Genomic DNA, 56,112 nt, shown 5'->3' with positions numbered 1-56,112 from the left:
TAGCGGAATCCCTCGATCCAGTTGACAATCGCCATGATGAGCGGGCTTGCGTGAATAGCCGAAAGCATCATGATGCTTGCCGGTATCGTGAACAGGACGCTCCATCGCATCAGCCGCCGCGCTGGGGCTAGATCCGCCAGATAATCAGCGCACAGTCGTTCCCATGCGCGCGGGGTGAGGCCAACCGCCTCCTGATCGCCGGGAAGCAAGACCAGCATCTGGCCATTTTTGTCGCGATAGCGGCGGTCATACAGCCGCTTCATCGCCAGTTTGTTTAACAGCGTTGTTTCGCCCATACTGACTGCGCTCCCGGTAGAGCGAGCCAGCCTAGCGGCGGGCCGTTAACAATGAATGTGGCGACATGCGGGTCGGTATTAATCAAACAAACTCGACACCGAACTCTCGTCCGCAATCCGCTTGATCGCCTCGCCCAGCAAAGGCGCGATCGGCAGATGGCGGATATGCGCGGCATTGTTGACCGCATCGGTGCCCTGGATCGAATCGGTGATGACCAGTTCCAGCAGGTCCGACGCCTCGACCCGTGCGACCGCGCCGCCCGACAATACGCCATGGCTGACATAGGCGACGACTTCCTCGGCACCGGCGGCCTTCAGCGCACTGGCCGCGTTGCACAACGTGCCCGCCGAATCGACGATATCGTCGATGAGGACGCAGAAGCGTCCCTTCACGTCGCCGATGATGTTCATCACTTCGGATTCGCCCGCGCGCTCGCGGCGCTTGTCGACGATGGCGAGCGGCGCATTGTCCAGCCGCTTGGCCAGCGCCCGCGCGCGCACCACGCCGCCGACGTCGGGCGACACGACCATGATATTGCGGTCGCCAAAGCGCGCCTGAATATCCGCCGACATCACCGGCGCACCGAACAGGTTATCGGTCGGAATGTCGAAGAAACCCTGGATCTGCCCCGCGTGCAGATCCACCGACAATACGCGGTCGGCACCCGCCTTGGTGATCAGATTGGCGACCAGCTTGGCGCTGATGGGCGTGCGCGGGCCGGGCTTGCGGTCCTGCCGGGCATAGCCGAAATAGGGGACAACCGCCGTAATTCGCTTGGCCGACGCGCGCTTGAGCGCGTCGATCATGATCAGCAATTCCATCAGATTGTCGTTGGTGGGATAGCTGGTGGACTGGATCACGAACACGTCCTCGCCCCGGACATTTTCGTGGATTTCCACGAACACTTCCTCATCGGCAAAGCGGCGGACGCTGGCGTCGGTCAGGGGGATTTCGATATAGTCGGCGATGGCGGCCGCGAGCGGCTTGTTGGAATTGCCGGTCATGAGCTTCATGGCCAAGTCCCCCTGCTATTTGGCGGCGTGACGAATTGATGACGCTGCGTGAAAACGCCGCCCCTTTAGCCGCGTCCGTTCCTGCTGGAAAGGCGCTTTTGCGCGTGGCGGCAAAATGCTCTAACGGCCCGGTCCATGACCGACAAACTTGTGATCGCCCTCGCCCAGATGACCCAATCGGTGGGCGACCTTGCCGCCAATGCCGACGCGATGCTGGCATGGCGGGACAGGGCCGTTGGCGCGGACCTGATCGTCTATCCCGAATTGCAGCTGATCGGCTATCCACCCGAAGATCTGGTGCTGAAACCCGCTTTGGTCGAGCGCGCGAATCAGGAGCTGGACCGGATGGCGCAGGCGACCGCCGATGGCGGACCGGCGATGCTGGTCGGCACCGTGGTTGCTGCGCATGGCGTGTTGTTCAACGTCGTCGCCCTGCTGGAGGGCGGCGCGGTGACGCAGATCCGCCAGAAGCGCGAATTGCCCAATTATGGCACGTTCGACGAAAAGCGCCTGTTCGCCCCCGGCCCGCTGCCAGCACCAATCGACTTTCGCGGCGTCAAGATCGGCGTGCCGATCTGCGAGGATATCTGGTTCCCCTTCGTCACCGCGCATCTGAAAGCCGAGGGCGCGGAGATATTGATCAGCCCCAATGGCAGCCCCTATGAGGTCGACAAGGATGACCGCCGCCAAACCATGGTGGCCGGTACGCGGGTGCGCGAAACCGGTCTGCCTTTGGTCTACCTCAACCGCGTCGGCGGGCAGGACGAACTGGTGTTCGACGGTGCATCCTTCGTCATGAACGCCGATTTTGGCATCGCCCAGCAGTTGCCGGACTGGGAAGAGGCGCTGGTGCTGACCCAGTGGGAGAAATGGGATGGCCAGTGGGGCTGCCTGCCCGGCGATTGCCATGTCCCCGACGAGCGCCCCGCCGACATTTACAACGCGATGGTATTGGGCCTGCGCGACTATGTGAACCGCAACCGCTTTCCCGGCGTGGTGCTGGGCCTGTCCGGCGGGATCGATTCGGCCCTGTCCGCCGCCGTCGCGGTCGATGCGCTGGGCGCTGACCGGGTGTGGTGCGTCATGATGCCCTCGCGCTTCACCAGTCAGGATAGCCTGGACGATGCGGTCGAATGTGCGCGCCTGCTGGGCGTGCGTTACGACACGATTCCGATCGAACCGGCGGTCGGCGCGTTCGAAGCGATGCTCGGCGAGGTATTTGCCGAGCGCCAGCGCGACCTGACCGAGGAGAATATCCAGTCGCGTATCCGTGGGCTGACGCTGATGGCGCTGTCCAACAAATTTGGTCACATGCTGCTGACCACCGGCAACAAGAGCGAGATGTCGGTCGGCTATGCCACCATCTATGGCGACATGGCGGGCGGCTATTCGGTGCTGAAGGACGCCTATAAGACCACCGTGTTCGACCTGTCGCGCTGGCGTAATGAGAATGTCCCGTCGTTGGGCGAAGCCTTTGGCCCCGCCGGCCCGGTCATGCCGCAGCGGGTCATCACCAAGGCGCCAAGCGCCGAACTGCGCCCCGATCAGCGCGACGATGACAGCCTGCCACCCTATGAGGTGCTGGACCCGATCCTCTACGGCCTGGTCGAGGAGGAATTGTCGGTCGAGCAGCTGGTCGCGCGCGGGTTTGAGCGCGATACCGTCGCGCGGATCGAGCGGCTGCTCTATGTCGCGGAATATAAGCGCCGCCAGTCGCCCCCCGGCGTGAAACTGGGCAGCCGCAATTTCGGCCGCGACCGCCGCTATCCCATCACCAATGCGTTTAGAACATTATGATTCCCCCGTTCGCCCTGAGCGAAGTCGAAGGGTCAGGCAGAGCGTAGCGAAGCCACTTCGCTCCGCTCAGTGGATGGCTTCGACTTCGCTCAGCCCGAACGGATTTAGGATTAACCCATGACCGTCATCACCCGTTTCGCCCCCTCGCCCACCGGCCACCTCCATGTCGGCAATATCCGCGCCGCGCTGCATAACTGGCTGTGGGCGCAAAAGAGCGGCGGGCAGTTTCTGCTGCGGCTCGACGATACCGACCTGGAACGTTCACGCCTCGAATATGCCGATGCGATCAAAGCCGACCTGCAATGGCTGGGGCTGAACTGGGACGCAGAGGCGAAGCAGTCGGACCGCTTTGCCCTTTACGAAGCACGGTTTGAAGCGCTGCGGGAATCGGGCCATGTCTATCCCGCTTACGAGACGAGCCAGGAACTGGACCTCCGCCGCAAGGTCTTGCTGGGGCGCGGCCTGCCGCCGGTCTATGATCGCGCCGCGCTGGCGCTGACCCCGGATCAGGTCGCCGCTTACGAGGCCGAAGGCCGCGCCCCGCACTGGCGCTTCAAGCTGGATCATGACCAGCCGATCATCTGGACCGACCTCATTCGCGGCGACCAGCGCTTCGACCCCAAATTGCTGTCCGATCCGGTCATCCGCCGCGCCGATGGCAGCTGGCTCTACATGCTCCCCTCGGTCATCGATGACGTCGACATGGGCGTCACCCACGTCCTGCGCGGCGAGGATCATGTGTCCAACACAGCGACCCAGATCCAGATGTTCACAGCGCTCGGCGCGCCGCTCCCGGCCTTTGCCCATGAAGCGCTGCTAACTGGCAGCGAGGGCAAGCTGTCCAAGCGGCTGGGATCGCTGGGCGTCGCCCATTTCCGCGAGATCGGACTGGAACCAGCCGCCATCGCCTCTCTGCTCGCGCGGCTGGGAAGCAGTCAGCCGATCGAGCCGTTCGCCACCGTGCAGCCCCTGATCGACAGTTTCGACTTCGCCCATTTCGGTCGCGCCCCCGCGCGATTCGATGAAGGCGAACTCGCAACCCTCAACCAGAAGATCGTCCACCTATTGCCATATGGGGCGGTCGCCAAGCGCCTGCCTGAAGGTATGGACGCCCCGGCATGGAATGCCATCCGCCCCAATCTGGAGACGGTCGCCGGTGCCGCCGACTGGTGGCGGATCGTCACCGGCCCGGTGTACGCGCCCGCGCCGGAAGCAGAAGATCGCGACTTCCTGGCCCTCGCGCGCGGCATCCTGACCGAAACCCCCTTCGACGCAGACATCTGGCGCACCCTCACCCATGCGCTGAAAGAAGAAACCGGCCGCAAGGGGAAGGCATTGTTCCTTCCCCTGCGCCGCGCACTGACGGGGCTGGATCATGGCCCGGACATGGGACAATTGCTGCCGTTAATCGGGCGGGACGAAGCCTTGGCTCGCCTCCAGGCCTGACGACGACGCCCCCGTCTCAGGCGCGCATCGACTCCAGCGCTTTACCCACAGCGGCAATGCCTTCGGGCGCAGCGGCAAAGCCCATATGGGTGCAGTCGACCTCGATCGCGCTATCCCGCTCCCCGCTGCGGCCCTTGGCACATTCGGGCAGGATCACCCCGTCGCGCCGCGACCAGAGCGCAACGGTCGGCACTGGCGGCTTGGCTTCACGGATGCACGGGAAAGGCGGGCGGTCGACCGGCGTACCCGACACCAGCTGATAGAGCCGCCAGGCATGGTTGGCGCGTGGGTCACCGGAAAAGGGCGTGCCCATCGTCACCACGCCGCCGACCTTGGCCGCTGCCAGCTTGGCATATTCGCGCGCATACAGCCCGCCCAGGCTCCAACCGACCAGCGTTACCGGACCACCGGACATGCGCCGTATATCGTCCACCCGACGGTCGATCGCCTCCAGACTATCCGCCTTCGGACCGAAATTGCGCCCTTGGCCCCAATGATGCGCGTCAAACCCGGCCCTGTTCAGGATCGCGCGCATCGGCTCCATCCGCGCGTCCGACGCCAGCAGGCCGGGGATCAGCAGCAGCGCGCGACCATCACCCCGAATAGTCTGCGCCAGCGCATCGGCCTGCGCCCGCGTGCGTGCCAGATCGAAGGGGAGTGCCATATTGCCGACCAGATGCTGGACCGATGGCCGGGCGACGGCGCGCGGGCCGGACGCGAGGCGATCCTTCCAGAAAGTAGTGACGGCAGCATGAGGTGGCACGACGACAAAATCCCTTTGGCCCGAAGGCAAAGATGACAGTGTCGTGACAAACGCCGTCCGCGTCCATCGGTTTCATCGCAGCAAAGAAACTGTTTATCGCAATATTGGATCAGGGTGCCAGCGGCGACGTCTGCGCGACAGGCGCGCCCTCAACGCTGCGCAGCGCGCGTGGCTCCAATATGGCCGCCGTTTCGATCAGGTCAAGCGCACGACGCGCCTCCAGATAGCGGCGGGCCAATTGCACCCAGCGATCCACAACAGCCCGACCTGGCAATCGTTCCACCTCTGCCAGCGCGGCATTCACCCGTCCGCCGTCGAGATAATGGATTGCCCGGTCAAACCCGGCCTGCGGACGAGGTGAAGGGGTCGATGCCCGGCGGATGGTCACCAGTTCGCGCGCTTCATGCTCAATGGCGCTCCACCAGCTCGCATCGGCAGGCGGGGTCGTTGCCCGATCGCCAATGTCGATCAGCCCGCCGCGCAGGTCAGCGAGCGTAACCGGCTCGCGCGCGGCATTGATGATGGTCGCGACCGCGCGCGGCTGGGCCTGGCCGAAGCGCAGCCGCAACTGTCCCTCGACATAGCCGAGCGGCGCGCCGCTATCGAGCGCCCGGCGCGCGGCGAAGGCGACCAGCAGCCCTTCGGCGCGTGCGGCGTTGCCGGACGCGGCCTGCGCCTCCACGGTGATGCGGGTCAGCCGTTCTTCCAGCTGCACCACCCGCGCGTCGAGCATCTGCGCGGCATCAGCGGTGAGCGGACGCTGCGCCAGAGAGGGTGCGGGATTGCTGCCCAGCAGCGGGGCCACGCTGGCCGCTTGCGGCTGCGGATCGCTCCAGCGGCGCTGAATCTGCGGCCAGGCCCAGACGGTTACGGCAACCCCTACGACAAAGGCCAGAAGGATCAGGATCAGCAGCGGCACCATGCTGCGCCGCCGGGCAGGGGGCGGGGTCATGCTGCCAAGGCCGTCCTCATCGCTCATGCTGCCCCCTTTGTCTGCCATTACACCCGTCATTCGCACAAACCACGCGCAAGGGCCAGCATGTCGTCGTCGCGTGGCTGGTCCGGCGCTTGTCCGCTGGCCCAGCCCGTTCCGCACGCCGCCAGTGCAGCCGGACTGATCGCGACGATATGCAATCCGGCCCGCGCCGCCATCGGGACTTGCGCCGCCAGTCGCTCCCCGGCACGGGGCGAATGGACCAGCAGCACCGATCCCGGCACCGCGTCACGCAACAGCGCCGGATCAGGCGGCAGGCTGGCCATGCTGTACACCGCGATCCGCGTGACATGCAGCGGTCCTGCCTCCATCGGCGCAACCGTCGTGCCTGCCAGATGCAGCACTGCGCGGTGACCATCAGTTGCGATCCGCGCCGCGATGGCACTGGCGTCGCCATCGCCCGCGACCACGCGGTCAAATCCCTGCGCCTGCAAAGCCGCCGCCGTCGCGCTGCCCACTGCATAAGCGGGCAACCCGCGATAGGTCGCCAGCGCTGGCCCCGCCAGCCGCGCTGCATTGGCGCTGGTCATCAGCAGCGCGTCGAAATCCCCGGCCTCAGGCGCTGTCCAGTCCAGCGGCTGCGGCGCGAACAGCGGATGCACCACCGCCTCCAGCCCCAGCCGCGCCACGGCCTGCGCCGTCCTGCCCGCCCCCGGTTCGGGCCGCAGGATAAGAACCCGCCTCACGCTTCGAACAGCGACCGCAGCGCCGGACTGGCCCGGTCCAACAGCGCACGACCCATTGCCTGCGCCGCGTCACAATCCTGCCGATCGATATGGGCTTCCTCGCTCACCGTTTCCTGCCCGTTGGGGCTGATAATCTCCGCGCGCAGGTGCAGCCGGTCGCCGTCCACCAGCGCCAGCGCCGCGATCGGCGAATGGCAGGTGCCGCCCAGCCCCATCAGCACGTTGCGCTCGGCCATGACGCAATCGAACGTGTCCGTGTCGTTGATCGCGGCCAGCGCCGCCAGCACTGCGTCGTTACCAACCAACGCCTCAATCCCCACCGCACCCTGCGAAGGGGCTGGCAGCATCATGTCGGTCGGGATGGTCACGCCGACATCACCCTGTCCCAGCCGGTCCAGCCCGGCCGCCGCCAGCAGGGTCGCATGGACATCCCCCGCCGCCAGCTTGGCCAGTCGCGTCGCGACATTGCCCCGGAACAGGGTGATGGTGGCATCGGGCCGCAGCCGCGTCACCTGCGCAGCGCGGCGCGGCGAGCTGGTCCCGACGACCGGATTGGCGGGCAGCGCGTCGAAACTGTCCGCCCCCACCAGCCTGTCGCGCACATCGGCGCGCGGCAGCATCGCGGCGATACGGAACACGGCAGGGCGCAGCGTCTCCACATCCTTCATGCTGTGGACCGCAAAATCTATCTCGCCTTCGACCAGCGCCCGGTCCAGTTCCTTGGTCCACAGCGCCTTGCCGCCAATCTCGGCCAGCGCCCGGTCCTGTATCCGGTCGCCACTGGTCTGGACGGTGACGATCGCCACGGCGGTATCGGGCCAGCCATGGGCATCGCACAAGGCGCGGGCGGTCATGCGGGCCTGGGCCAGCGCAAGGGGTGAACCCCTGGTGCCAAGGCGCAACGGTCGGTCGGACAAAATCATATGCAGCTTGCTCTAATGACCACGGGCATTAGATGGAAGCGACAATGACAATCATCCTCGGCCTGGAATCGAGCTGCGATGAAACCGCAGCGGCGCTGGTGACGGCCGACGGGCGGATTCTGGCGCATCGGCTGGCCACGCAGGAGGAAGCACACCGCCCCTATGGCGGCGTCGTCCCCGAAATTGCCGCCCGCGCCCATGTCGAGGCGCTCGCCCCGTTGATAGAGGCGGCGCTGGCAGACGCGGAGATGACACTGGATCAGGTCGATGTGATCGCCGCGACCGCGGGGCCGGGCCTGATCGGCGGGGTCATGGTCGGGCTGGTGACAGCCAAGGCGCTGGCCCATGCGGCGGGCAAGCCGCTGATCGCGGTCAACCATCTGGAGGGCCACGCCCTCTCGCCGCGCCTGTCCGACCGGACGCTGCAATTTCCCTATCTGCTGCTGCTGGTGTCGGGCGGCCATTGCCAGATTTTGCTGGTGCGCGGTCCCGGCGACTATTCTCGCCTCGCGACCACGATCGACGACGCAGCGGGCGAGGCGTTCGACAAGACCGCCAAGCTGCTGGGCCTTGGCTATCCCGGCGGTCCGCTGGTGGAAAAGGCGGCGGCGCAGGGCAATCCCAAGGCGGTTCCCCTCCCCCGCCCGCTGCTCGGCACGGCGGAGCCGCATTTCTCCTTCGCGGGCCTCAAAAGCGCGGTGATGCGCGCGGTCCAGTCCGGCCACTATTCGACGCCAGATATTGCCGCCAGCTTTCAGCAGGCCGTGATCGACTGCCTGATCGACCGCACCCGCCGCGCACTGGGGCAGGCGGACGGCATCACCGCGCTGGTCGTGGCCGGTGGCGTCGCGGCCAATCAGGCGATCCGTGGGGCGCTCGAAAAGCTAGCGGCGGATCACGACCTGCCCTTCGTCGCGCCGCCCTTGTGGCTGTGCACCGATAATGCCGCTATGATCGCCTGGGCCGGGGCTGAACGTTATGCCGCGGGGCTGGTCGATGACCTGACCTTCCCCGCCCGACCGCGCTGGCCGCTCGACCCGGCGGCGGAAAAAGCACGCGGTGCGGGAGTGAAGGCATGAAAGCGGGAGTTATCGGGGCAGGCGCATGGGGTACGGCGCTGGCGCAATTGCTGGCCGCCGACGGGCAGGCCGTGACGCTGTGGGCGCTGGAGACCGATGTGGTCGACACGATCAACGGGGGGCAGGAAAATCCGCTCTATCTGCCGGGTATCAAGCTGGCCCCGTCCATCCGTGCGACCAGCGCGATGGCCGACCTTGGCGACTGCGACATGCTGCTGGTGGTCAGCCCGGCCCAGCATTTGCGGAGCGTCGTGGCCCAAGCCCCCGCCGGTGTGCCGCTGATCCTGTGTTCCAAGGGGATAGAGGCGGACACCGGCCTGCTGATGGGGGAAGTCGCGCGCGCGGCGCAGCCGACATCGCCCATCGCCGTCCTGTCCGGCCCGACCTTCGCCCATGAAGTGGCCAGGGGACTGCCGACCGCGATCACGCTGGCGTGCGACGATGCCATATTGGGCGCGCAACTGGCGGCGCGGATCGCCCGCCCGGCTTTCCGCCCCTATCTGTCCGACGATGTCACGGGGGCGGAAATCGGCGGCGCGGTCAAGAATGTGCTGGCGATTGCGTGCGGCGTGGCGGACGGCGCGGGGTTGGGCCTCAATGCCCGCGCGGCGCTGATCAGCCGGGGCTTTGCCGAAATGACGCGCTTTGGCCTGGCGCGCGGCGCACGGGCGGAAACGCTGGCCGGGCTGTCGGGGCTGGGCGATCTGGTGCTGACCTGTTCTTCCACCAATTCGCGCAACTTCTCGCTGGGCAAGGGTCTGGGTGAAGGGCGCAGCGCTGCTGACCTGCTGTCCAACCGCCGCACCGTGGCCGAAGGCGCGTTTACCGCCCCGGTGCTGCGCGATGCCGCGCGCGCGGCGGGGGTGGAAATGCCGGTGGTCGAAGCGGTCTGCGCCTTGCTGGCCGACGCCGCGCCGCTCGGCACCGTGATCGACGCGCTGCTCGCGCGTCCGTTGCGGCCCGAATAAGCCGTCGCGCGTCCGCACCATCATGGCTACACTCCAGTCATCAGACGGGACGACAGAGGGGAGTCGATTGACCGCACAGCTTCCTGCGTCGAAGGACGAGGATGACATCGCCGCCCTGGCCAAGGGCGGGCGGACCAATGTGTTCGGTTTCCTCCTTCGCCTGGCCGCCCGGCTGCCCTTCCTGTTCATCGCGGGCCGGGTCTATGGCGCCGAAACGCTCGGCCGCTTCGCGTATGCCGTGCTGGTGGTCGAATTTGTCGCGCAATTGGCGACGCTCGGCCTGAAACGCGGGCTGGCGGGTGCGTTGAGCCAGACCGAACGCCCCCACGCTCATGTCGTGACCGACGCGATGCTGGTGACGATGATCGCCGCGCTGCTCGGCGCAGGCCTGCTGGTCGCCTTTCCCCAGGCAATGTTCCCCAATAGCGGCATTAACGGCCTCGACCGGCTGCTGGCGCTGATCGTCATTGCGGTTGCCGGGTCGGACGTAGCGCTGGCCGCCTGCGCCTATAAATTCGATGTCGGCGCGACGGTACGGGCGCGCTCGATCATCGAACCCTGGGCGATCAGCATCGGCGCGTTCGCCTTTGCCTTCTATTCGACCCGCGACGGGCTGATCCTGTCCTATGCCGTGTCGATGATCGCCGCCTTCATCGCCTCGATCATCCCGATGGCGCGCCATTATGGCCTGCCGGTCGGCTGGCGGCCCGATGCAGGGCGGCTGTGGCGGCTGGCGCGGCGCAACCTGCCGCTGGCGGCCGCCGACGGGGTGGAGTGGGGATCGCGGCGGCTGGACATGGCGATATTGGGCTTGTTTGTCAGCCCGGCGGTGATCGGCATCTATTATATCGCGCAGCAGGTCGCCTCGCTGCCGCAAAAGCTCAAGACCAGCTTCGACCCGATATTGGGTCCGGTCATCACCCGCAATCTGGCGGAGGGGAATATGGCCGCGATCGCCCGGCAGGTCAGCCAGGTCGGTTTCTGGATCATCGCCGCGCAGGCGGGGATTGCGCTGGCGCTGGGCATCCCCGGCGAAGCGGTGATGGGGCTGGTCGGCCCGCATTTCGTCAGTGGCACCGGGGCGCTTGCCTTCCTGCTGATGGCCGAAGTGATCGCCGCCACCGCGGTCGTCAGCGAATCAGCGCTCGTCTATATCGCGCGCCACCGCAACCTGATGATCTCGCTGGGCATGATCGGCTGCCAGGCCGCTTTCAGCTTCGCGCTGATCCTGCTCGCGCGCCAGCTCGCCCTGCCGGTCATGGCGGTGGCCGCAGCGCCCGCCCTCGCCCTGTGCCTGGCGCTGGCAATCGGCGCCTTCGTCAAGGCGCGGTTGCTGTCCCGGCTGCTCAATGCGCCGATCAACGCCTGGCGCTGGCCGTTGCTGAGCGCGGCGGGCGTCGCCTGTATCGTCGGTTCCGCCTTCGTCGCCCTGCCGCCGCGGCTCGAATGGGTCGAGCTGGTCGTCGGCGTCTGGGCGATATTGGGCGCTTATGGCGTGGTCATCTGGCGCTGGGGCTTTGGTCCCGATGACCGCACCCTGTTCCGCAAGCAGAAGGCTGACTGATCAGGCGAACAGCTTGTCGCGGATCGTGCCCAGATCATCCTCCGGTCGTGCGCCCCAGTGGGAAATCACCTCGGCTGCCGCCGCTGCGCCCAATGCCAGGCAATCGGCCACGCTGCGCCCGTCAATATGGGCGGCCAGGAAACCGGCGGCGAACAGGTCGCCAGCGCCGGTCGTGTCGATGATTTGCGCGACCGGTGCAGCAGGCGCTTCGTAACGCACGCCATCGACGATCGCGACCGCGCCCCTTTCGCTGCGGGTCGAGACCAGCACCGGCACCTTGGCCGCAATCGCCGCCACGGCCTTGTCGAAATCGTCAATCTGCGCCAGCGACTGAATTTCACCCTCATTGGAAAAGAGGATGTCGATCTGGCCATTGTCGATCAGGTCGATGAAATCGGCGCGGTGACGGTCGATCACGAAATTGTCGGATAGGGTGAAGGCGACCTTGCGCCCGGCCCCCCGCGCCGCGTCAATCGCCGCCCGCATCGCCGCACGCGGCTGCTCCGGGTCCCACAAATAGCCTTCGAGATAGAGGATGCCGGCCGAGCGGATCATATCCAGGTCCAGCGCGGCCTCCGGCAGAAATTGCGAGGCACCCAGAAACGTGTTCATCGTCCGCTGCGCATCGGGCGTGACGAGGATCAGGCAGCGGGCAGTCGGCACATCGCCGGTCATGACGGGCGTGTCGAAACGTATGCCGATCGCACGCACGTCATGGCTGAACACTGCGCCCAGCTGATCGTCATTCACCTGGCCGATAAAGCCGCATGTCTTGCCCAGCGCGGCGAGGCCCGCCAGCGTGTTGGCGGCCGACCCGCCGCTGATTTCCTTGGCCTGGGGCATGTCCGCATAAAGGGTTTCGGCCATTTCAGCGTCGATCAGCTGCATCCCGCCCTTGGTCAGCGCATGTTCGGCAAGGAAGGCGTCATCGCTGCGCGCGAGGACATCGACAATGGCGTTGCCGATGGCGACGACGTCAAGCGTCGGGGCCGAAACTGGAGCGGAAGCGGTCACGCAAAATCCTTATGATGCGGGGAATGTCAGGCTGCCGTCTCTATCGGCGCGCGTGCGCCCATGCAACAGCGCGCGATTGACGGGCGTCGCGGCAGGCCAGATAGTGGCCCGATGGTCCTGACCGCCGCGCTGCGCGCCTTCCCGCTGATCTTCCACGCCGCCGCCCGGCGGTTGCTGGTCAAGACATTGCTGCTGACACTTTTGGTCTTTGCCCTGCTGGCGGTGGGGCTGTGGGCGGGCTTCCATGCGCTGCGCCTCCATTATGGCTGGGGCGGCGGCGGCATGGCGGAGGCGGCGGCGACCGCGCTGATCGTCGTCGCGGCAGGATGGCTGCTGTTCCGCGCAACCGCGATGGCGATGATGGGCCTGTTCGCCGACGATATTATCGCAGCTGTAGAGGCGGATCGCTACCCGGATGCAGCGGCGGACGCGCGACCAGTCGGGCTGGCGCGCAGCATCCGCTATGCGATGGCGTCGGTTGCGCGGACGATCGGCTGGAACCTGCTGGCACTGCCTGCCTATATCGCGCTGCTGGTGACGGGGGTGGGGACGATCGGGCTGTTCCTGGCGCTCAACGCCTATCTGCTGGGCCGCGATCTGGCCGACATGGTCGAGCCGCGTCATCCGGGTCAGCCGCCGATCCCGCGTGGCAGCCGGTGGCTTCTGGGTCTCGCTTCGGCGCTTCTGTTCCTCATCCCGCTGGTCAACCTGCTTGCGCCGATCTGGAGCGCGGCTATGGCGGTCCACATGCTGCACGGCGTCAGAAGGAAGCCTGTATGAACGTCCCCCGCCTTGCCCTGATCGCGCTGCTGGCGCTGCCGCTTGCTGCCTGTGGCGCGGGCAGCGTGGTGCCGCAGACCGGCTATGCCCCCGCACCTGCCGGTCCCCCGGCCAGCGCCTTTGGCAAGCCCGGCCCGCTGATGGGCGCGGACGCACGCGCGCTGACCCAGATGTTCGGCACGCCACGGCTCGACATTCGCGAGACCACGGTGCGCAAGCTGCAATTTGCCAATGGCCGCTGCGTCCTCGACACCTATCTCTACGCCCCGGCACGCGGCAAGGAGCCGGTGGTGACCCATGTGGACGCGCGCTCGCCCGCCGGCAGCGACGTCGATCCGGCGGCCTGCGCGACCGCGCTGCGGGCGCGTTAGGCCGACAACCGCCCGATCGCCCATGCCGCCGCTTCGGCCACCGCCGGATCGTCGTCGCCCACCAGTGTCTGCAACCGGCTCAGTAGCCGCGCGTCGCCGCTATTGCCCGCTGCAATGGCTGCGTTCCGCACCATCCGGTTGCGACCGATGCGTTTGATCGGGGAGCCGGAGAAAATCTCGCGAAACGCGGCGTCGTCCAGCGCCAGCAGGTCGGCGATAGCGGGGGCGGCAAGTTCGGCGCGGCCGATGAAGGCCTTGTTGGCTGCCGCCGCGTCCGCAAATTTGTTCCAGGGGCAGACCGCCAGGCAATCGTCACAGCCATAGATGCGGTTGCCGATGCCCTCCCGCAATTCATGCGGGATCGGCCCCTTATGCTCGATCGTCAGATAGGAAATGCAGCGGCGGGCATCGACGACATAGGGGGATGGGAAGGCGTCGGTCGGGCAGGCAGTCTGGCAGGCGGTGCAGCTACCGCAATGGTCGATCTCCGGCGGGTCGGGTTGCAGCGCGATTTCGGTGTAGATCGCACCCAGGAACAGCCAGCTGCCATGCTGGCGGCTGACCAAATTGCTATGCTTGCCCTGCCAGCCCAGCCCCGCCCCCTGCGCCAGCGGCTTTTCCATGACCGGGGCTGTATCGACGAAAACCTTGAGCGCACCCGGCTGTTGCTCGATCAGCCAGCGGGCCAGCGCCTTCAATCCCTTTTTGACGACATCATGATAGTCTTTGCCCTGCGCATAGACCGAGATGCGCGCACGGTCCGGTACGTCCGCCAGCGCCAGCGGATCGCGCCCCGGCGCATAGCTCATCCCCAGCATCACCACGCTGCGCACATCGGGCCACAGGCCGCTGGGCGATCCGCGTTGTCCCGCGCGCTCTGCCATCCACAGCATGTCGCCATGATGCCCTGCGTCCAGCCATTCGCCCAGACGCTGCCCGGCCTGAGGCGCGACATCGGCGGGCGCAATGGCGCAGGCGGCGAAGCCCAACGACGCGGCCTGCACCTTCAGGCGGGTTTCCAAGCTTTCCATTTGCGTTGGCATGGGGTGACACTATCAGGAGCGGATGAACGGCGACACTCCGGCACCGCCCCTCCGCTATGCGCTCGAAGGCCATGGCCTTGTCAAGACATTCGGCAGCTTCCGCGCGGTCGACGGCGTCGACATCGCCGTGCCTGCCGGGTCGATCTATGGAGTGCTGGGTCCCAATGGCGCGGGCAAGACGACTTTGCTGCGCACCCTGCTCGGCATCATCGACCCGGATGAAGGCACCCGGTCCCTGCTTGGCGACGCCGCGCCGCTGCGGATGGCGCGGCAGGTGGGCTATTTGCCGGAGGAGCGCGGGCTGTATCCGTCGATGAAGGCGTTTGAGGCGATTGCCTTCATGGGCGCGCTGCGCGGTCTGCCACTGAAAATAGGGCGCGAACGGGCGCGGGCGATGTTGGAGGGGCATGGCATGGGCGGCGCGATCGACAAGCCAATCCGCCAGCTGTCCAAGGGCATGGCCCAGACAGTGCAACTATTCGGGACGATCATCCACGAACCCCGGCTGATCGTGCTGGACGAGCCCTTTTCCGGGCTGGACGCGATCAATCAGGAGAAGCTGGAAGCGTTGATCCGCGAGCAGGCGCGACGGGGCGTCACCATCCTCTTTTCTACCCATGTCATCGCCCATGCCGAACGCCTGTGTGAGCGGATCGCCATCGTCGCTGGCGGGCGCATCCGGTTCGAGGGGACGGTGGCCGACGCGCGCGACCGGTTGCGCCCGCAGGTTCGACTGCGCACCAAGGCGAACGACGGGGCATGGCGGCGCGCTTTGCCCGCCGATACCGTGGTGGAGGATGGCGCATGGCATTTCGCCCTGCCCGATGACGGGATCGAGCCGCTGCTGCACGCATTGCTGGCCGGGCAGGCGGGGATCGAGAGCCTGTCGATCGAACGGCCAGGGCTCCACGACGCCTTCGTCGCCATCGCCGGAGAAGCGACCGCGCGCCAGATGGAAGAAGCGCAGACGCGGGAGCAGGACGCATGAGAGAGATGATACGCGCCGCTCTGGTCATCGCCCGTCGGGATTTCACCGCGGTGGTGCTGTCGCGCACCTTCATCCTGTTTCTGCTGGGACCATTGCTACCGATCCTGATCGGCATGGCCTTTGGCGGCCTGGGCGAGAAAATTTCCAGCACCGACCTGCGCCCGATGGTCGGCATCGCGATGCCCGCGAGCGAAACCGCGCGGCTGGAACGGGCGCACCAGCGCCTGACCGAACGGATGGGGGATCAGGCGCTGGTCCGGTTGCGGCGCGTACCGCTGACCCCTGCCCCACGCGAGCAGCTGGCGCGGGCCGATTCGGCGGTGGTGGCGATCTTGTCCGGTTCGGTGGCGCACCCGATGCTGACCGGCAAGCCCGACGATCTCGACAAGATGCAGGGCGACCTCAGCCTGATCGCCAGCGCGGCGCAGGCGGAGCAAACGCTGCGGCTGGTGCAAATCGAGCGGCAGGAGGTCGCCACCAGCCTTGGCGCACAGGCGCAGGCGCGGCTGCTGATCGGGCGGGTGGCGCAGGTCGTCATGTTCTTCCTGACGATCCTGCTGGCGGGCATGATCCTGTCCAATCTGGTCGAGGAAAAGACCAACAAGATCATCGAGATATTAGCCGCCGCCGTGCCGATCGACGCGATTTTCCTAGGGAAACTGATGGCGATGCTGGCGATGAGCTTTGTCGGCATCGCTTTCTGGGGCGGAACGGCCTTTGCGATCTTCCTGGCGCTGCACGGGTCCGCTTCGGGCCTGCCTGCTCCAGCCGTCGGCTGGCCGATCTTCCTGATCCTCGCCGTGCTGTATTTCGCCATGGCCTATACGCTGCTGGGATCGCTGTTCCTGGGGATCGGCGCGCAGGCGGCGACGGTGCGGGAGGTGCAGACGCTGAACATGCCGGTCACCATGGGGCAGATGCTGATCTTCTTTTTTGCCAGCTACGCCGTCGATCATATGGGATCGCCCGCTGAGGTGGCCGCAGCGATATTCCCGTTCAGTTCGCCCTTCGCCATGATAGCGCGCGCAGCGCAGGATGATGCGCTGTGGCCGCATCTGCTCGCGCTGCTGTGGCAGGCAGCGTTCGTGGCGCTGATCATCCGGGTCGGGGTGCTACTGTTCCGCCGCCATGTCATGCAGTCGGGCGGGCGTTGGTGGAAGCGCCTGTTCAGGAACACGACAGGCTGAAGGGTGTTCAAGGATGTCATGAACCGGCGAATTTTCCTGAGTGGCGTGACGACCGGCGCGGTGGCGCTGGGTTGGTGGCGGCTGGGCCTTGATCGGGCGGAGGCCGCCTATCCCTTTACGCTGAGCGATGCGGAGTGGCGCAAGCGCCTCTCGCCCCTCGCCTATAATGTGCTGCGCAAACAGGCGACCGAGCATCCCTTCACCAGTCCGCTCAATAAGGAGCATCGGACCGGGATTTTTGCCTGCGCCGGATGCGGGCAAAAGCTGTTCAGTTCCAAGACTAAATTTGACAGCGGCACCGGCTGGCCGAGCTTCTATGCGCCGCTACCCAAGGCGGTCGGCACCAGCCGCGACTTCGACCTGGGCTATCCCCGCACCGAAGTCCATTGCGCGCGCTGCGGCGGGCATCTGGGCCATGTGTTCGATGACGGACCAAAGCCCACCGGGCTGCGCTATTGCATGAATGGTGTGGCGCTCAGCTTCGTGGCGACCTGATCCGGTAGATTTTCAGCGGGCCGCGGGTGGGGAGCGGTTCAAGCCAGTCTGGCGTAGTGCCGCGTGCCAGTTGAGCGGCGAGGCCGTTGGGTGCATCCTGGGCATAAAGCAGCATTTCATTCATACGCGGACACATCACCAAATACTCCGCCCCGCGGCCAGCCTTGACAGCCATCACATCCAGACGTGCCTGCTCCGGCGTCGAAAGAAAGGCGTGGGTGACGGCATTGATGCCAATGACGTTGCGATGATGGCCGGTGCCGACGACCGAATGATTTGTATGCACCAGGATGTCCGGCCCAATATCCAGTGGGGCAAATAGAAGCGACGGCGGCAAAGACCGTAACGGCGCAAGCATGGCGGCCGTCCGACAATTGTCCTTATTGATCTGGACAGTCGGATGGGCGACTTCGGCAAGACTGGCCCAGGCCGACGCAATACCGACAGGTGTTAGGAGTATCAAGGTGACCGACAAAGCCACACGCTGCACGGCAAAGCGCAAATCCTGGATGCGATTGAACAGGGTCGCGATCAGCCAGGCCGTACCTGGCAGCGCGAAAACATGTGCAACGGTCATGGCGCGCAGTACCAGAACCGACACAGCCAGCGCGCCAAGCAACAACATCGCCAGAACCAGCCACCTTACTCGCTCGGCACTATCGCGTGCGGCTACGGCCGCTGCCAACGTCGCGCCCAGCCCCAGCAATGACGGCAGCAGGCTGACGCCGGCAAGCGCAGAAATCTGCTCCCACAACGGACGCCCCTCCAGCACGCGCATATACCATTGTTTATGGGCAAGTGGCGTCAACTCGTGGAATGGACCAGCGATCAAGCAATCGGCACCGATCCACAACAGCGAAATGATCGCCACAACTGCGCCAATCGCCGGAACAGCAAGCCGTCCCCAGACGTGCTGCGTCGGTGCGATGCGTCCGCCCGCAACCATAATCACCGCGAAAAACGCCAATGGCCAGACAAAGACAGCCGACATGGCATCGCATTGGGACTGGACGATCGACCCTGTCCCCCGCGTGAACAAAAGCAGCAGAACAGCCCCGATGCCTAGCGCCGCGGAAAAAGCCGTCAAACGCACCGTTTCACGGGCATCATATGCTTGGCGCAGAGTGAATACTGCTCCGAACAATGCAGCATATGGCAAACCTTCGGTCGAAATTTGCAACCAGGTTGCAATCGCGAAACCTGCCAAAAGTCCGCCGCGAGCGCGACGGGGGTCTAGCGCACCGCCCAATGCGATTGTCGCCATGAGAACTTGCCACCCGTGATGATCCACGCGCATGGGCGCAAATTGAATGACTATGGTGGGTGTGAGGAGCAGCAACGCCACTGTCAGATAGGCCAATCGCGGCCTTACCAAAGCTAGCACCACCCGAAACAGCGCAAGGTAAACAGCCAGCAAGGTGAGCAGCGGGACAATCGCACACGCCAGAATTTCGGCAGCGGGCTGGCCGACCAAAGGCCGCGCCAACAGGATAATGGCTGCTATAGGCAGATCGACAATGCGAGACCAGTGCATCGGCCCGCCCGTGGGAGGGTTAATCCGATGCTGGCTGACATCGAACCAGGCCTGCCCGGCTATCCAGTCCCGCACCTGTTGCAGGCGCATGGCGTCGTCGGTGTCCATGAAGGTTCGTTGCGCTATTTCCTCTCGAAAGAGGATCAGCAGCACGATGGCAAAGACGCACCAAATGGCCGCAAGCAGCAGTCGTTGAATGACCGCCGGATTGCCAGATTTGCTGATAGCCGGCGCGGATTCAGTCGCGATTGAATAAGACATTTTTTCGCACCAGATACACGGTGGAGAAACTGACGAATACCGCCAGACATTTGGCCAGGACCGGCGAAATGCCCATGCCGCCCAACGACGATACAATGCCCAAAGTTATGCCCATGCCCAGCAGTGCGCTCGCCACGAACCCGGCGCGCTGCGCATGGGTTGGACCTTCGCCAGTGTCGAACACAAAGCGGATGCTGATCGTCCAGTGGACGATCAGTCCGATGGCGTAGCCGCCGAACGCGGCCAGCAAGGGCGGCGCGCCGACATGGTTGAGCGTCAGGAAAACTGCCATATCGCTCGACAGCGCGCAGATGCTGGCCAGCAGATAGCGGGCGAACATCAGCCGCGCGACCAGCGCCATCAATACGCGCACCGGATCAGGCAGCCTTCAGGCGCGACGGCACGGCGCGGGTGCTGGCGAGGGCCGCCTGTGCGTCCGCATCAGCCCCATTAATTTGGCCTTCTTCACCGGCCTCATGATATTCGGCATCTTCATTGACCGACCAGACGTCATGGATGCGCGCACCCGCGACGATGTTACGCACCGTCAGCATCGCAGTCATCATCGCATGGTCCTGATTATTATAGCGGTGCATACCGTTGCGCCCGACCATGTGCAGCGTTGGGTAACGCGCTTCGAGTTCGGTGCGCATCGCCAACACATTAGCGGCATAGGCGTCGTCATAGACCGGATAGGCCTTTTCCTGCCGCACGACCGCGCCCCCCACGACATCATCGGGGTTGCAGAGGCCCAGCAGCGCCATTTCCTTCGTCGCCAGCGCGACCAGATCAGCGTCGGACGAAGCCCACAGGCCATCGCCTTCGAAGCAGAAATATTCCAGGCCCACACAGGCAAGCGTAGGATCCGGCACCATTTCGGGCGACCAGCTGCGGAAATTCTGGATACGGCCGACCTGCACCTTGCTGTCGTGGATATAAATCCAGTTGTCGGGGAAAATATCCTCGCCCTTCACCATCAGCGCCACGGTCAGGAAGTCGCGATATTTCAGGTCCATGGCTTCGGGCAGGGTGGCGGGCAACGGATGGATGCGGCCCGCCAGCTCGCGCATGGGGGCGGACGAAATGACATGAGCGGCGTTGATGATGACTTCGCCTTCAGGTCCCTGCGCCACCAGCCGCCAGCGATTCGTCCCCTGATCCTGCTCCAGCCGTTTGAAGCTGTGCGCCATCAGCACCTGATTGCCGCCATCCACCACATGATCGCGCGCCTTTTCCCACATCATGCCGGGGCCAAGCCGGGGATAGCGGAAACTTTCCAGCAGCGTCTTGGTCGCCATGCCGTCATTTGGCTTCTTGTTGAGGCCGAGCGAGCGTTTCAGCCCGTCGGTGACCGCGCCCCAGAGCGACAGGCCCTTGATCCGCTGCGCCGCCCAGTCCGCCGACATTTCATCGCACGGCATCCCCCACACCTTCTCGGTGTAGGTTTTGAAGAAGATGGAGAAAAGCTTGTGACCGAACGCATTGACGGTCCAGTCCTGAAAGGAGCGCACATTGCGGTTGGGCAGCAGCTTCGCCTTGGCAAAGCTCGCCATGCACAGCGTCGAGCGCCAGATGCCCAGATTCCACAGCGCCTCGAACGCGCGGAGCGGGTAGCTGTAGAATTTGCCCTCATAATAGATGCGGCTCATCCGGGGGCGCTGGATGAAGTCGTCAGGCAATATCTCGTTCCACAGGTCAACGACCTGCTGCGATTTGGAGAAAAAGCGATGCCCGCCAATGTCGAAACGGAAGCCGTCCAGTTCGACTGTCCGGCTGATGCCGCCGACATAGACCGGGTCTTTCTCGATCACCGTGACGCTATAGCCCTGCTTGGTCAGTAGATAGGCTGCGGTCAGGCCCGCCGGGCCTGCGCCGATGATGGCGACGTCCACATGCTGGTCGATACGTGACATGGCAGGCAATTCCCCCGGATAATCTCTGGTGTCACCGGGAGTGAAGGAAATATTCTAAGGACTGGTTAACGCGCGGTAAGGATCGCGCGCGAAGGGACGACATGACAAAGGGCCGCCCCGCAGTGCGGAACGGCCCCCTGCAGTCCCCTTCGTGAGGGGAACTCGCGAAGACAAGTCAGCCCTGGCGCTGGGCCATGGCGTTGAGATCCGTGCGCGCGCCATTGAGCGCTTCACCAAAGCAATTACGATAATCGTCGCTCACCGGGATGATCGAACCGTTGACGAAACCGCAGACCTGCTTGGCGGCGCGGACGACGCGATAGTCGGCGCGACGCAGACCGGCAGTGCTGGCCAGGTTGAGGTCAGCGACCGATACAGCGATCGAACGGGTTTCCGTACCCGCACGGCCATCAACGATCACGTCCATGTCATTATTGCCCGCACTCGCCACACCGGGCAGCGCAAGCGCCATCGTAGCGGCCAGCGCCACCAGCGTCTTTGCAGTCATCCTGTTTCTCCTGTCGAACATGCTTTTCTAATTGTCCGCCCCACGTCTGACGTGGAAGTAGGGTCATGCTCTAAATAAGCGCACAGGCCGTTGTTGAAAAGAGGCCAGTTGATAAAAAGTGGCAGAAAACCGTTATTTTGCGGATGCGAAGGCTTTTGCTTCGCACCCGCGGAGGATTAATGCCGGAAGTGACGCATACCGGTGAACACCATGGCGAGACCCGCTTCGTCGGCGGCGGCAATGACTTCGTCGTCGCGGATCGAACCGCCTGGCTGAATGACGGCGGTGGCCCCTGCTTCGACCGCTGCCAGCAATCCGTCGGCGAAGGGGAAGAAGGCGTCGGAGGCGACGGCCGAGCCGATGGTGCGGGGTTCGCTCCAGCCAGCCTTTTCGGCGGCATCCTTGGCTTTCCACGCGGCGATGCGCGCTGATTCGAGTCTGTTCATCTGGCCCGCACCCACGCCCGCGGTGCTGCCACCTTTGGCATAGACGATGGCGTTGGACTTCACATGCTTGGCGACGGTCCAGGCAAACAGGCAGTCGGCCAGTTCCTGTTCCGTGGGTTCGCGCTTGGTCACGACTTTCAGCGCATCGCGGCTGATCTGGCCATTGTCCCGGCTCTGCACCAGCACACCGCCCGCAATCGTCTTGAGTTGCAGGCCGGGACGCGCCGGATCAGGCAGGTCACCGGTCAGCAGCAGACGGAGATTCTTCTTCTTCGCAAAGATGGCGCGCGCGGCATCATCGGCGTCGGGCGCGGCGACGACTTCGGTGAAAATGCCGCTGATCGCGTCGGCGGTCGGGCCGTCGAGCGGGCGGTTGACCGCGATGATGCCGCCGAACGCCGACACGCTGTCGCAGGCAAGCGCGGCTTCATAGGCCTCGATCAGGGTCGCGCCGGTCGCCACGCCGCACGGGTTGGCGTGCTTGACGATGACGACGGTGGGCGGGCCGTCGCGAAATTCGCTGACCAGTTCGAGCGCGGCGTCGGCGTCATTATAGTTGTTGTAGGACAGTTCCTTGCCCTGGATCTGCTTGGCCTGGGCGATGCCGTTGGCAGACGGACCAGTGGGCAAATAGAGCGCGGCGGACTGGTGCGGATTTTCGCCGTAACGCAGCGCGGTCGAGAGAGTGCTGGCGACGGCCAGCGTTTCGGGGAACATCACGCCCTGATCGGCGAAGGCGAACCAGCTGGCGATCATCGAATCATAGGCAGCGGTCGCGGCATAAGCCTTGGCCGCCAGCATCCGGCGGAAGTCGTAGCTGGTCGCCCCACCCTTCTCGTCCATTTCCGCGATCAGCCGGGCATAGTCGGCGGGATCGGTGACGATCGCCACGCTGTCATGATTCTTCGCGGCGGAGCGCACCATGGAGGGGCCGCCAATGTCGATATTCTCGATAATCTCCTCGCGCTCGGCGCCCTTGGCGACGGTCGCGGCGAAGGGGTAGAGATTGACCACCACCAGGTCGATCGCGCCGATCTGATGCTCGTCCATCGACGCGACATGCTCCGGGTTATTGCGCACCGCCAGCAGGCCGCCATGCACCTTGGGATGCAGCGTCTTGACTCGGCCGTCCATCATTTCAGGGAAGCCGGTCAGGTCGGAAATATCCATGACGGTGAGGCCCGCATCGCGCAGCGCCTTGGCGGTGCCGCCGGTCGACACCAGTTCGACGCCATGCTTGCCCAGCGCCTGCCCCAGTTCGATAAGGCCAGCCTTGTCCGACACGGACAACAGGGCGCGCTTGATGGGGTAATCGATCATGGGAGAGGCTTTCTGGTTGCAGGACGACTTTGCGCCGGTCCCTTAAGGGCTGACAGCGCAAAAATACAGCCCCGGAAGGTGATGACTGCGAAAGCCGATTAAGGCCGCAGCATCACCCCACCCGCTTGAACAGCCAGCCGATGCTCGATCCGCCGGGCAGCGCCTCGCTGGTCACGACCAACTGCCTGGTCGGATGCGGCCTTCCGTCGCCATCAACCCATAGGCTGTCCTCGACGCTCAACAGGCCGGTGCCGGTGCGGAATTGCCAGAGCGCGCCCATGTCGATGCGCAGCAGTGCGCCCTGATTGTCGGCAGTCAGGGTCGGTTCGACGCCGGGCGCCAGGTGGAAGCGCAGCAAGACCGGGAGTTTGGCAGGCTTGCGGCGGCGCTGCGCGGGGGTCAGCATATCCTCACCACGGATTTCCTTGCCGTCGCCGCTGACCAGCAGCAGGCGGCGGTGAACATAGCCGATGCGGCGGACATAGCCGTCATGGGACAGATCGACCCGGCTGCCATTGTCCAGTTCCTGCCGGTTCAGCTCCACTTCGGTGACGCCGCGCCCCAGCGTACCGTCGGGCATCAGTGCGGTGCTGTTGCAATCGTCCAGCACCAGCGTGCTGTGCGCGGCGGTGGTGCGCAGCCCCTGCGCCAGATCGCGCGGTATCCACGCCCCCTCCAGCCCAGCGCCGCCGCAGTTGACGATCAGGCGGTGCGCCCCGTCGCTAATCTCGATCGCGCCGGTTGAGGCGCAGCCTGCGTCGGCGAGGCGCGCGACCGGTGGGGGCGCAGCGTCGATCTGCACCACGGTCGTGCCTGCCGCGATCCGCTGATAGCCCCAGTCGCGCGCCTGCCGCAGCGGCCGGGCGCGCACCCGGCTGGCCGCAACCACCGCGTTGACGATCAGGGGGTCGATCGCGCCCGCCCCCTGCCAGTTGCCAAGGCCGCCATCGCCATGGGTCAGGCCCAGCAGCGCCGGGACGATCCGGGTCAGCCCGTCATTGAGGAAAGCAGGCGCGGTTTCGCGCCGCACATCATAGACCGCGCGCAGCATGGACAGCGCCATCACCGCCTCCACCTGCGCCAGCGGCGAACGGGAGACGATGCCGCCATCGGGGTAGAAGCCGCTGTCGATCGCGCGCTTGAGGCCCGCTTCACCGAACAATTTGCGCGCCCCGCCGCCGGGCATCAGCATGGAGGCCGCGACGATCGCGCTCCAGCCGATGATGCGGGGGAGGCCCATCGGTGCCTTGTCGGCAATGCGATCGAGATGCCGCGCGGTGCGGGCGATGCAGTTCAAGACCAGCGAACGATAGACCAGATCGCTCGACGAGAGGATCAGCGGCGCATGGGCAGTCCAGAAGAACAGCCGCCAGCCCGCATTGTCGGCGCGCCAGGCCGGTTCGCTGGGCGTTTCGGCATGAGCGACAAGCCATTTGCGCATGACATTTTCAGCGATCGGCGCGGCTTGTTCGCGGCTGGCGGCACTCGCCAGATCGCGCAGCCAGCGGAAGCTGTGCAGATAGTCGGCAAAGGCGGGATCGAGGTCCAACCGAGTGAAATCGAGCGTGTCGATAATCTGCTTCTTGCCGCGAAACAGGAAATAGCCTGCGCGGATCGCCTGCCCTGCGCGCGTGTCGCCGGGCAGTTCATCGTCGGGGACGGCCAGCAGCTTGAGCGGATATTTGCCGCGCAGCTTGCGCCCGTGGATCGGCGTTTTCCAGCTAAGCAGATAGAAATGATTGGCGATTTTCTGCGCCAGCGACAGCCCCTTGTCATCCGCGACGCGGATGAGACGCTTGCCCTGTTCGATACCGTCGTCGCTGCTCTGCGGAGCGGCGGGTTCGGGCGTCTTGCGGGCGGACATGCGCCGGACCTCGTTCACCCGCCCCGCAGCTTCCGGATATTATCGGCATAGGCCGTTGGCCCGCCGCGGAAGGTGGCGGTGCCTGCGACCAGCACGTCGGCCCCGGCGGCGATGGCCTTGGGCGCGGTAGTGAAATCAATGCCGCCATCGACCTGAAGGCGGATGTCGCGGCCGCTCTTGTCGATCATCTTGCGGATCGCTTCGATCTTGCGCAGCTGGTTCTCGATGAAGCTCTGCCCGCCAAAGCCGGGGTTGACGCTCATGACCAGGATCAGGTCGACGTCGTCGATCAGATAGTCGAGCATCTTGGCAGGCGTGCCGGGGTTCAGCACCACCCCCGCCTGCACGCCCAGCGACTTGATATATTGGATCGAGCGGTGGATATGCGGTCCAGCTTCTGGATGGACGGTGAGAATATCCGCCCCCGCCTGCGCAAAGGCGTCGAGATATTGATCGACCGGCGAGATCATCAGATGGACGTCGAACGTCTTTTTCGTGTGCGGGCGCAATGCCTTGACCACCGCCGGGCCGATGGTGATGTTCGGCACGAAATGGCCGTCCATGACGTCGATATGGATCCAGTCGCAGCCCGCTTCGTCAATGGCGCGCACCTCCTCACCCAGGCGGGCGAAGTCGGCGGAGAGGATGGAGGGCGAGATGAGGATCGAGGGTGTCATTAACCGTTCGCCTTAGCTATGCCTCCGTCCAAGGGCAACGGGTGATTTGGGGACAGCGCGTGGAGCGCGCCCAAGCCACTATAACATAACGAAAATCGTTGGGTCGAGCCGTTTGGAAGGCGCTGCGCCGTGCGGCAGCATTTGCTTGACCCCGTGCAGGCCGATCACCTCTTGCGCCTCGTTCAGCACCGGCGCGGCAATCAGCCGCATGGCGCACTGACCCATACCGTCTGCCTGATGAATATCGACGTCCAGGGTGAAACCGCGCTTGTGGCGGATGGCATAGCTGCGCAGCCGCTGCATGGCTTCGCGCGAGTCCGGGGCATAGAGCGACACGGACAAAGCGCGCGGCACCGATATATGCCGCTCCAGCCCGAAAATATCATAGACGCCCGCGGTCCAGGTCAAACTGTCATCGGTCAGGTCGCAATGCCACAGGCCCAGCCCCCGCTCCGCCAGCGCCGCATCGTTGCGCGCCAGCGACGGGTCCAGCATCACCGGGGCGAGATGTTCGCGCAGGTCGTAGAGCGGCCAGCTATGATGCAAGGGCAAAGGTTCGATCGGACGCACGGCGCACCTTCAAGACGAGGAATGGTCATCCTAAGTGCTTCATGGTTAAGGCTTAGTTTGAAAATGCGCAATTGTGACTCTGTAAAGTTTCATTGCTGGTTTTTGGCGAGCCGGGCGATGAAAAATCCGTCCGCGCCACCCTGGGTCGCCAATGTGTCGGGCAGGGTCCGCAGCCAGCCTTGTGGCGTGGGAGCCATCCCGTCGGGCAGTTCATTGGCCTGCGCGGGGACGAGCGCGAAGTCAGGGCGCTGGTCAAGGAAACGGGCGACCTGCTCCTCGCCCTCGGCCTGTTCCAGCGAGCAGGTAGCGTAGAGCAGCACCCCGCCCGGTTTCAGCCAGTCGGCGGCACGGGCGAACAATTCGCCCTGTAACTCCGCCAGCTCGGCAATCTGACGCGGGCCGATGCGGTGCAGCACGTCGGGATGGCGGCGATAAATGCCGGTTGCGGTGCAAGGCGCGTCTAGCAGGATCGCATCGACCGGTTCGTCCGGCTGCCACTGGCGCAGGTCGGCCTGAACGACATCGGCGGGCAGGCCGGTGCGGACGAGATTCTCGGTCAACCGCTCCAGCCGCTTTTTAGAAGAATCGATCGCAGTGACGCGCCATCCGGCGGCGGCCAGCTGCATCGTCTTGCCACCGGGCGCGGCGCACAGGTCCAGCACATGGCGGCCCTCCCCAGCGCCGAGCAAGCGCGCAGGGCAGGAAGCGGCGACATCCTGCACCCACCACGCGCCATCGGCAAAGCCCGGCAGATCAGGAATATTGGCCCCGTCGGGCAGGCGGACATGGCCCGGCGCCAGGCTGACGCCGCCCAGCTGCGTCGCCCAGTCGGCGGTGGCGGCAGGATCGCGCAGGCTGACATCGACTGGCGGGCGGATGGCATAGGCGCGCGCGGCGGCCTGCACCATCTCAGCGCCCCATTGTGCGGTCCAGCGGTCGGCGACGGCGGCGGGCAGAGTCGGCGGCACGGGCAGCACCGGCGCGCTGCGCGTCACCGTGCCGAACACACCATGGACCAGCTTGCGCGGCCCGCCATCGACGAGCGGCAATGCAGTGGCGATCGCGGCATGGGGCGCGGTGCCCAGCACCAGCACCTGGACCAGCGCAATGCGCAGCACCATGCGCGCTTTGGCATCATCAGGCAGCGGCAGCCGGGTTGCGCCGTCGATCAGCGCGTCGAGATCGGGCAGATGGCGCAGCACTTCGGCAGCAATGGCATGGACCAGCGCCCGGTCGGCCCGGTCGGCCAGCCCCTGACAGGCACCATGCAGCGCAATTTCGAGCGGGTCGCCACGCCGCAATACGGCGTCGAGCAATTTGAGGGCGGAACGACGCGCAGGCAGGCCGGGGACGTCAGCGGGGCGGGGAGATTGAGCCATGTGCCCGCGCCTAGGCCATTTTGCAGGGATAAGAAAGCGTGCCGCCCCTTCATACCCTTGCGCTTGGGCCTGTTGCCGCCCAAATGGCGGCCAGAGGACAGGGGCGTCGCTGCGGCGCTCCGCTATCGAAAGGCGGCTATATGGGACATTATAATGGCAAGCGCCCCGCGCATGTGCAGCCGCCCGCTCATCTCTCCAAAAGCCCGCCAGTGCCGCAGCCGGACCCGATCGACAGCCCGCCCCAGCACCAGGAAGAGCTTAGCCCGGTCCGCTACGGCGATTGGGAGCGCAAGGGTTTAGCGATTGATTTCTAAGAGTTTGTCTCGAAATGCGCCTCCGGCGCCTCCGCACCAGCCCTCACCCCCACCCGACCTCCCACAGAGTGTATCCTGAATGGGAGGTCGGGTGGGGGTGAGGGCTGGTGCGGCAACCGAAATGCGCTCTTCCGCGCATTTCGAGACAGCCTCTAAGCCATAGCGCTTTCGGCTCGCCGCCTATATTGCACAATTTCCGATGTGCCGTGCCACCGCCGCGAGCGATGGTGCCTGCCACTCTGGCCTATCCGGCCCCGCCTGCGCAGGACAGAGGGCGATAAGGAGAATGGGGCGTGGGCGTACATCTGGTTGCGGATATGAGTGGAAAAACGGTGTCGGATTATGCGCCGGAGGATGCGGCGTTGCTGTGCGCGGTCGGGCGGCTGGTGTGCGCCTGGACGATGCTGGAACAGAGTCTGGAAACCAAGATCGGCCTGATGCGCGAGAAGATGGGCGACATTCGCACCGTCGGCGCGCGCACCCGCCCGTCCATGGCCAAGCTGATGACCGAATTGCGCACGATGGTGGCGATGCGTGACCGGCGCAATGCCAGCGCGCTGACCGAAATCGCGGCGATCGAGCGCGACATCCAGCGGATCGACCGCTTTCGCGCGCTGATCATCCAGGGCTTTCATCAGCCCCAGCCAGGCGGATTTATTTGTCGCGATCAACGCAATATCCATCAATTTGTCACATTTGAGCAACTTGATCAGGAAATAGGCGATCTGGAAACGGTCGCGAACCGCTTGCTTGCAGTATAGGGTGCAGCGCACACAGCAAATTCTGGCCGAGCGCTTGACCTTTTTCGCATGTGCGGCAAATCATATATGGCCGTGGGGGCCGGGTTAAGGGGAGTCCATCTTGAATAAGCCGATTCGCAAAGCCGTTTTTCCTGTCGCTGGGCTGGGCACGCGCTTTTTGCCCGCGACCAAATCAGTGCCCAAGGAATTGCTGCCGGTCGTCGACCGTCCGCTGATCCAATATGCGGTCGACGAAGCGCGCGAGGCGGGCATCGAGCAGATGATCTTCGTCACCGGGCGCGGCAAGGGCGCGATCGAGGATTATTTCGATATCGCCTTCGAGTGCGAGACGTTGCAGCGCGAACGCGGCAAGGATCTGTCCGCGCTGGAAGGGACGCGGCTTGCACCAGGCAATGCGGTGTTCCTGCGCCAGCAGGAATCACTGGGTCTGGGCCACGCGATCTGGTGCGCGCGCGACATTATCGGCGATGAGCCGTTTGCAATCCTGCTGCCCGACGAGTTCATGAAGGGCGTGCCGGGCAATGGCTGCATGAAGCAGATGGTCGACGCTTATGACAAGGTCGGCGGCAATCTGGTCTGCGCGCTGGAAATCCCGATGGAACAGACGCCCAGCTATGGCGTGATCGATCCGGGCGTCCGCGATGGCGTGCTGACGGAGGTGAAGGGGCTGGTCGAAAAACCCGCTGCGGGGACCGCACCGTCCAACCTGATCCTGCCGGGCCGCTATATCCTGCAACCCGATGTCATGAAAATATTGGAAACGCAGGAAAAAGGCGCAGGCGGCGAAATCCAGCTGACCGACGCGATGGCAGCGCTGATCGGCAAGCAGCCGTTCCACGGCGTGACCTTCGACGGTCGCCGCTTCGATTGCGGGTCAAAGGCCGGCTATATCGAGGCCAATCTGGCGCTGGCGCTGGAGCGGGATGATCTGCGCGATCATATCCGCGCCTTCGCGACCGAAGAACTGGCACGCGGCTGATAAAAAAAGGGGCGGTCACCACCGCCCCTTTTTGTAAAACGCATCGTGTCGATCAGAACGGCACTTCGTCGTCCAGATCATTGTCGAAATTGGGGCTGCCTGCGCTGCCGCGACCGCCGCTCGATGCGCCGCCGCCCGACGAACGCCCGCCGCCAAAGCCGCCGCCGCTATTGCCGCCGCCAAAATCATCATAGCCGCCCGACGATGCGCCCCAGTCGCTCACGCCCTGCTGCGACCGGCCACCGCCCTGCCCGCCGCCACCGGGGGCGCCGTCCAGCATGGTCAGGACTGCGCCCGGACCCTGGACCATGACTTCGGTCGAATAACGGTCATTGCCGCTCTGATCCTGCCATTTGCGGGTGCGCAGCTGACCTTCGATATAGATTTTGGAACCTTTGCGCAGGAAACGCTCGGCGACGCCGACCAGCCCTTCGCCGCCGATGACAACAGTATGCCATTCGGTGCGTTCCTTCTTCTCGCCCGTATTGCGATCCTTCCAGCTTTCGGACGTGGCGATGCGCAGATTGCATATTTTGCCGCCGTTCTGGAAGCTCTTGACCTCCGGGTCGGCGCCCAGATTGCCGACCAGAATGACCTTGTTGACCGAGCCTGCCATGATTCCTCCGAAACGCGTTAAGCGGCCCCTTATAGTCCTGCGGCGGTCGCAGTCCAGTAAGTGACGCCCGCAGCGACATAAGCCAGCACGAACAGATAGCCGAGCATGAACAGCGGCCATTTCCAGCCATTGGTTTCACGCCGGGTGACCGCGATGGTCGAAATGCACTGGGGCGCGAAGATGAACCAGGCGAGGAAGGCCAGCGCGGTGGGCAGCGGCCACTGGTCTTTCAGCCGGTCGCCAAGGCTGCGTTCCAGCAGCGCCTCGTCATCGCCCGCGTCGATCGAATAAACGGTGGCCAGCGCCGACACGGCGACTTCGCGCGCCGCCATCGCCGGGATCAGGGCAAGCGAAATATCGCGGTTGAAACCGATCGGCTCCAATATGACGTTGAGGCCGCCCGCTATCCGCCCCGCGATGGAATAATCGACCTGACTGACGGCGCTGCCTTCGGGCGGCTTGGGGTAGGAGAGCAGCACCCACAATATCACGGTGGAGGTGAAGATGATCGTGCCGGCGCGTTTCAGGAAAATGATCGCGCGCTGCCATAGGCCGAGTAAAATATCCTGCGGCCGGGGCCATTGATATTTGGGCATTTCCATCAGGAAGCCGCCGCTGGTGCCCTTGGTCACGGTCATGCGCAGGATCAGCGCCACCAGCATCGCGCCGATGATGCCCGCGACATAGAGGCAGAAGAGGACGAAGCCCTGCAAACCGATGCCGGGGCCAATGTCGCGTGCCGGGATGAAGGCGCCGATGATGACGGCATAGACGGGCAGCCGCGCCGAACAGGTCATCAGCGGGGCGATGAGGATCGTGGTCAGCCGGTCCTTGGGATCGGCGATCGTCCGGGTCGCCATGATGCCGGGAATGGCGCAGGCGAAGGAGGAGAGCAAAGGAATGAACGCCCGGCCCGACAGGCCGACCTTCGCCATGATGCCATCCATCAGGAAGGCAGCGCGGACCATATAGCCGGTCGCCTCCAGCATCAGGATGAAGAAGAAGAGGATGAGGATCTGCGGCAGGAACACCACCACTGACCCCACGCCGTTGATGACGCCGTCGACCAGGAAGGATCGCAGCATCCCGTCGGGCAGGGCGTCGCGCGCGGCGTTGGCGGCGCCTTCGGCCAGCCCCTCGATCATCGCGATCGGCGCTTCGGACCAGGCATAGACCGCCTGAAACATGACGAACAGCAGGCCGAGCAACAGCAGCAGCCCGAACACCGGATGCAGCGCCACGCGATCGACGGCGGCGGTCAGGCGGCGCGAGGGGGTTTCACGCACGATGGCAGCGCGGGCGATGCGGCGGGCTTCGCCGCGCACCGCATCGAAATCGCGTTCTGGCGGCAGGGCTTTGGCCTCCGGCGCGGCGCTGCCCAGCAGGCCGCCCAGTTCCTCGCGCAGATGATCGAGTCCGCGCTTGCGCACCGCGACGGTCGCGATCACCGGCACGCCCAGTTCGCGCGCCAGCACGGCTGCGTCCAGTTCCAGCCCATCGCGGGTGGCAAGGTCCACCATGTTGAGCGCCACGATCGTCGGCAGGCCGAGCGCGATCAGCTCCAGCGCGAATCGCAGATGATTGTCGAGGTTGGACGCATCGACCACGATCACCAGCGCGTCGGGTCGCCTTTCGCCCGCCTGCCGACCCATCACGACGTCGCGCGTGACCTGTTCGTCAGGGCTGGCGGCGTTCAGGCTATAGGTGCCGGGCAGATCGACCAGTTCGACCGGCCGACCGTCGGCCAGCGCCAGCCGCCCTGCCTTGCGCTCCACCGTAACGCCGGGATAATTGCCCAGCTTCTGGCGCGCGCCGGTGAGCGCATTGAACAGCGCGCTCTTGCCAGCATTGGGATTGCCGACCAGCGCGACGAGCGGCAGCACGCTCATAGCGCGGCGTCCTGTCCGGTGCGGACGGTCACGGCGGCGGCATGATTGCGGCGCATGGCGATGGTCATGCGGCCCACCTTGCAGGCGATCGGTCCCTTGCCCCACAGGCCGCCATGGTGCAGCGCCTCGACACTCGCCCCTTCGCACAGGCCAAATTCGCGCAGCCGCTGGCCTTCCGACGGGGAAAGCGCGGACCAGTCGATCAGGTCAACAAAGGCAGGCTGGCGCAGGGGCAATTCGGTCAGGCGCACGGGAATGGATACTCACAGGGCAATTGCTGCGAGTGACTATCAATACCGATTAGGAAAGGCCAGAAGGAAATGGCGTCCGGCGCGGCAGATCATATCGCCGGGTAGCGCAGCCGCCCGATGAAACGCGCCAGGCTAAGCCGCTCGCCGCCGCCCACACCCTTGACCTGTGCCTTGAGTTTTTCGAAGCGCATGACGCCCTCGATCCGCCGGGCGAGGAAAGCGCGGCTGTCGGCATGGGCGTCGCTTTCGTCGTCCACGAACACCAGCAGCGTCGCAGCATAGACCCCCGCCAGCGTCATCCGCTTGGTATAATGGGCAAGGTCGGTGGCATTGTCGCCCGCCGCGCGCCACATGACATCGGCCGCGCGCCAGCCCAACCGGGTCGCGCGCGCTGCATTGGTCGGCATCGCAAGGATCGCGATGGCGCGGCGCAGCGCTTCGCGGTCGGGCGCAAGCAGGTCGAGCCGCGCCTCCACCAGCGCGATGATCCTGCGCCGGATCGACAGCGTATCGAGCGTTTCAGGCGGTAGCGCATCCAGCATCCGCGCATCGATGCTGGCGAACCATGCGTCGATCATATCGACCGGCCCATCGGCAAAGGCGAGCGCGGCAATGTCTGGATCGACGCCCTTTTCCGCCGCTGCCATGGCAACCGCTTCCTTGCGCCAGCCATCAAAGGCGGCATGGCGTGCCAGCACGGGCGCCAGCAGGGCGCGGATTTCATCAAGGGTCATGTCTTGAATGTCGCTCATAAGCCCAATCCAAAGTCTCATTTGATCAACCCTATTCCTCCCCTTGCAGGGGAGGTGGCAGCACGCAGTGCTGACGGAGGGGTGTCGCCCTATCGATAGCTGGACACCCCTCCGTCTGGCCTGCGGCCCGACACCTCCCCCTAGAGGGGAGGAGCAGAAGCCCGACAAAGCTGATCCGCAGCCAATCTAGGCACGCGAGGGCAGCCGCACAAGCACCAGCGCGGCGGCAACCGCCATCGTGCCTATCATATCGGTGACGCTCAGCCATTCGCCAAACAGCATCCAGCCCAGCACGGCGGAGACGGCGGGTTGCAGCAGCAGACTGAGGCCCAGCACCAGCGGGGTGAACCAGCCGATCGCATAAGTGAGCAGTCCCTGCCCGATCAACTGGCTGGTCAGCGCCAGCACCACCAGCGGGGTCCAGTCACCCGGCATGATCCGCTCGCCCAGCCACAACGCGCACAGCAGCAGCGGCGGGATGCTGAAGAGGGTGGACATCGCCAGCACCGACCAGCTGTCCAGCCGCCCCCGCACCCCCTGCACGATCAGCAAATAGGCCGCATAGAGCGCGCCCGCGAGCAGGCAGAGCAGGTCGCCATGGAGATAGCGCGGCGAGAGTTCATAGCTGCCCCCCATCATCACCGCCGCGCCCGCTGCGGCGAGAGTGAGCGCAATCGCCTGCATCCGCGTTGGCCGCTGGCGCAGCACGACCAGCCCCCAGATCGGCAGCATCAGCCCGCTCATATTGCCGAATATCGTGGCATTGGTGATTTTGGTGTAGAGAATGCCGATATGCCAGGCGGCGAGATCCGCCGCGAAGAACAGCCCGGACCAGACCAGCGCGCCCCATTCGCGGATCGTCGGCGCGGTGCGGCGCAGCCCCGGCAGCGCCAGCAGGATGAGGAAAGGCAGGGCCAGCGTCAGCCGCCAGAAAGCCGCCGCCACCGGTCCGACATCGGCCAGTCGCACCAGCACCGGACCAAGCGGCAGGATGAGATTTGCCAATATGAGTGCGGGAAATGCGAATTTGGGCATATCCGCGCGCATGATAGGGGTTGAACTGGTCATGGCGGCTTCCTAGCTGGCCTTCAGCATCAAGTCCCGTTGCAATTTGCAACTTTGATCAAGGGAGATTTCATGTCCAGCCTGTTCAAGCCTGTCCAGATCGGCGCCATCACCGCCCCCAACCGCACCATCATGGCGCCGCTGACCCGTGGCCGCGCCACCCGCGATCATGTGCCGACCCCGATCATGATCGACTATTACCGCCAGCGCGCCGGCGCGGGCCTGATCATCAGCGAAGCGACGGGCATTTCGCGCCAGGGGCTGGGCTGGCCCTATGCGCCGGGCATCTGGTCGGACGAACAGGTCGCCGCCTGGCAGCCGGTGGCGCAGGCCGTGCATGAGGCAGGTGGACGGATCATCGTCCAGCTCTGGCATATGGGGCGGCAGGTCCATTCGAGCGTGACCGGCGAGCAGCCGGTGTCGTCCAGCGCGACGGCGACGGCGGGCGACGCCCATACCTATGAAGGCAAAGCGCCCTTCGAGACCGCTCGTCCGCTCAGCGTCGAGGAGATACAAGGCCTGATCGACACCTATGTCACCGCCGCGCGCAACGCGATCCGCGCCGGGTTTGACGGAGTGCAGATCCATGCGGCCAACGGCTATCTGATCGACCAGTTCCTGCGCGACAACGCCAATTTCCGCACGGACCAATATGGCGGCAGCATCGAAAATCGCGTCCGGCTGCTGGCGGAAGTGACGCAGGCAGTGGCCGATGCGATCGGCGCGGACAAGGTGTCGGTGCGCCTGTCGCCCAACGGCGATTCGCAGGGTGTGAATGACAGCAACCCTGGGCCGCTGTTCGCCCATGCGGCGCAGGTGCTCGACGCCATCGGCATCGCTTCGCTCGAACTGCGCGAACCGGGACCGGACGGCACGTTCGGCAAGACCGACGTGCCACGCCAGTCGCCGCTCATCCGCCAGCATTTCAAAGGACCGCTGATCTTGAACAGCGATTATGACAAGCAACGGGCGCAGGCCGACCTGGAGAGCGGCCTGGCCGACGCGATCAGCTTTGGCCGCCCCTTCATGGCCAATCCCGACCTGGTGGAACGGCTGGGCAGCGATGCGCCGTTGAACCCGATCAAGGGGATGGAAACCTGGTACGGACCGGGGGAGCAGGGCTATATCGACTACCCAGCGCTGGCCGAAGAACGCGCCACGGCGTAACCACATTACCCGTCATCCCCGCGAAAGCGGGGACCCAACGTGCCGCCGCCAATCCAGCTGCGTAACGAGACCTGGGTTCCCGCCTGCGCGGGAATGACGGGTGTTTTCCGAGTTTTCCGGCGCTCTACTTACAATCCTCCCCTGTAAGGGGGGTGGATGGCCGAAGGCCAGACGGAGAGGTGTCGATGCTATCGTGAGGGTGACACCCCTCCACCATTCGCTTCGCGAACGGTCCCCCTCCCCCGATGGGGAGGAATTTTCGTCTCTTATACCAAGGTGCAATGATCACGACCCATTAGGCTCCTCCCCTTGAGGGCAGGGGAATCGCATATGAGGTTCCGTTATCCCACTAACGTCATGCTGAACTCGTTTCAGCATCCATCGTGCCCAAAAAGCTGCGGTTCGAGACGAGAAATGGATCCTGAAATAAATTCAGGATGACGATGGAGGAAGGAACAGTTCCATATGCGATAGCCCTGCCCTTGAGGAGGAGGTTGGGTGGGGGTGTACTGCCGCCAGTATGGGACGCGCGGCTTCGCCTTGCTCCCCCTCCCCCTCAAGGGGGAGGGGAGATGAGTTACAATCACAGCACTGTGGTATTACGCCCCGAAGCGTTCGCGCAGGGACAGCATCGCGATGGCGGCCTTGGCCGCTTCGCCGCCCTTGTCCTTTTCGGTCCGCTTGGCGCGGGTCAGTGCCTGCGCTTCATTTTCCACCGTCAAAATGCCGTTGCCGATGGCGATCGCGTCCATGCTGAGCGCCATCAGGCCGCGCGCGCTTTCGTTCGACACGACTTCGAAATGATAGGTTTCGCCACGGATCACCACGCCGATGGCGATAAAGCCATCATAGCGGCCGCTTTCCGCCGCCAGCGCGATCGCGCCGGGGATTTCCAGCGCACCAGGCACCGTCACCACCTCATATTTATGCCCAGCGTCATCGAGCGCGGCTTTCGCCCCCTCGATCAGCAGGTCGTTGAGATGGTCGTAGAAGCGCGCTTCGACGATCAGGAATTTGGCCATGATAAATCCTTTACAGCTCGATCGGCCGTTGCCCAACCACGGCCAGGTCATAGCCGTCAAGCGCGATCAGGCTGTGATGGCTGTTGGTCAGCAGGACCATGTCATGCACGCCCAGTTCCGACAATATCTGTGCGCCCGCGCCATAATTGCGCAGTTCGTCCATGTCGCCAACGGCGATGCCGGCATTTTGCTGGAGCATCCGGGTGAGAATGTCGGGTTCGTCGCCGTGCAGCAGGACGATGATGCCCGCGCCTTCCGCGCTGATGATCTCCATGGAGCGTTGCAGCAGGCCGGAACGCGGCCCTATTTTGCCGAACGTATCGCTTAGCGGCGCAAACTGGTGCATCCGCACCAATGTCGGCTTGTCGGGATCAACATTGCCCTTTTGCATGACCAGTTGCTCGGTCTGGGTCGCCTTGTTGTAGAAGCTGATCGCCTTCCAGTCGCCGCCCCATGCGCTCTGAAACACGGTTTCGGCGCGGCGTTCGACGATATGGTCGTGGCGACGGCGATAGGCGATGAGGTCGCGGATCGTGCCGATCTTCATCTTGTGCTTGGCGGCAAAGGGGATGAGGTCGTCGAGGCGCGCCATCGTGCCGTCATCCTTCATCACTTCGCAAATGACGCCGGACGGGTTGAGGCCCGCCAGTCGCGCCACGTCCACCGCTGCCTCGGTATGGCCGGTGCGCACCAGCACACCGCCATCCTTGGCCACCAGCGGAAAGACATGGCCCGGCGTCACAATGTCCGCCTTGCCCTTCGACCCGTCGATCGCGACGGAAATGGTGCGGGCGCGGTCGGCTGCGCTGATGCCGGTGGTCACACCCTCGCGCGCCTCGATCGACACGGTGAAGGCGGTTTCGTGCCGGGTGCCGTTGTTGCGGCTCATGAGACCCAGGCCCAGCTCATCGACACGGCCCTTGGTCAGCGCCAGGCAGATGAGGCCGCGGCCATGGGTGGCCATGAAATTGATGGCGTCGGGGGTCGCCATCTGCGCCGGGATGACCAGGTCGCCCTCATTTTCGCGATCCTCATCGTCAACCAGGATGAACATGCGGCCGTTGCGGGCTTCGTTGATGATTTCTTCGGGGCTGGCCAGCGCAGTGCCGCCCTCGCGCTTGAGCAGATAGGCCTCCAGCTTGCCCAACGTGTCGGCGGTCGGGTTCCAATCGCCTTCGCCCAGCTTGCGCAGCGAATTGGCGTGCAGGCCAGCAGCACGGGCCAGGCCGGATCGCGACATGCCGCCATCGCTGACGAGGCTGCGGACGGTATCAATAAGGGCAGAGGACATGGCAAACGACTCCTTCCCGAACGCCGGGATGGGTCATATATCACATTGCAATGTGACTATATCAAGGGGCAATCACATTGTACTGATTTTTACTGGCGTGATTTTCGAGTCGTGCATTGTTCCAATTCACTCAAAATCACTTGGTGCGAGCACTCATCATCCGGTCAAGATAGCGGGCGAGGATATCAATCTCCAGATTGAAAGCCCGCCCCTGCGACAGCGCGTCCAGGGTCGTTTCAGCCGCCGTATGCGGGATGATGTTCAGGCCGAAATGGACGCTGCCATCGGGTTGATCCTCGACGCTGTTCACGGTCAACGAAATACCGTCCAGCGTGATCGACCCCTTGGCCGCAAGCGACGCGGCCAGCGCGGCAGGCGCGGCAACGACCAGCCGGATCGAATCGCCTTGTGGCGTGGCGGACACCAGATGGCCCACGCCATCGACATGGCCGGTGACAATATGCCCGCCCAACTCATCGCCGACCTTGAGCGCGCGCTCCAGATTGAGCCGACCGTTCAGCGCCCACAGGCCGGGCGCGGTGCGCGCCACGGTTTCCGCCGACAGATCGACCGCGAACCAGTCCGCGCCCTTTTCCACCACGGTCAGGCAGGCCCCCGAACAGGCGATCGACGCGCCGATCGCGACCGACGCCATGTCATAAGCGCTACCGATGACCAGCCGCAGGTCGCCGCGCTGCTCCGCCTGGCGGATGGTGCCGATGTCGGTGATGATGCCGGTGAACATAGGTCGAAATCCAATTGTCCGCTCGCCCTGAGCGAAGTCGAAGGGCTGCGCCGAACGCAGTGAGGTGCCTTGGCTTGCGCTCAGGCGAAGGCTTCGACTTCGCTCAGCCCGAACGGGATGAGTTGTTCGTTCCTCTAAGCGCTCGACACCGCCTCGTAAACCTCCAGCCGATCGACCCCTAAACGCCGTTCGTCGGTCAGCCGCCAGCGGCCATGCGCATGGGCCAGGTCCATCAGGCCAATGTCGCCAATCCCCGCCAGCCCCGCGCCGATGATGATGGGTGCGCGATAGAGCAGCAGCCGGTCGACCAGCCCCGCGCGCAGAAAGGCTGCGGCCGTTTCCGCGCCCCCCTCCACCAGCAGATGATCGACCCGGTCGAGCGCCGCAATCTCTTGCGGCGCGCCGATCCGTACCCAGCCATCGGGCGCATCGCTCCTGCTGAGCAATATCCGGCGCGGCGACCGATCCTCCAGCCCAGCCAGCCGCACGTCCAGCCCCGGCGCATCGGCGCGCAGCGTGCCGCCGCCCACCAATATCGCGTCGTGCCGCGCCCGCTCGACATGGGCATGGGCGCGCGCATCCGGCCCGGTGATCCAGCGGCTGGAGCCGTCCGCCAACGCGATTCTCCCGTCGAGCGAGAGGCCGAGTTTCAGCGTCACATGCGGCCGCCCGCGCGTCTGGCGCAGCACGAAACCCGCCATGGCGCGCGCAGCTTCGTCTGCCAGCAGTCCCATCTCGACCGTGATGCCGCGTTCACGCAGCCAGGCCGCGCCCTGCCCGTCGGTGCGCGGATCGGGATCGCGCAGCGCGATCACCACCCGCGCCACCCCGGCACGCGCCATCAGGTCGGCACAGCGCGGCCCGCGCGGCGACAGATGAAAACAGGGCTCCAGCGTCACATAGGCCGTCGCTCCATGGGCCTGCTCCATCGCCTGCCCCAGCGCCTGCGCTTCGGCGTGAGGGCGGCCACCCTTTTGCGTCCAGCCACGTCCCACCACATGGCCGTCCCGCACGATCAGGCAGCCCACATTGGGATTGGGGGTAGAAAGCCCGCGCCCGCGCCCCGACAGCGCGATGGCAGCGGCCATGAAGCGCCGGTCGGCGGCGAGCGTCGACAACTGGCTCAGGGCTTGGCGACTTCCGGTTGCACGCCCGGCTTGTTCTCAGCCTCCGCCTTCACCAGGCGCTGGTCGAGCATGGCGTTGATCTGCTTGACCGCTTCCTTGCGCCGGGCGGTATTGCGCGCCTCATCCTTGCGCCAGTCGATGCCGAACGCATCGGCGATCTTCTGCATCTCCACCTGATTTTTCTGCAATATGGCGTCGCGCCGGGCCAGATCCATCTTCTGTTGCAGGATGATCGCCGCATCGCTGCGATTCGCGTCCCAGCTCTGGACATAGATGATCTTGTTGCGCGTCGGCATGGTGTTGGTGTTGGCGTCGGTGATGAAGGTCCACACAATCACCCAGGTGAACGCCATGGAAACGCCCAGCAGCGGCCATTTATGCTTACGCGGCTGGCGGAAATAGCCCCACAGATCGCCAAGCGCGCTCTTGGGGGAAACGGGACGGGGAAAAATCGCCATGGCGTTCCTATAGTGCAGGCCGCGCCCGGATGCAAAAGGGTGGTGCGTGAACGATCCTCCCCTGCAAGGGGAGGTGTCGGGCCGCAGGCCAGACGGAGGGGTGTCGCCCTATCGAGAGGGCGACACCCCTCCACCGGCTTCGCCGGTCCCCCTCCCCTTCCAGGGGAGGAATGGCGTTACCGGTCCGTCAGAGTGAAGCGCACCGTCAATATCTTGGTCGTCGCCACTGGCACGCCATCGCGCGTGGCGGGGCGAAAGCGCCATTTGCGCAGGGCGTGGCGCTGGGTCGCGAGCCAGAAGCTCTCATCGGTCGCAGAAATCCTTGCGATGTCAGTGACGCGCCCTTCCGCACTGATTGTGACCCGCACCGTCACCGCCCCTTCCAATCCCTGACGGATCATCGCGCCGGGATAATCGGGCTGAAACTGCGACAGCGCGCGCGGATCGATACCGGCATCGACCAGCACAGGCACACGGGGCGGATCGATGGGCGGCAGGATGATGGTGGGGCCAGGATCAATCCCGTCCCCCGTCCCGGTGCCGCCGGTGATGACCGGGTCGCCCTGCGCCCCCGGCACGATCGGGTCGGTGGCGGTGGGTCGCTGCTCGGTCGGGCGCGTCTTGATCGGCTTCTCGACGGTCTGTTCGACGGGTTCAGGCGGCGGCGGATCACTGATCGGAATGTTCGTCGTCGTCAGCGGCGGTGGCGTGAAAACCGTGTCGATCACCTCCTTGGGGATCAGCAGCCACGCCCCGATCACGAGCGCATGGACAGCGATCGCCCCGCCAATGCCAGCTGGCGACCCGGTGCCGCTGCGATAGCCCGACGGTGTCGGCCTCTCGCCTGCATCTGCTATTCTCCCATGCCCGATTGCTGCCTGCATCATGCTCATCCGCATTGCCCGACTCCTCTCCAGCCCGTCCGCTGTTGGACGGTGCATGAAATGTTACATCATATTTTTATGATATGTTGCAACATCATTTTTCAGGACGTGCAGATGCTGTGCTTTCGCTACTCAGAACAGCGTGTCGAAACTATGAATGATCAGCCCCACCAACCCGCCGACCAGCGTGCCGTTGATGCGGATATATTGCAGGTCGCGGCCAACCGCGCCCTCCAGCCGGTTGGTGATGGTGCCCGCGTCCCAGCCACGCACCGTGTCGCTGACCAGCCGGACGATGGCGTCGCCATAGGTGGCGGTCGCGCCCACCGCCGCGCGGCGCACGAAGCGGTTGATGACGTGGCGCAGCCGTGCATCCTCCTGCAACGTGCCACCCAACTGGCGCAGCGCCTCGCCCAGTCGTCCGGCCATCGCCTTGCCCGGATCACGCACCGCACGCAGCAGCCCGCTGCGCGCCTGTTCCCACAATCCGTCGATCCAGCGCTGCATCGCCGGATTGTCGAGAATCTCGTCGCGGATTTGTGCCGCCTTCGCCTGCATCTCAATGTCGAACTGGAGGTCGAAGGCCAGCTTTGCCATCCCCTCCTCGGCTTTTAGGCGCAGGCTGTGACCCGGATCAGCGGCCATTTCCGCCAGCATCTTGCGCAGCCCGTCGATGATCGCATTGGCCAGATTTTCGTCCAGCCCGGTCCAGCGCAGCACCTTGCCCGCCTTGTCATGCACCATCTGGCGGATCAGATGATCATTCGCCTCCAGCGTGCGGTCGGCCCAGTGGATGATGCCGTCCATGACAGGCGCGTGGCGACCGTCGCGCATCGCCGCCTCGATCGCCTGCCCGACCAGCGGGCCGATATTGATGCCGCGCAGCCGCTGGCCGATCGCGCCCTTGACCATGCCGCCCAGCCGTTCCTGATCCAGCGCCTCCAGCATATCAGCGATCAGCCGCGACGCGCCCTCGCGCAGCCGTCCATCGCCTGCGGAGGGACTGGCCAGGAACCGCCCCGCCGCCGCCGCGACATCCATGCCGCGCATCCGCCGAGCGACGACGGCGGGGGTCAGGAAATTGTCGCGCAGGAAGATGGCCAGCGTCTCGCCGATCCGGTCCTTGTTGCGCGGGATGATCGCGGTGTGCGGGATTGGCAGGCCCAGCGGGTGACGAAACAGCGCGGTGACCGCGAACCAGTCGGCCAGACCACCGACCATCGCTGCCTCGGCAAAGGCCTGCACGAAACCGATGGCCGGGTGCAGATGCACGGTGCTGCGCGCGGCAATGAACAGCGCCGCCATCGCCAGCAACATGCCAGTGGCAAACAATCGCATCCGTCGCGCGGGATTGGGCAGGCTTTCGCCGATCGACCGGGGGACGCGGAGCAACTTCATGGCGCCCCAACGGTTACGCCGCCGTTTCGTTCAGGCAAAGCGTTGTTTTGCTGCCCGCATCACTCCGCAGGTTGCACATGCCCCGGCGCATCCTTGTCGTCGCCCGGCTTGTAGGTCAGCAGCCCCCGGCCCAGACGCGGCCCGACCCAGCTTTCGATTGCGATCGCCAGGCTGAAGGTCGCCGGCACGATCACCAGCGTCAGCACGGTCGACAGGATCAGTCCACCGATCACCGTGATGCCCATCGGCGCGCGCCAGGCACCATCGCCCGACAGCGACAGGGCGGTCGGCACCATGCCCGCGACCATTGCCACCGTCGTCATGACGATCGGCTGGGCGCGCTTGTGGCCCGCATCCACGATAGCCTCGAACTTGGGTACGCCCTTCTCCATCTCCTCCAGCGCGAAGTCGATGACGAGGATCGAGTTTTTAGCAACGATGCCGAGCAGCATCAGCAGGCCGATCAGCACCGGCATCGACACAGGCTGGCCCGCAATATGCAGCGCTATTGCGCCGCCCAGCGGAGCCAGCACCAGCGAGCCCAGATTGACGAAGGGCGGCATGATCCGCTTGTAGAGCAGCACCAGCACCGCCAGCACCAGCAGGATGCCGGAGATGACGGCGATGATGAAATTCTCGATCATCTCGCCCTGCCACTTCGCATCGCCTGCGGTGATCTGCTGCACGCCTTGCAACTTGCCTTCCTTGATCTGCTTCATGATCGGAATAGCGTTGATCTTGGCATTGGCCTGGCTGGTGACGATGCCCGGTGCCAGGTCGGCCCCGACGACGATGCGGCGAATCTGGTTGTAACGGCGAATCTGCGTTGGCCCCGCGCCAAAGCTGATGTCGGCGACCACCTTCAACGGCACCGATCCGCCGTTGATCGTGGGCACCGGCATATTTTCGATCGTGCCAATATCCTTGCGGCTATCCTCGGCAATCGACACGCGGATCGGAATCTGGCGATCGGACAGCGAGAATTTGGCGCTATTCTGGTCGATATCGCCAATCGTCGCGATGCGGATGGTCTGGCTCAGCGCAGCGGTAGTCACGCCCATGCTGGCGGCCAGGTCCAGCCGCGGCTTGATGATAATCTCCGGCCGCTGCATGTCGCCCTGAACGCGCGGGGCGCGCAACTCACGGATTTTAGCCATTTCGGCGACCAGTTCGTTGGCGGCTGCATCCAGCTTCACCGGATCGTCAGACCCGAACATCAGGATGATGTCGCGGCCAAAGCCGCCACCCGACTGCGACTGGAAATTCACCCGCGCGTCGGCGATCGTCTGGAATTTCGGCGCAATCTTGCGCTCCCAGTCCACCGAAGAGATCGGGCGATCCTTCTTGAGCGTCAGGAAAATGTCGGCACTGGTGGTTTCGATGTCGGCAAAAGCCGCATCGACCACGTCGGTGTCGGCCGCCAGCATGTCGGCGACCCGGCGGGTAATCGCCGTCGTCTGCGCCAATGTGCTGCCCGGCACGGTCTCGATCTTCACCTGGCTGAAATCGGTATTGGTGACCGGCTGGAAGGTCATGGGCAACGTCGCAAAGGCAATGATCGTTGCGACAAAGGCCAGAAAACCAAAGCCGACCGTCCACATCCGGTGATCCAGGAAAATCGCGGTAAAACGCCGCCATCCGCCTCGCGCTCGATGGGCGATGGCGCGGCGCTCATCGAGCGACCAGCGCAGCACGTCCATATAGCGGTCCATCATCCAGCCCTCGCCATGGCTCTGCGCGCCATGGGCCTTGAGGAAATAGGCCGCCAGCATCGGCGTGATCAGCCGCGCCACTGCCAGGCTCATGAGGACGGAAACGACCACGGTCATGCCGAACTGGATGAAAAACTGCCCGGAAATCCCCGGCATCAACGCGACGGGCAGGAACACCGCAACGATCGCCATGGTCGTAGCCAGCACCGCCAGACCGATTTCGTCGGCCGCATCGATCGATGCCTGATAGGCGCTTTTGCCCATGCGCATATGGCGCACGATATTCTCAATCTCCACGATCGCGTCATCGACCAGCACACCTGCCACCAGGCTCAACGCCAGCAGCGAGATGAAGTTGAGCGTAAAGCCCATCATGTCCATGAACCAGAAGGCGGGGATCGCCGACAGCGGGATGGCCAGCGCCGAAATCATCGTCGACCGCCAGTCGCGCAGGAACAGGAACACGATCACGACCGCCAGCACCGCGCCCTCAATCATCGCGGCCATCGCCGAATGATATTGGTCCTTGGTGTAATCGACGCTGGTGTAGAGCTGCTTGAAGGTGACCTTGGGGTTTTCCTTGCGCAGCTTGTCCAGCTCCTTCATCGCCTCGTCATAGACGGTGACGTCGGACGCGCCCTTGGCCTTTTCCATGCTGAAACTGGTAACCTGACGCCCGTTCATCAGCGACAGGTTGCGCTGTTCGGCATACATGTCGCGCACATCGGCAATGTCGGCCAGCTTGACCGTGCGACCGCCGGTAATGGCAATCTGGGTCGCGCCCAGATCGCGCGCATTGGCGGCATTGCCCAATACGCGGATCGACTGTTCAGCCCCGGCAATTTCGGTGCGGCCACCCGCCGCGTTCAGATTGACCTGATTAAGCTGCTGGTTGACCTGCGCGGCGGTGATGCCGAACGCCTGCAATTTGGCGGGGTCCAGAATGACGCGGATTTCGCGGCTCACCCCGCCACCGCGATTGACCGCCGCCATGCCGCTGATCGACCGCAACCGCTTGGCCACGGTATTGTCGACATACCAGGACAGCTCTTCCAGCGTCATGTCGGTCGCTTCGGCGCTGAAATAGGCGATCGGCCCGCCATCAATGTCGATGCGGGTGACCTGCGGTTCCAAAATGCCGTCGGGCAGGTCGCTGCGAATCTGGTCGACCGCGTTTTTGACGTCGTTGACGGCCCGGTCGACCGGCGTGCCGATCACGAACTGGACGTTGCTGAGTGAGCGGCCTTCGGACACGAAGGACGTGATTTCATCGACGCCGCTAATGCCGCGCACCGCCGCCTCGACCCGCTGGGTGACCTGCGTTTCCAGCTCGGTCGGGGCAGCGCCGGGCTGGCTGACGACCACGCTGACCATCGGAAAGCTGATGTCGGGATTATTGTTGATGTCCATCCGGCTGAAGCTGACGAGGCCCGCCAGCAGCAGCGCCGCGAACATCACCAGCGGCGTCACCGGATTGCGAATGGCCCAGGCCGACATATTGCGAAAATTCATGGGCTACCGCTTCCTTCGCCGGACGCAATCCGTCCTCTCATCCCGTCGCACATGCGCCCTGATACAGAGCGCAGCACATCCTTTTACGAAGCCTTGAGCGGCTCCGGCTTCACCTTCTGCCCCGGTGCCAGGAAGGCACCGGCCGACGTCACGATCTTTTCATTGCCGGTAATGCCGCTGGTCACGGCGACCCCGGCATCCGACACCTGACCCACGGTCACGGCGCGCCGTTCGACTTCATTCTTGCCATTGACGACATAGACATAATTGCCCTTGGGATCGCTCTGCACCGCCGATTCCGGCAGCAATGGCGCGCTGCCCGACCCGCTGGTGATGGTGACGGCGGCAAAACCGCCCGGCCGGATCGCCGCCTGATAGGGCAGCGCGATGCGGGCTATGCCCTGCCGCGTCTGCGGATCGATCACGGGCGACACCTGCCATACCCGTCCGGCAAACTTATCCTTGCCACCCACTGGAGTCACAATGGCGCTATTGCCCGGACGCAGCACCGCCAGGTCACTCTCGGCCACCTGCGCCAGCAATTCCATCTCGCCATCCTTGGCCATGCGGAACAGCACGCCGCTGCCAGATCCCACAATCTGCCCCGGCTCGACCGCGCGGGTCAGCACCAGGCCATTGGCTGGCGCGCGAATGTCCAGCCGTCCGGTGCGGGCGCGCTGTTCGGCCAGCTGGGCGACGGCGACATTGACGCGCGCATTGGCCGCATCACGGGTCGCGGTGCGCTGGTCAATGTCCGCCGCGCTGATGAAACCGCGCCCGACCAGCGCCTTCGCGCGATCCAGCTGCGCCTGCGCCAGCTTCGCGTCGGCGCGAGCAACCTCGACCTGCGCGGCGAGCGAATTGACCTGCTGCACCTGCACCGACCGTTCGATCACCGCCAGCACCTGCCCGGCGCGGACCCAGTCGCCTGGCTGCACCAGCACCCGACTGACCATGCCGCCTTCACCCACGACGCCGACCGGCATGTCGATCCGCGCACCAAGCGATCCGGTGGCGGTCACCGTCCGCGCAACGGTCGACTGGCCCGGACTGCTGACCGTGACGACCGGCACCTGCGCTGTAACGGCAGGCGCTGCCGCACCGCCGCCCCGCATCGAAATCCACACCGCACTGCCGACCAGCACCACGACGATCACCGCCGCGACCAGCCACAGCCGCCGCTTGCGCGCGCGCGCATCCTCGTCGTCGATGACGACCGCTGAGTCGGCCATGACCTGGGTTTCGTAATTCATGCGATTCTGTCTCTCCGGCGCTTCGCCATCCAGCGACTGTGTTATATGAATATAGCACCGCCCTCAACCCCCAATATCATGGGTCAAAGGGCCAGGGCAAAGCGATATTGCGCAACTGTATAAGCCATCGCTGTGGAAATGGCACGGTGCTTCGTTTGGCGCAAACAGGGCTGGAAGCGGGATTTGGTTGCCAAAAGCGCCGGACTATGGCGCTATATGTGCTGGGTGCGGAGATCGGGAGAGAGGAGCGCGCCATGGATTTGCTGGGTTGGATATTGATCGGCCTGCTGGCCGGAGCAATCGCAAAGCTGATCATGCCGGGGCGCGATCCCGGCGGCTGTATCGTTACCATGTTGCTGGGCATCGCCGGGGCGCTGTTGGCGGGCTTTGTCGGTCGACTCGCCGGCTTTTATGCACCGGGCCAGAGCGCAGGCTTCATCGCCGCGATCCTGGGATCGGTCGCCGTGCTGGCCCTCTACCGCTGGTTCGCCGCGCGAAGATAGTTTTTGAAAATGCGCGGAAGAGCGCATTTTGGAGCGGGCCGGTGCGGAACCCAACAAAAAAGACCGCGCCCGGTGAGGAGCGCGGCCTTTTGGGCGGTCAGTCGTGACGGGTGCGGTTAGCGCACCGAACCGCGACGGACCAGATTGACGATCGCCAGCAGGATGACCGCGCCGACCAGCGACACCAGGAAGTTGGTCAGGGACAGCGGGCTGCCATTGTTGATCGACCCGCCATTGAAGATCATGCCGCCGATGAACGCACCGACGATGCCGACGACGATATTGAGCAGGATGCCCTGCTGCGCGTCAGTCCGCATGATCATGCTGGCGAGCCAGCCAATGATGCCACCGACGATAAGCCACATAATGATGCCCATGTTACTCTCCTTGACCACGCCCCCAGCGGGTTGGGTGCTGCGGGATTAACGGTGCAAGGGGCAGCCTGTTCCATGGGTGAAAAATGATTCCGGGCGGGAAACCATCCCCGTCCCGCGTCGTTACAGGCGGTTTTTTGTCGGTGCTTGGAATTTCCGCACCGGCCCTCACCCCCACCCGACCTCCCATTCAGGATATACTCTGTGGGCGGTGGGGTGGGGGTGGGGCCGGTGCGGATGCGCCAAAGGCGCATTCCCAGACAGACTTTTACGCAAAAGGGGCCGCCGGATACTCTCCGGCAGCCCCTTTACCGCTGCATCAATGATGCGCGCGCGGACAGATTAATATTTCTGCTGCCGTTCGTAGAGGGATTTATAATATTGGATGCGCGTCACGCGCAGGCCGTGCATCCCCGACCGGTCGACCGCCCGCTGCCAGCCGGCAAATTCTTCCAGCGTCAGATTATAGCGCGCGCACGCCTCATCCACGGTCAGCAAACCGCCATTGACGGCCGACACGACTTCGGCCTTGCGCCGCACGACCCAGCGGGTCGTGTCCGGTGGCGGGAGGCTGTCCAGCGTCAGCGGTTCTCCGAGCGGCCCGACGACCTGGGCTGGCCGTATTTTCTGGCTTTCGATCATTACTACCCTCAAAAGCGGCGCTGGCGTTGTCAAATCCAGCAGCGAACCCCTTATCCACATCAGCCCTGAAGAACGGCTAAAGCGCCAAGGTAAACGCCACCTTCATCATCCTTTCCCCACAGCTAAACGGTTCGCGATCAGCGGATTAAAGCTTCCTGCGAGCCGAACGGCTTCGATCATGCCGCCGGAACGTGGCGCGAAGATTCCCGCCAGTTCCTGGATCCAGTCCTCCGTTCCGTCCTGCCCCCGCAGGACGCCCGCAACCGCCTGCGCGGTCGGGCTGGCCGCCTGCTGTGCTGCACAGGCAGCCCGCAGGAACGGCCAGACCGGCACGCGCGTGCGGCCTAGGGGTCTGGCATTGGCGGGGTTCAGCCCGCCTGTCCGAAGAAAACTCAAATCCATGAAGCTGCTTCTACGCGGCAATGGATAAGGGTCGGTAAATGGGCGCTCGCTTTGTCGCAAAGCTGAAACACTGGCACCCGACGCCCATCATCCCTATAGACACAGCCATGCAGCCTGAGTTCCAATTGCCCCAGCCGCTCGACGCGCGGCGCATTGTCGTTGCCATGTCCGGCGGGGTCGATTCCTCCGTCGTCGCCGCGCTTGCCGCCAAAACCGGCGCGGAAGTGATCGGCGTCACGCTCCAGCTCTACGATCATGGCGCAGCGGTGGGCCGCACCGGCAGTTGCTGCGCGGGGCAGGACATACGTGATGCGCGCGCCGTCGCCGACCGCATCGGCATCGCCCATTATGTGTTCGACTATGAAAGCCGCTTCCGCGACTCGGTGATCGCCGACTTTGCCGACGAATATATGGCCGGACGCACCCCCATCCCCTGCGTCAAATGCAATATGGGGGTAAAATTCACCGACCTGTTTCAGATCGCGCGCGATCTGGGCGCCGACTGCCTTGCCACCGGCCATTATGTCCGCCGGGTCGAAGGGCCGCAGGGCGCGGAACTGCACCGCGCCGCTGATCCCGCGCGCGACCAGAGCTATTTCCTGTTCGCCACCACCCAGGCGCAGCTCGACTATCTGCGCTTTCCGCTCGGCGGGCTGCCCAAGCCGATGGTGCGCGAAATCGCCGCCGAACTGGGACTGGCCGTGGCGTTGAAGCCCGACAGCCAGGACATATGCTTCGTCCCCGACGGCGACTATGCAAAAATCGTGCGCAAGCTGCGCCCCGACGCGGATGAAGGCGGCGACATCGTCCATGTCGATGGTCGGGTGCTGGGTCGGCACAAGGGCATGATCCATTTCACCGTGGGCCAGCGCAAGGGGCTGGAGATTGGCGGCCAGCCTGATCCGCTCTACGTCGTGCGGCTGGACGCAGCGGCCAAGCGCGTGATCGTGGGGCCGAAGGCCGCGCTGGCGGTATCGGGCGCGACACTCACCGACATCAACTGGCTGGGCCGCGACTTTGCCGGGCCGCTGACCGCCAAGGTGCGGTCGATGGCAAAGCCCGTGCCTGCGCGGCTGGTGGATGGACAATTGCTGTTCGACGCCCCCGAATATGGCGTCGCGCCGGGACAGGCGGCGGTGCTATATGATGGCGACCATGTGCTGGGCGGCGGCTGGATCGAAGCCACGCAGAGTGCGATGGTGGACGCATAATCCTCTCCCTCAAGGGAGAGGGATGCGTAGACTTGGCAGCTTGCTGCCTTAGTCGTAGCTGGGTGAGGGTGTACCGCCCTAACGATAGGGTGTACCGCCCTAACGATAGCGCACCGCCACCCTCATCCAACTCCGCCTAACCTCACTCCGTTCGGTAAGGCTGCTTATCCTTCTCCCTCAAGGGAGAAGGAGTATATCCCCCCAAATCCTTGCCCTGCCCCCCGCGCCCGGCTAAGGCCCGCGCGTCATGACTCGCACCCTCACCTTCGCCATTCCCAAGGGCCGCATCCTCGATGAAGCGCTGCCTTTGCTCGCCAAAGCCGGTATCGAGCCGGAGGCGGAGTTTCACGACAAGAAAAGCCGCGCGCTGCGCTTCGCCACCAACTGTCCAAACGTGTCGATCATCCGCGTGCGCGCGTTCGATGTCGCCACCTTCGTCGCCCATGGCGCAGCGCAGATCGGCATCGTCGGCTCCGACGTGGTGGAGGAATTCGACTATTCCGAACTTTACGCGCCCGTAGACCTCGACATCGGCCATTGCCGCCTGTCGGTCGCACAGCCGGTGGATGCAGGCGACGAGGATCAGGCCGCACTGAGCCATGTCCGCGTCGCCACCAAATATCCCCACTTGACGCGCAAATATTATGAAGCGCGCGGGCTTCAGGCGGAATGCGTCAAGCTGAACGGTGCGATGGAACTGGCCCCCTCGCTCGGCCTGTCACGCCGCATCGTCGACCTTGTCTCGTCAGGCGCGACGCTCAAGGCCAATGGCCTGGTCGAGACCGACATCATCATGCAGATTTCCGCCCGCCTGATCGTCAACCGCGCCGCCTTCAAGATGCGCTCGGCGGAGTTGGCACCGATGGTGGAGGCGTTCCGCAAGGCCGTGGGGGTGCGGGATGCGGCGTGACGCCTATTCAATCCTCCCCTTGCAGGGGAGGTGGCAGCACGAAGTGCTGACGGAGGGGTGTCGCCCTCTCGATAGCGCGACACCCCTCCACCACCGCTACGCGGCGGTCCCCCTCCCCTTGCAGGGGAGGATTTGAGCTGCCATGACCCAGCGTCTCACCACCACATCCCCCGATTTCGCCGCCGCCTTCACCACGCTGGTCGATGCACGCCGCGAAGCCGATGAAGATGTCTCGCGCGATGTCACCGCGATCCTGAAAGCCGTGCGCGCGGGCGGCGACGCGGCGCTGGCCGATTATACGCAGCGGTTCGACCAGCATGACCTCAACGTCACCGGATGGGCGGTCACACCGGCGGAAACCCGCGCCGCGCTCGACACGCTCTCGACCCCGCTGCGCGACGCCCTCGAACTCGCCGCCGCGCGGATCACTGCCTATCACGAAAAGCAGCGTCCCATGGACAGCGACGGCGTGGATAGCGCGGGCGTGCGTCTGGGCGCGCGCTGGAGCGCTATCGATGCCGCCGGTCTTTATGTGCCGGGCGGTCGCGCCGCCTATCCCAGCTCGCTACTGATGAACGTCATCCCCGCCAAGGTCGCAGGCGTGCAACGCATCGCCATGGTCACGCCGACGCCGGGTGGCGAGATCAACCCGCTGGTGCTGGCCGCCGCGCAGATCGCGGGGATCGAGGAAATCTGGCGCGTCGGCGGGGCGCAGGCCGTCGCCGCGCTCGCCTATGGCACCGACCGGATCGCGCCGGTGGACGTCATCACCGGGCCCGGCAACGCCTGGGTCGCCGAAGCCAAACGCCAGCTTTATGGCGTAGTCGGCATCGACATGGTCGCTGGCCCGTCCGAAATCGTCGTCGTCGCCGACGGCAAGAATGACCCCGACTGGATCGCCGCCGACCTTTTGAGCCAATCCGAACATGACCCGACCAGCCAGTCGATCCTGTTCACGAACGACGCGGCCTTTGCCGACGCGGTCGAACGCGCGGTGGAAGGGCGGCTTGGCCAACTCGCCACGGAAAAGGTCGCCCGCGCCAGCTGGACCGCCAATGGCGCGATCATCGTCGTGCGCGATTTTGAGGAGGCGATGCCGCTGGTCAACCGCCTCGCCGCCGAACATCTCGAACTGGCGGTGGACGATCCCGACGCGCTGTTCGCCAGGGTGCGCCATGCAGGGTCGGTATTCCTGGGTCGCATGACCCCCGAAGCGGTCGGCGATTATGTCGCCGGTCCCAACCACGTCCTGCCGACCGGTCGCCGCGCGCGCTTTTCGTCGGGCCTCTCCGTGCTGGACTTCATGAAGCGCACCAGTTTCCTCAGCCTCGACGATGCCGCGATCCGCGCGATCGGCCCGGCGGCGGTGGCGCTGGCGGAAGCCGAAGGCCTGCCCGCACACGCCGCGTCAGTGGCGTTGCGCCTCGGCTGACACCGGAGTAGGGGAACGCCATGAACGCACGCTCCAAATCCCGCTCCGCCGCGCGCCTTGCCGCGGTCCAGGCGCTGTATCAGCTCGAAATGGAGGGAACCCCCGTCCATGTCCTGCTGCACGAATTTCATGCCCATCGCCTGGGCGCCACCATCGAGGACGTGACCTACGCCCCGGCGGAGGAGCCGTTTTTCGATGATGTCGTGTCCGGCGTGGACAAGCGCCGCGACGAAATTGACGCGCTGATCGTCGCCCGCCTGTCGAGCGGCTGGAGCCTCGACCGGCTCGACAAGCCGATGCGCCAGATTTTGCGCGCAGGCACTTACGAACTGATCGCCCGTGCCGACATCGCGACTGCAACGATCATCAGCGAATATGTCGACGTCGCCCACGCCTTTTACGACAAGCGCGAATCCGGCTTCGTCAACGGGTTGCTGGATGCGGTGGCGAAGGACGCGCGGGGGTCGTAAAACGCCCGTTCGCCCTGAGCGAAGTCGAAGGGCACGCCTGAGCGGAGCGAAGGCATCTCGCTACGCTCGATGTAGGGCTTCGACTTCGCTCAGCCCGAACGGTAGGGTATAGCCATGTCCGCCGAATCCCGCTTCCTCACCCTGCTGCGCCTGCTGGCCAACCATCCCGCCGCGCAGGGGTTGATGGATGATGTTGCAATCCTCCCCGTGGGCGACACCCGCCTGATCCTCACCAGCGACACGATGGTGGAGGGGGTCCATTATCTCCCCACCGATCCGCCCGTCGACATTGGCTGGAAACTCGCCGCCGTGAACCTGTCCGACCTCGCGGCCAAGGGTGCGCGCCCCGTCGGTTGCCTGCTCAACTATGCGCTGTCGGGGGACGAGGATTGGGACGCCGCCTTTCTCGACGGGCTGGGGGAGGCGCTCGACCGGCACGGCCTGCCATTGCTGGGCGGCGATACGGTCAAGATGCCCGACGCCGCACCGCGCAGCTACAGCCTGACCGCCATCGGCGAGGCAAGCGGCCCCATCCCCACGCGATCGGGCGCGCAGCCGGGCGACACGCTCTATATCACCGGCCCGGTGGGCGACGCGGGCATCGGCCTCTCCCTCGCCCGTGCCGATCCCACCGCGTCCGGCCCGCTGGTCGATGCCTATCGCCGCCCGCGCCCGCGCCTGTCCGAAGGCGCGCTGATCGCCCCGCTCGCCACCGCGATGATGGACCTGTCAGACGGCCTGCTGATCGACGCGCAGCGGATGGCACAGACCAGCGGCGTCGCCATCACCATCGACCATATCCCGCTTTCCCCCGCGCTCGAAAGCGTGCGCGGTGCCAGCACCGCCGTCCAAATCGCGGCTGCTCAAGCGGGCGATGATTATGAACTGCTCTTCACCCTGCCGCGCGGCACCACGCCCCCGGTCCGCGCGATCCGCATCGGCCATGTCGGCACCGGCGCGGGCCTCACCCTGATGATCGACGGCGCAACCGTGCCATTACCGGCCATACTTGGCTGGGAACACGGATAGTCCCCCAACCCGCTTGACGCGCGCTGTCGGGCCTGTAGCTTCATCTCACCTTATTCTCAGCCCGGTTGGACCGCTTATGTGCGTGTGCCTGATGCTGATTGACGCGGTGCCAGATGCCGGACCCCACCCGTCCGGCCGCCCGCCGATGCGCCCTTCGTCCGCCCGTCATTCCCTGCGGAGCGGCCGATGAAAGTCATAATTGGGGGAGAGGAACATCTATGCCAATCGTCACCATCGCCATAGGGTGCGGCCTGCTGGCCGTACTCTACGGTCTGTTCACCAGCCGCCAGGTGCTCAATGCCCCTGCGGGCAACGCCACCATGCAATCCATCGCGGACGCCATTCAGGAAGGGGCCAAGGCCTATTTGGGCCGCCAATATACCACCATCGCCATCGTCGGTGCGGTTGTCGCGCTGCTGGTATTCTATTTTCTGGGGCTGACTTCGGCGGTCGGCTTCCTGATCGGCGCGATCCTGTCGGGCGCTGCCGGGTTCATCGGCATGAACATCTCGGTGCGCGCCAATGTCCGCACGGCAGAGGCTTGTCGCGGCACGCTGCAAAGCGGGCTGACGGTCGCCTTCCGGGCGGGGGCGATTACGGGGATGCTCGTGGCGGGCCTCGCCTTGCTCGCGATCAGCCTGTTCTTCTGGTATCTGACCGGCCCCGCCGGCCATGCGCCTGACGACCGGCTCGTCATCGACAGCCTCGTCGCGCTGGCGTTCGGCGCGTCGCTCATCTCCATCTTCGCGCGTCTTGGCGGCGGCATCTTTACCAAGGCAGCCGACGTCGGCGCCGATCTGGTGGGCAAGGTCGAGGCGGGCATACCGGAGGATGACCCACGCAACCCCGCCGTCATCGCGGACAATGTCGGCGACAATGTCGGCGACTGCGCTGGCATGGCCGCCGATCTGTTCGAAACCTATGTCGTCACCGTCGGCGCGACCATGGTGCTGATCGCGCTGCTGGTCGCGGGCGTCGATAACGCCTTCAAGATGAACCTGATGTCGCTCCCCCTGATCGTGGGCGGCGTGTGCATCATCACCTCCATCATCGGCACCTATTTCGTCCGGCTGGGGTCCAGCCAGTCGATCATGGGCGCGCTCTACAAGGGCTTCTGGGTCACAGCGATCCTCTCCATCCCCGCCATCTATTATGTCACCTGGCGCACGCTGGGCGATATGCACGCCGTGTTCGGCGCGGATCTGGACGGGGTCGGCGGCTATACCGGCATGGACCTGTTCTGGTCGATGATGGTCGGGCTGGCCGTCACGGGCCTACTGGTCGTGATCACCGAATATTATACCGGCACCAATTACCGCCCGGTCCGCTCCATCGCCAAGGCATCCGAAACCGGCCATGGCACCAACGTCATTCAGGGGCTGGCCGTCAGCCTGGAATCGACCGCGCTGCCCACGCTGGTGATCGTCGCGGGCATCATCGTCGCGCACCAGCTGGCGGGCCTCATCGGCATCGCCTTTGCCGCCACCGCCATGCTGGCGCTTGCCGGGATGGTCGTGGCGCTCGACGCTTATGGCCCGGTTACGGACAATGCGGGCGGCATCGCCGAAATGGCGCATCTGGATGACAGCGTCCGGGTCAAGACCGACGCATTGGACGCAGTCGGCAACACGACCAAGGCGGTGACCAAGGGCTATGCCATCGGCTCTGCGGGCCTTGCCGCGCTGGTGCTGTTTGGTGCCTATACGGAGGATCTGAAATTCTACAATGCGGCGCTGGGCCTCACCGCCCCGGTCGATTTCAGCCTCTCCAACCCCTATGTCATCGTCGGCCTACTGCTCGGCGCACTGCTCCCCTATCTGTTCGGGGCGATGGGCATGACCGCCGTGGGCCGTGCCGCCGGTGACGTGGTGAAGGATGTCCGTGCGCAGTTCGCGGAAAATAAGGGCATCATGGACGGCACCAGCAAGCCCGACTATGCCCGCACGGTCGATCTGGTGACGAAGGCGGCGATCAAGGAAATGATCATCCCCTCGCTGCTGCCCGTCCTGGCGCCGATCATCGTCTATTTCGTCATCGCGCAGGTGGCAGGCGTTTCGCAGGGC

General features: G+C 64.7%; 55 protein-coding genes (2 of these 55 running past the window's edge). 21 read left to right on the top strand and 34 right to left on the bottom strand.

Annotated features, from left to right (window positions below; all coding sequences use genetic code 11):
- Nucleotides 1-296, bottom strand: the start of a protein-coding gene (locus ACODSR_RS05525; RefSeq protein WP_489074459.1) for a hypothetical protein. The gene continues 388 nt to the left of window position 1, outside the view; the window shows 296 of its 684 coding nt (coding positions 1-296); the start codon lies at nucleotides 294-296; its stop codon lies beyond the left edge, outside the window.
- Nucleotides 297-374: 78 nt separating this feature from the next.
- Nucleotides 375-1,310 (bottom strand): ribose-phosphate pyrophosphokinase, encoded by a 936-nt coding sequence (locus ACODSR_RS05520; protein WP_119746953.1) that lies wholly within the window; start codon nucleotides 1,308-1,310, stop codon nucleotides 375-377.
- A 135-nt stretch (nucleotides 1,311-1,445) separates the two neighbouring features.
- Here ACODSR_RS05520 and ACODSR_RS05515 point away from each other — a divergent pair, with 135 nt between their 5' ends.
- Together ACODSR_RS05515 and gltX are read left to right on the top strand one after the other, a co-directional pair.
- Entirely contained in the window at nucleotides 1,446-3,107 is a 1,662-nt protein-coding gene (locus ACODSR_RS05515; protein WP_489074457.1) for an NAD+ synthase, read from the top strand.
- A 117-nt stretch (nucleotides 3,108-3,224) separates the two neighbouring features.
- On the top strand, nucleotides 3,225-4,553 hold the full coding sequence (gltX, locus tag ACODSR_RS05510) for a glutamate--tRNA ligase (protein WP_489074455.1): 1,329 nt from the start codon (nucleotides 3,225-3,227) through the stop codon (nucleotides 4,551-4,553).
- 16 nt (nucleotides 4,554-4,569) lie between these two features.
- Here the strand turns inward: gltX and ACODSR_RS05505 are convergent, their stop codons facing one another.
- The 4 genes from ACODSR_RS05505 to hemC form a co-directional block, all read right to left on the bottom strand.
- The gene (locus ACODSR_RS05505) at nucleotides 4,570-5,316 is read right to left on the bottom strand and encodes an esterase/lipase family protein (protein WP_489074453.1); all 747 of its coding nucleotides are present in this window, start codon (nucleotides 5,314-5,316) and stop codon (nucleotides 4,570-4,572) included.
- Between the two features lie 109 nt (nucleotides 5,317-5,425).
- A complete protein-coding gene (locus ACODSR_RS05500) occupies nucleotides 5,426-6,295 on the bottom strand; it encodes a hypothetical protein (RefSeq protein WP_489074451.1) in 870 nt (289 codons plus the stop codon).
- A gap of 29 nt (nucleotides 6,296-6,324) precedes the next feature.
- Entirely contained in the window at nucleotides 6,325-6,996 is a 672-nt protein-coding gene (locus ACODSR_RS05495; RefSeq protein ID WP_489074449.1) for a uroporphyrinogen-III synthase, read from the bottom strand.
- Nucleotides 6,993-7,919, bottom strand: a complete 927-nt coding sequence (gene hemC, locus ACODSR_RS05490; protein WP_489074447.1) for a hydroxymethylbilane synthase — start codon at nucleotides 7,917-7,919, stop codon at nucleotides 6,993-6,995. The genes ACODSR_RS05495 and hemC overlap by 4 nt, the downstream gene beginning before the upstream one ends.
- 44 nt (nucleotides 7,920-7,963) lie before the next feature.
- Here hemC and tsaD point away from each other — a divergent pair, with 44 nt between their 5' ends.
- Genes tsaD through ACODSR_RS05475 form a run of 3 tightly spaced genes read left to right on the top strand, consistent with a single transcriptional unit; the run spans nucleotide 7,964 to nucleotide 11,530 of the window.
- The gene (tsaD, locus tag ACODSR_RS05485; protein ID WP_489074445.1) at nucleotides 7,964-8,998 is read left to right on the top strand and encodes a tRNA (adenosine(37)-N6)-threonylcarbamoyltransferase complex transferase subunit TsaD; all 1,035 of its coding nucleotides are present in this window, start codon (nucleotides 7,964-7,966) and stop codon (nucleotides 8,996-8,998) included.
- Complete coding sequence (locus ACODSR_RS05480) at nucleotides 8,995-9,966, top strand: NAD(P)H-dependent glycerol-3-phosphate dehydrogenase (protein WP_489074443.1); 972 nt, start codon at nucleotides 8,995-8,997, stop codon at nucleotides 9,964-9,966. Before tsaD ends, ACODSR_RS05480 begins: the two co-directional genes overlap by 4 nt.
- A 22-nt stretch (nucleotides 9,967-9,988) precedes the next feature.
- A complete protein-coding gene (locus ACODSR_RS05475; protein ID WP_489074442.1) occupies nucleotides 9,989-11,530 on the top strand; it encodes a lipopolysaccharide biosynthesis protein in 1,542 nt (513 codons plus the stop codon).
- Here the strand turns inward: ACODSR_RS05475 and ACODSR_RS05470 are convergent, their stop codons facing one another.
- The gene (locus tag ACODSR_RS05470; protein ID WP_489074440.1) at nucleotides 11,531-12,544 is read right to left on the bottom strand and encodes an adenosine kinase; all 1,014 of its coding nucleotides are present in this window, start codon (nucleotides 12,542-12,544) and stop codon (nucleotides 11,531-11,533) included.
- 111 nt (nucleotides 12,545-12,655) lie between these two features.
- On the opposite strand from ACODSR_RS05470, the gene ACODSR_RS05465 reads away from it, so the two are divergent.
- Both ACODSR_RS05465 and ACODSR_RS05460 read left to right on the top strand, forming a co-directional pair.
- Nucleotides 12,656-13,324 carry an EI24 domain-containing protein gene (locus ACODSR_RS05465; RefSeq protein ID WP_489074632.1) on the top strand — a complete coding sequence of 223 codons (669 nt, stop codon included), beginning with the start codon at nucleotides 12,656-12,658 and terminating at the stop codon, nucleotides 13,322-13,324.
- Nucleotides 13,321-13,695 carry a hypothetical protein gene (locus ACODSR_RS05460; RefSeq protein ID WP_489074438.1) on the top strand — a complete coding sequence of 125 codons (375 nt, stop codon included), beginning with the start codon at nucleotides 13,321-13,323 and terminating at the stop codon, nucleotides 13,693-13,695. The genes ACODSR_RS05465 and ACODSR_RS05460 overlap by 4 nt, the downstream gene beginning before the upstream one ends.
- Here ACODSR_RS05460 and queG read toward each other — a convergent pair.
- Nucleotides 13,692-14,726 (bottom strand): tRNA epoxyqueuosine(34) reductase QueG, encoded by a 1,035-nt coding sequence (queG, locus tag ACODSR_RS05455; protein WP_489074436.1) that lies wholly within the window; start codon nucleotides 14,724-14,726, stop codon nucleotides 13,692-13,694. The two genes, ACODSR_RS05460 and queG, sit on opposite strands and share 4 nt — an antisense overlap.
- Nucleotides 14,727-14,760: 34 nt before the next feature.
- Between queG and ACODSR_RS05450 the strand changes: the two genes are divergently transcribed.
- Genes ACODSR_RS05450 through msrB form a run of 3 tightly spaced genes read left to right on the top strand, consistent with a single transcriptional unit; the run spans nucleotide 14,761 to nucleotide 17,408 of the window.
- Nucleotides 14,761-15,726, top strand: coding sequence for an ABC transporter ATP-binding protein (locus ACODSR_RS05450; protein WP_489074434.1), 966 nt, complete (start codon nucleotides 14,761-14,763; stop codon nucleotides 15,724-15,726).
- Entirely contained in the window at nucleotides 15,723-16,913 is a 1,191-nt protein-coding gene (locus ACODSR_RS05445) for an ABC transporter permease (RefSeq protein WP_489074432.1), read from the top strand. Before ACODSR_RS05450 ends, ACODSR_RS05445 begins: the two co-directional genes overlap by 4 nt.
- An 18-nt stretch (nucleotides 16,914-16,931) precedes the next feature.
- Nucleotides 16,932-17,408, top strand: coding sequence for a peptide-methionine (R)-S-oxide reductase MsrB (msrB, locus tag ACODSR_RS05440; RefSeq protein ID WP_489074430.1), 477 nt, complete (start codon nucleotides 16,932-16,934; stop codon nucleotides 17,406-17,408).
- Here msrB and ACODSR_RS05435 read toward each other — a convergent pair.
- The 9 genes from ACODSR_RS05435 to ACODSR_RS05395 form a co-directional block, all read right to left on the bottom strand.
- Nucleotides 17,389-19,203 (bottom strand): hypothetical protein, encoded by a 1,815-nt coding sequence (locus ACODSR_RS05435; protein ID WP_489074428.1) that lies wholly within the window; start codon nucleotides 19,201-19,203, stop codon nucleotides 17,389-17,391. The genes msrB and ACODSR_RS05435 overlap by 20 nt on opposite strands.
- Nucleotides 19,181-19,564 carry a GtrA family protein gene (locus tag ACODSR_RS05430; protein ID WP_489074630.1) on the bottom strand — a complete coding sequence of 128 codons (384 nt, stop codon included), beginning with the start codon at nucleotides 19,562-19,564 and terminating at the stop codon, nucleotides 19,181-19,183. Before ACODSR_RS05430 ends, ACODSR_RS05435 begins: the two co-directional genes overlap by 23 nt.
- Nucleotides 19,565-19,580: 16 nt before the next feature.
- Nucleotides 19,581-21,116: an NAD(P)/FAD-dependent oxidoreductase gene (locus tag ACODSR_RS05425; RefSeq protein ID WP_489074426.1), complete on the bottom strand. Its 1,536-nt coding sequence runs from the start codon at nucleotides 21,114-21,116 to the stop codon at nucleotides 19,581-19,583.
- A gap of 175 nt (nucleotides 21,117-21,291) precedes the next feature.
- The gene (locus tag ACODSR_RS05420) at nucleotides 21,292-21,624 is read right to left on the bottom strand and encodes a UrcA family protein (protein ID WP_489074424.1); all 333 of its coding nucleotides are present in this window, start codon (nucleotides 21,622-21,624) and stop codon (nucleotides 21,292-21,294) included.
- 176 nt (nucleotides 21,625-21,800) lie between these two features.
- Entirely contained in the window at nucleotides 21,801-23,390 is a 1,590-nt protein-coding gene (gene purH, locus ACODSR_RS05415; RefSeq protein WP_489074422.1) for a bifunctional phosphoribosylaminoimidazolecarboxamide formyltransferase/IMP cyclohydrolase, read from the bottom strand.
- Nucleotides 23,391-23,502: 112 nt separating this feature from the next.
- Complete coding sequence (locus tag ACODSR_RS05410; RefSeq protein WP_489074420.1) at nucleotides 23,503-25,254, bottom strand: heparinase II/III family protein; 1,752 nt, start codon at nucleotides 25,252-25,254, stop codon at nucleotides 23,503-23,505.
- Between the two features lie 14 nt (nucleotides 25,255-25,268).
- Entirely contained in the window at nucleotides 25,269-25,931 is a 663-nt protein-coding gene (gene rpe / locus ACODSR_RS05405) for a ribulose-phosphate 3-epimerase (RefSeq protein ID WP_006952331.1), read from the bottom strand.
- A 78-nt stretch (nucleotides 25,932-26,009) separates the two neighbouring features.
- Complete coding sequence (locus ACODSR_RS05400; protein ID WP_489074418.1) at nucleotides 26,010-26,501, bottom strand: diguanylate cyclase; 492 nt, start codon at nucleotides 26,499-26,501, stop codon at nucleotides 26,010-26,012.
- Between the two features lie 89 nt (nucleotides 26,502-26,590).
- A complete protein-coding gene (locus ACODSR_RS05395; RefSeq protein WP_489074416.1) occupies nucleotides 26,591-27,880 on the bottom strand; it encodes an RsmB/NOP family class I SAM-dependent RNA methyltransferase in 1,290 nt (429 codons plus the stop codon).
- 140 nt (nucleotides 27,881-28,020) lie between these two features.
- On the opposite strand from ACODSR_RS05395, the gene ACODSR_RS05390 reads away from it, so the two are divergent.
- The 3 genes from ACODSR_RS05390 to ACODSR_RS05380 all read left to right on the top strand — a co-directional run bounded on the left by ACODSR_RS05390 (nucleotide 28,021) and on the right by ACODSR_RS05380 (nucleotide 29,934).
- The gene (locus tag ACODSR_RS05390; RefSeq protein WP_489007057.1) at nucleotides 28,021-28,194 is read left to right on the top strand and encodes a DUF1674 domain-containing protein; all 174 of its coding nucleotides are present in this window, start codon (nucleotides 28,021-28,023) and stop codon (nucleotides 28,192-28,194) included.
- A 317-nt stretch (nucleotides 28,195-28,511) separates the two neighbouring features.
- Nucleotides 28,512-28,955, top strand: a complete 444-nt coding sequence (locus tag ACODSR_RS05385) for a hypothetical protein (protein ID WP_489074628.1) — start codon at nucleotides 28,512-28,514, stop codon at nucleotides 28,953-28,955.
- Nucleotides 28,956-29,052: 97 nt separating this feature from the next.
- Nucleotides 29,053-29,934: a UTP--glucose-1-phosphate uridylyltransferase gene (locus ACODSR_RS05380; protein WP_489074626.1), complete on the top strand. Its 882-nt coding sequence runs from the start codon at nucleotides 29,053-29,055 to the stop codon at nucleotides 29,932-29,934.
- A 52-nt stretch (nucleotides 29,935-29,986) separates the two neighbouring features.
- Here ACODSR_RS05380 and ssb read toward each other — a convergent pair whose 3' ends face one another.
- From ssb to ACODSR_RS05355, 5 genes are all read right to left on the bottom strand, one after another.
- On the bottom strand, nucleotides 29,987-30,550 hold the full coding sequence (gene ssb / locus ACODSR_RS05375; protein WP_119746906.1) for a single-stranded DNA-binding protein: 564 nt from the start codon (nucleotides 30,548-30,550) through the stop codon (nucleotides 29,987-29,989).
- A 29-nt stretch (nucleotides 30,551-30,579) separates the two neighbouring features.
- A complete protein-coding gene (feoB, locus tag ACODSR_RS05370; RefSeq protein ID WP_489074415.1) occupies nucleotides 30,580-32,439 on the bottom strand; it encodes a ferrous iron transporter B in 1,860 nt (619 codons plus the stop codon).
- Nucleotides 32,436-32,690, bottom strand: coding sequence for a FeoA family protein (locus ACODSR_RS05365; protein WP_489074413.1), 255 nt, complete (start codon nucleotides 32,688-32,690; stop codon nucleotides 32,436-32,438). Before ACODSR_RS05365 ends, feoB begins: the two co-directional genes overlap by 4 nt.
- A gap of 89 nt (nucleotides 32,691-32,779) precedes the next feature.
- The gene (locus ACODSR_RS05360) at nucleotides 32,780-33,442 is read right to left on the bottom strand and encodes a COQ9 family protein (RefSeq protein WP_489074411.1); all 663 of its coding nucleotides are present in this window, start codon (nucleotides 33,440-33,442) and stop codon (nucleotides 32,780-32,782) included.
- A 186-nt stretch (nucleotides 33,443-33,628) separates the two neighbouring features.
- On the bottom strand, nucleotides 33,629-34,510 hold the full coding sequence (locus tag ACODSR_RS05355; RefSeq protein ID WP_489074409.1) for a DMT family transporter: 882 nt from the start codon (nucleotides 34,508-34,510) through the stop codon (nucleotides 33,629-33,631).
- Between the two features lie 69 nt (nucleotides 34,511-34,579).
- Between ACODSR_RS05355 and ACODSR_RS05350 the strand changes: the two genes are divergently transcribed.
- Complete coding sequence (locus tag ACODSR_RS05350) at nucleotides 34,580-35,674, top strand: alkene reductase (RefSeq protein ID WP_489074407.1); 1,095 nt, start codon at nucleotides 34,580-34,582, stop codon at nucleotides 35,672-35,674.
- Nucleotides 35,675-36,273: 599 nt separating this feature from the next.
- Here the strand turns inward: ACODSR_RS05350 and ribH are convergent.
- From ribH to ACODSR_RS05305, 9 genes are all read right to left on the bottom strand, one after another.
- The gene (ribH, locus tag ACODSR_RS05345; protein ID WP_489074405.1) at nucleotides 36,274-36,696 is read right to left on the bottom strand and encodes a 6,7-dimethyl-8-ribityllumazine synthase; all 423 of its coding nucleotides are present in this window, start codon (nucleotides 36,694-36,696) and stop codon (nucleotides 36,274-36,276) included.
- A gap of 10 nt (nucleotides 36,697-36,706) precedes the next feature.
- The gene (ribB, locus tag ACODSR_RS05340) at nucleotides 36,707-37,987 is read right to left on the bottom strand and encodes a 3,4-dihydroxy-2-butanone-4-phosphate synthase (RefSeq protein WP_489074403.1); all 1,281 of its coding nucleotides are present in this window, start codon (nucleotides 37,985-37,987) and stop codon (nucleotides 36,707-36,709) included.
- 136 nt (nucleotides 37,988-38,123) lie between these two features.
- Entirely contained in the window at nucleotides 38,124-38,732 is a 609-nt protein-coding gene (locus ACODSR_RS05335; RefSeq protein WP_489074401.1) for a riboflavin synthase, read from the bottom strand.
- 134 nt (nucleotides 38,733-38,866) lie between these two features.
- A complete protein-coding gene (ribD, locus tag ACODSR_RS05330; protein WP_489074624.1) occupies nucleotides 38,867-39,820 on the bottom strand; it encodes a bifunctional diaminohydroxyphosphoribosylaminopyrimidine deaminase/5-amino-6-(5-phosphoribosylamino)uracil reductase RibD in 954 nt (317 codons plus the stop codon).
- Nucleotides 39,821-39,855: 35 nt separating this feature from the next.
- On the bottom strand, nucleotides 39,856-40,317 hold the full coding sequence (locus tag ACODSR_RS05325) for a hypothetical protein (RefSeq protein ID WP_489074399.1): 462 nt from the start codon (nucleotides 40,315-40,317) through the stop codon (nucleotides 39,856-39,858).
- A gap of 176 nt (nucleotides 40,318-40,493) precedes the next feature.
- The gene (locus tag ACODSR_RS05320) at nucleotides 40,494-41,216 is read right to left on the bottom strand and encodes an energy transducer TonB (protein WP_489074397.1); all 723 of its coding nucleotides are present in this window, start codon (nucleotides 41,214-41,216) and stop codon (nucleotides 40,494-40,496) included.
- Nucleotides 41,217-41,333: 117 nt separating this feature from the next.
- Nucleotides 41,334-42,599 carry a DUF445 domain-containing protein gene (locus ACODSR_RS05315; RefSeq protein ID WP_489074395.1) on the bottom strand — a complete coding sequence of 422 codons (1,266 nt, stop codon included), beginning with the start codon at nucleotides 42,597-42,599 and terminating at the stop codon, nucleotides 41,334-41,336.
- Between the two features lie 59 nt (nucleotides 42,600-42,658).
- Nucleotides 42,659-45,823 carry an efflux RND transporter permease subunit gene (locus ACODSR_RS05310; protein WP_489074394.1) on the bottom strand — a complete coding sequence of 1,055 codons (3,165 nt, stop codon included), beginning with the start codon at nucleotides 45,821-45,823 and terminating at the stop codon, nucleotides 42,659-42,661.
- A gap of 83 nt (nucleotides 45,824-45,906) precedes the next feature.
- Nucleotides 45,907-47,076 (bottom strand): efflux RND transporter periplasmic adaptor subunit, encoded by a 1,170-nt coding sequence (locus ACODSR_RS05305; protein WP_489074392.1) that lies wholly within the window; start codon nucleotides 47,074-47,076, stop codon nucleotides 45,907-45,909.
- A 254-nt stretch (nucleotides 47,077-47,330) separates the two neighbouring features.
- On the opposite strand from ACODSR_RS05305, the gene ACODSR_RS05300 reads away from it, so the two are divergent.
- On the top strand, nucleotides 47,331-47,579 hold the full coding sequence (locus tag ACODSR_RS05300) for a GlsB/YeaQ/YmgE family stress response membrane protein (protein WP_489074390.1): 249 nt from the start codon (nucleotides 47,331-47,333) through the stop codon (nucleotides 47,577-47,579).
- 116 nt (nucleotides 47,580-47,695) lie between these two features.
- Here ACODSR_RS05300 and ACODSR_RS05295 read toward each other — a convergent pair whose 3' ends face one another.
- The 3 genes from ACODSR_RS05295 to ACODSR_RS05285 form a co-directional block, all read right to left on the bottom strand.
- Nucleotides 47,696-47,956: a GlsB/YeaQ/YmgE family stress response membrane protein gene (locus tag ACODSR_RS05295; RefSeq protein ID WP_489074388.1), complete on the bottom strand. Its 261-nt coding sequence runs from the start codon at nucleotides 47,954-47,956 to the stop codon at nucleotides 47,696-47,698.
- Nucleotides 47,957-48,295: 339 nt separating this feature from the next.
- On the bottom strand, nucleotides 48,296-48,595 hold the full coding sequence (gene sciP, locus ACODSR_RS05290) for a CtrA inhibitor SciP (RefSeq protein WP_489074386.1): 300 nt from the start codon (nucleotides 48,593-48,595) through the stop codon (nucleotides 48,296-48,298).
- A 105-nt stretch (nucleotides 48,596-48,700) separates the two neighbouring features.
- Nucleotides 48,701-48,997 (bottom strand): hypothetical protein, encoded by a 297-nt coding sequence (locus ACODSR_RS05285; RefSeq protein ID WP_489074384.1) that lies wholly within the window; start codon nucleotides 48,995-48,997, stop codon nucleotides 48,701-48,703.
- 107 nt (nucleotides 48,998-49,104) lie between these two features.
- Here ACODSR_RS05285 and mnmA point away from each other — a divergent pair, with 107 nt between their 5' ends.
- The 6 genes from mnmA to ACODSR_RS05255 form a co-directional block, all read left to right on the top strand.
- Nucleotides 49,105-50,208: a tRNA 2-thiouridine(34) synthase MnmA gene (mnmA, locus tag ACODSR_RS05280; RefSeq protein ID WP_489074382.1), complete on the top strand. Its 1,104-nt coding sequence runs from the start codon at nucleotides 49,105-49,107 to the stop codon at nucleotides 50,206-50,208.
- A 247-nt stretch (nucleotides 50,209-50,455) separates the two neighbouring features.
- Nucleotides 50,456-51,118 carry an ATP phosphoribosyltransferase gene (gene hisG / locus ACODSR_RS05275; protein WP_489074380.1) on the top strand — a complete coding sequence of 221 codons (663 nt, stop codon included), beginning with the start codon at nucleotides 50,456-50,458 and terminating at the stop codon, nucleotides 51,116-51,118.
- Between the two features lie 142 nt (nucleotides 51,119-51,260).
- Nucleotides 51,261-52,550 (top strand): histidinol dehydrogenase, encoded by a 1,290-nt coding sequence (hisD, locus tag ACODSR_RS05270; RefSeq protein ID WP_489074378.1) that lies wholly within the window; start codon nucleotides 51,261-51,263, stop codon nucleotides 52,548-52,550.
- Between the two features lie 20 nt (nucleotides 52,551-52,570).
- Nucleotides 52,571-53,020, top strand: coding sequence for a transcription antitermination factor NusB (nusB, locus tag ACODSR_RS05265; protein WP_489074376.1), 450 nt, complete (start codon nucleotides 52,571-52,573; stop codon nucleotides 53,018-53,020).
- 114 nt (nucleotides 53,021-53,134) lie between these two features.
- Nucleotides 53,135-54,049: a thiamine-phosphate kinase gene (gene thiL / locus ACODSR_RS05260; protein ID WP_489074374.1), complete on the top strand. Its 915-nt coding sequence runs from the start codon at nucleotides 53,135-53,137 to the stop codon at nucleotides 54,047-54,049.
- A 218-nt stretch (nucleotides 54,050-54,267) separates the two neighbouring features.
- Nucleotides 54,268-56,112: the 5' portion of a sodium-translocating pyrophosphatase gene (locus tag ACODSR_RS05255; RefSeq protein WP_489074372.1), read on the top strand. Its footprint extends 282 nt past the window's final position; only the first 1,845 of its 2,127 coding nucleotides appear in the window; it begins with the start codon at nucleotides 54,268-54,270; its stop codon lies beyond the right edge, outside the window.

It is taken from the genome of Sphingobium sp. FG125 (assembly GCF_057809795.1).
The sequence above is the reverse complement of the archived record's forward strand: the minus strand, read 5'-3'. Positions and strand labels throughout refer to the sequence as shown.

Coding starts and splice junctions, on each gene's coding strand:
- ACODSR_RS05520 (WP_119746953.1), bottom strand. CDS start 1,310: ATGAAGCTCATGACCGGCAATTCCAACAAGCCGCTCGCGGCCGCCATC.
- ACODSR_RS05515 (WP_489074457.1), top strand. CDS start 1,446: ATGACCGACAAACTTGTGATCGCCCTCGCCCAGATGACCCAATCGGTG.
- gltX (WP_489074455.1), top strand. CDS start 3,225: ATGACCGTCATCACCCGTTTCGCCCCCTCGCCCACCGGCCACCTCCAT.
- ACODSR_RS05500 (WP_489074451.1), bottom strand. CDS start 6,295: ATGAGCGATGAGGACGGCCTTGGCAGCATGACCCCGCCCCCTGCCCGG.
- hemC (WP_489074447.1), bottom strand. CDS start 7,919: ATGATTTTGTCCGACCGACCGTTGCGCCTTGGCACCAGGGGTTCACCC.
- tsaD (WP_489074445.1), top strand. CDS start 7,964: ATGACAATCATCCTCGGCCTGGAATCGAGCTGCGATGAAACCGCAGCG.
- ACODSR_RS05480 (WP_489074443.1), top strand. CDS start 8,995: ATGAAAGCGGGAGTTATCGGGGCAGGCGCATGGGGTACGGCGCTGGCG.
- ACODSR_RS05475 (WP_489074442.1), top strand. CDS start 9,989: ATGGCTACACTCCAGTCATCAGACGGGACGACAGAGGGGAGTCGATTG.
- ACODSR_RS05465 (WP_489074632.1), top strand. CDS start 12,656: ATGGTCCTGACCGCCGCGCTGCGCGCCTTCCCGCTGATCTTCCACGCC.
- ACODSR_RS05460 (WP_489074438.1), top strand. CDS start 13,321: ATGAACGTCCCCCGCCTTGCCCTGATCGCGCTGCTGGCGCTGCCGCTT.
- queG (WP_489074436.1), bottom strand. CDS start 14,726: ATGGAAAGCTTGGAAACCCGCCTGAAGGTGCAGGCCGCGTCGTTGGGC.
- ACODSR_RS05450 (WP_489074434.1), top strand. CDS start 14,761: ATGAACGGCGACACTCCGGCACCGCCCCTCCGCTATGCGCTCGAAGGC.
- ACODSR_RS05445 (WP_489074432.1), top strand. CDS start 15,723: ATGAGAGAGATGATACGCGCCGCTCTGGTCATCGCCCGTCGGGATTTC.
- msrB (WP_489074430.1), top strand. CDS start 16,932: ATGAACCGGCGAATTTTCCTGAGTGGCGTGACGACCGGCGCGGTGGCG.
- ACODSR_RS05435 (WP_489074428.1), bottom strand. CDS start 19,203: ATGTCTTATTCAATCGCGACTGAATCCGCGCCGGCTATCAGCAAATCT.
- ACODSR_RS05430 (WP_489074630.1), bottom strand. CDS start 19,564: ATGGCGCTGGTCGCGCGGCTGATGTTCGCCCGCTATCTGCTGGCCAGC.
- ACODSR_RS05425 (WP_489074426.1), bottom strand. CDS start 21,116: ATGTCACGTATCGACCAGCATGTGGACGTCGCCATCATCGGCGCAGGC.
- ACODSR_RS05420 (WP_489074424.1), bottom strand. CDS start 21,624: ATGACTGCAAAGACGCTGGTGGCGCTGGCCGCTACGATGGCGCTTGCG.
- purH (WP_489074422.1), bottom strand. CDS start 23,390: ATGATCGATTACCCCATCAAGCGCGCCCTGTTGTCCGTGTCGGACAAG.
- ACODSR_RS05410 (WP_489074420.1), bottom strand. CDS start 25,254: ATGTCCGCCCGCAAGACGCCCGAACCCGCCGCTCCGCAGAGCAGCGAC.
- rpe (WP_006952331.1), bottom strand. CDS start 25,931: ATGACACCCTCGATCCTCATCTCGCCCTCCATCCTCTCCGCCGACTTC.
- ACODSR_RS05395 (WP_489074416.1), bottom strand. CDS start 27,880: ATGGCTCAATCTCCCCGCCCCGCTGACGTCCCCGGCCTGCCTGCGCGT.
- ACODSR_RS05390 (WP_489007057.1), top strand. CDS start 28,021: ATGGGACATTATAATGGCAAGCGCCCCGCGCATGTGCAGCCGCCCGCT.
- ACODSR_RS05385 (WP_489074628.1), top strand. CDS start 28,512: ATGAGTGGAAAAACGGTGTCGGATTATGCGCCGGAGGATGCGGCGTTG.
- ssb (WP_119746906.1), bottom strand. CDS start 30,550: ATGGCAGGCTCGGTCAACAAGGTCATTCTGGTCGGCAATCTGGGCGCC.
- feoB (WP_489074415.1), bottom strand. CDS start 32,439: ATGAGCGTGCTGCCGCTCGTCGCGCTGGTCGGCAATCCCAATGCTGGC.
- ACODSR_RS05360 (WP_489074411.1), bottom strand. CDS start 33,442: ATGAGCGACATTCAAGACATGACCCTTGATGAAATCCGCGCCCTGCTG.
- ACODSR_RS05355 (WP_489074409.1), bottom strand. CDS start 34,510: ATGACCAGTTCAACCCCTATCATGCGCGCGGATATGCCCAAATTCGCA.
- ACODSR_RS05350 (WP_489074407.1), top strand. CDS start 34,580: ATGTCCAGCCTGTTCAAGCCTGTCCAGATCGGCGCCATCACCGCCCCC.
- ribH (WP_489074405.1), bottom strand. CDS start 36,696: ATGGCCAAATTCCTGATCGTCGAAGCGCGCTTCTACGACCATCTCAAC.
- ribB (WP_489074403.1), bottom strand. CDS start 37,987: ATGTCCTCTGCCCTTATTGATACCGTCCGCAGCCTCGTCAGCGATGGC.
- ACODSR_RS05335 (WP_489074401.1), bottom strand. CDS start 38,732: ATGTTCACCGGCATCATCACCGACATCGGCACCATCCGCCAGGCGGAG.
- ribD (WP_489074624.1), bottom strand. CDS start 39,820: ATGGCCGCTGCCATCGCGCTGTCGGGGCGCGGGCGCGGGCTTTCTACC.
- ACODSR_RS05325 (WP_489074399.1), bottom strand. CDS start 40,317: ATGGCGATTTTTCCCCGTCCCGTTTCCCCCAAGAGCGCGCTTGGCGAT.
- ACODSR_RS05320 (WP_489074397.1), bottom strand. CDS start 41,216: ATGCGGATGAGCATGATGCAGGCAGCAATCGGGCATGGGAGAATAGCA.
- ACODSR_RS05315 (WP_489074395.1), bottom strand. CDS start 42,599: ATGAAGTTGCTCCGCGTCCCCCGGTCGATCGGCGAAAGCCTGCCCAAT.
- ACODSR_RS05310 (WP_489074394.1), bottom strand. CDS start 45,823: ATGAATTTTCGCAATATGTCGGCCTGGGCCATTCGCAATCCGGTGACG.
- ACODSR_RS05305 (WP_489074392.1), bottom strand. CDS start 47,076: ATGAATTACGAAACCCAGGTCATGGCCGACTCAGCGGTCGTCATCGAC.
- ACODSR_RS05300 (WP_489074390.1), top strand. CDS start 47,331: ATGGATTTGCTGGGTTGGATATTGATCGGCCTGCTGGCCGGAGCAATC.
- ACODSR_RS05295 (WP_489074388.1), bottom strand. CDS start 47,956: ATGGGCATCATTATGTGGCTTATCGTCGGTGGCATCATTGGCTGGCTC.
- sciP (WP_489074386.1), bottom strand. CDS start 48,595: ATGATCGAAAGCCAGAAAATACGGCCAGCCCAGGTCGTCGGGCCGCTC.
- ACODSR_RS05285 (WP_489074384.1), bottom strand. CDS start 48,997: ATGGATTTGAGTTTTCTTCGGACAGGCGGGCTGAACCCCGCCAATGCC.
- mnmA (WP_489074382.1), top strand. CDS start 49,105: ATGCAGCCTGAGTTCCAATTGCCCCAGCCGCTCGACGCGCGGCGCATT.
- hisG (WP_489074380.1), top strand. CDS start 50,456: ATGACTCGCACCCTCACCTTCGCCATTCCCAAGGGCCGCATCCTCGAT.
- hisD (WP_489074378.1), top strand. CDS start 51,261: ATGACCCAGCGTCTCACCACCACATCCCCCGATTTCGCCGCCGCCTTC.
- nusB (WP_489074376.1), top strand. CDS start 52,571: ATGAACGCACGCTCCAAATCCCGCTCCGCCGCGCGCCTTGCCGCGGTC.
- thiL (WP_489074374.1), top strand. CDS start 53,135: ATGTCCGCCGAATCCCGCTTCCTCACCCTGCTGCGCCTGCTGGCCAAC.